Origin of the sequence: Acidimangrovimonas pyrenivorans (genome assembly GCF_042643245.1) — a bacterium.
Lineage (GTDB): Bacteria > Pseudomonadota > Alphaproteobacteria > Rhodobacterales > Rhodobacteraceae > Acidimangrovimonas > Acidimangrovimonas pyrenivorans.
The window spans coordinates 674,665-730,426 of the sequence record NZ_JBHRSK010000004.1; the positions used below are offsets into that span (position 1 = coordinate 674,665).

A 55,762-nucleotide genomic window follows, 5' to 3' on the forward strand; every position below is an offset into this window, starting at 1 on the left:
GCATCACCGGCCCTCGGGCATCGCCGGGCTGGTCTTCAACACCCGCAAGCCGATCTTCAAGGACTGGCGGGTGCGCCAGGCCCTGATCGACGCCTTCAACTTCGAATTCATCAACGAGACGGTGAATGGCGGGGCCGAGCCGCGGATCACCTCCTATTTCTCGAATTCCACCCTCGGCATGCGCCCCGGTCCGGCGACGGGCAAGGTCCGCGCCCTGCTCGAGCCGTTCAAGGACAGCCTGCTGCCCGGGGCGCTGTCGGGCTACGGCCTGCCGAAATCCGACGGCAGCGAACGCAACCGGCGCAACCTGCGCCGCGCGGTCAAGCTGCTGGCCGAGGCCGGCTGGACCGTCCAGGGCGGCGTGCTCAAGAACGCCGCCGGCCAGCCCTTCGCCTTCGACGTGCTGCTGCCCCAGGGCGCCGCCAGCATCGAGGCGGCGGTCAACATCTACATCCAGGCGCTCAAGCGGCTGGGCATCCAGGCCCGGATCACCACCGTCGACAGCGCCCAATATGTCGAGCGCACCAACAGCTACGATTTCGACATGACCTGGTATATCCGCGCCCTGAGCATGTCGCCGGGCAACGAGCAGATGCTCTACTGGGGTCACGAAGGCGTGACGGAACCGGGCACCCGCAACTGGATGGGGATGAATTCGCCCGCCGCCGAGGCGATGATCCACACCCTGCTGACCTCAAAGGATCATGACGAATTCGTCGCCGCCACCCGGGCGATGGACCGGGTGTTGACCACGGGACGCTATGTCATCCCATTCTGGTATTCCGATGTCTCGCGCATTGCCCATTCCCGCCATCTGAAATATCCTTCGCACCTGCCGATTTGGGGGGACTGGCCCGGCTTTCTCCCCGATGTCTGGTGGTATGAGGACTGAGAGCATGAAAAAAACACTCCTTCTGGTGTGCCTTCTGGGGCTCGCCGCCTGCAACACCGTCGACGGCATCGGCCGCGACATCTCCGGCACCGCGCAACGCGTCGGCAGCTGGTTCTAGCAACCAACCCGGCCATTTCCTCTCAGGGGAGATATCCTCGGGGGGTCAGGCCGCAGGTCGAGGGGGGCAGTCAGCCCCCCTTTCCTTTTCCGGCCTCTGCGACCGTCGCCCGCCGGCGACGCGGTCCTGAGGCGGACCCGGAGGGGCCGAGGCGCCCCTCCGACGATCGGCTTACAGCGCCGCGGCGCGCTGCATCTGGTGGCGCGAGGACAGTTCCTCGGCGACCAGGAAGGCCAGTTCCAGCGACTGGCTGGCGTTGAGCCGCGGGTCGCAGGCGGTGTGGTAGCGCAGCGACAGGTTCTCGTCGGTCACCGCCCGGACGCCGCCGGTGCATTCGGTGACGTCGCGGCCGGTCATCTCGAAATGCACCCCGCCCGGGATCGTCCCCTCGGCATTGTGCACCGCGAAGAACTCGCGCACCTCGCTGAGGATGCGGTCGAACGGCCGGGTCTTGTAGCCCGAGTCCGACTTGATGACGTTGCCGTGCATCGGATCGCAGGTCCAGGCCACCTTGGCGCCCATCTCCTCGACCGCGCGCACCAGCCTGGGCAGGTGGTCGCCCACCTTGCCAGCGCCGAAGCGGGCGATCAGGGTCAGCCGGCCGGCCTCGTTCTCGGGGTTCAGCTTCTCGATCAGCACCCTGAGGTCGTCGGTGGTCAGCGACGGCCCGCATTTCAGCCCGACCGGGTTCTGCACGCCGCGGCAGAACTCGACATGCGCCCCGTCGGGCTGCCGGGTGCGGTCGCCGATCCAGATCATGTGGCCCGAGCCCGCCACCGGCAGGCCCGAGGTCGAATCGATCCGGCACAGCGCCTCCTCGTATTCCAGCAGCAGCGCCTCGTGGCTGGTGTAGAAATCGACCGTCGACAGCGCCTTGTTGGTCTCGCCGTTGACCCCGGCCGCGGTCATGAAGTCGAGCGCGTCCGAGATCCGGTTCGACAGCTCGCGGTAGCGCTCGGCCTTGTCGCTCTCGGCGAAGCCCAGCGTCCAGCTGTGGACCCGGTGGATGTCGGCGAAACCGCCGGTCGAGAAGGCGCGCAGCAGGTTCAGCGTCGCCGCCGCCTGGGTATAGGCCTGCAGCATCCGCGCCGGATCGGGGATCCGCGCCTCGGGGGTGAAGTCGAAGCCGTTGATGATGTCGCCGCGATAGCTCGGCAGCTCGACATCGCCCTGTTTCTCCATCGGCGCCGAGCGCGGCTTGGCGAATTGCCCGGCCATGCGGCCGACCTTCACCACCGGCACCTTGGCGCCATAGGTCAGCACGACCGCCATCTGCAGCATCACCTTGAAAGTGTCGCGGATGTTGTCGGCCGAGAATTCGGCAAAGCTCTCGGCGCAGTCGCCGCCCTGGAGCAGGAAGGCGCGGCCCTCGGCGACCTCGCCCAGCTTGCGTTTCAGCCGGCGCGCCTCGCCGGCAAAGACCAGCGGCGGAAACTTCGCAAGCTGTCCCTCGACAGCGTTCAGCGCATCCCGATCCGGATAATCGGGCATCTGCACGCGCGGCAGGGCGCGCCAGTCAGACTTGTTCCAGCCCTTGGTCATGGTCCTCTCCAGCAGTTACAGCGCGGGGGTCCGCGCCTGGGGGGCCTTATAAGCAAGGGGCGCGGCGATGCAAAGCGCCAATCCCGCCTTCCCCGAGCCCCGGCCATGCCGTCGTATCTCTTGCGGCGAATGACGATTCCTGTTTCCGTGCGCCAGATTCGACATAGACTGGTCGCGCCATGACAAATACCTCGCGCAGAATCGCCCCGGCATCCTCCGCCCCGGCAACGCGCCCCGCGGCTTCCGGCACCGGACCCCGGCCCGGCTCCATGCGCACGGGCACGCCGCGGCGCTTCGTCTTCCTGCTGCTCGACCAGTTCACCATGCTGTCCTTCGCCGGTGGCGTCGAGCCGTTGCGCATTGCCAACCGCATCGCCGGGCGCGAGCTCTACAGCTGGGCGCTGGCCGGCGAAGGCGGCGAGTTCGTCACCTGTTCGAACGGCGCCTCGTTCAAGCTCGACATGGGGCTGGACGAGTTGACGCGCGAGGACGTGGTGCTGGTCTGCGGCGGCATCGACGTCCAGAAGGCGACCACCAAGGCAGTGCTGAACTGGCTCCGGCGCGAGGCGCGCCGCGGCGCGGTGCTGGGCGGGCTGTGCACCGGCGCCTACCCGCTGGCCCGGGCCGGGCTGCTGGACGGCAAGCGGGCGACGATCCACTGGGAGAACCAGGACGGCTTTCTCGAGGAATTCGACGAGGTCAACCTGACCAAGTCGGTCTTCGTCGTCGACGGCAACCGGATGTCGACCGCCGGCGGCACCTCGTCGATCGACCTGATGCTGAAGATCATCGCCGACGACCACGGCGACGAGCTGGCCAATACCGTCGCCGACCAGCTGATCTATTCCACCATCCGCACCGACCAGGACACCCAGCGGCTGTCGATCCCGACCCGGATCGGCGTCCGCCACCCCAAGCTGGCCGGGGTGATCCAGCGCATGGAGAACGCGATCGAGGACCCGGTCAGCCCGTCGGAGCTGGCGCGCGAGGTCGGCATGTCGACGCGCCAGCTCGAACGGCTGTTCCGCCGCTACCTCAACCGCAGCCCCAAGCGTTACTACATGGAACTGCGGCTGCAGAAGGCGCGTAACCTGTTGATGCAGACCGATATGAGCGTGATCAACGTGGCCCTGGCCTGCGGCTTCGCCAGCCCGTCGCATTTCTCGAAATGCTATCGCGCCCATTACAGCACAACACCGTATCGTGAACGCGGCACCCACGGCACGCGGCTGTCGATCTAGCCTCCTGTCCCCCTCCGATCGCGCGGATTTTCAAGGGAAATGCCGGCCCCGGCCGGGGGCTGAAACAGGCCCAATTCCGATCCGTGATGTTACCCATTCGAATGGCTTTTCTTTTCCGATTTGCCCCTCTAGGGTTGCCGCAGGGTTTCGATCCAACATGGGAGTATGAAATGAAAAAACTTCTTCTGGCCACCGCGGCCTGCGCGCTGGCGGCGACCGGCGCCACGGCCAAGGACGTCAAGATCGGCGTGATCCTGGGCTTCACCGGGCCGCTGGAATCCATCACCCCGGCCATGGGTGACGCCGCCGAGATGGCGATGAAGGAAGTCAACGCCTCGGGCAACTTCATGGACGGCGACACCATCGTGGCCGACCGTGGCGACTCGACCTGCATCGACGCAACCGCCGCCACCGCGACGGCCGAACGCCTGGTGACCTCGGACAAGGTCAAGGGCATCATGGGCGCCGACTGCTCGGGCGTCACCGGCGCCATTCTGCAGAACGTCGCGCGTCCGAACGGCGTCGTGATGATCTCGCCCTCGGCGACCTCGCCGGGCCTGACCACCGCGCCCGATGACGGCCTGTTCTTCCGCACCGCGCCGTCGGACGCCCGCCAGGGCCAGGTGATGGCCGACGTGATCATGGGCAAGGGCATCAAGTCGGTCGCCCTGACCTATACCAACAACGACTACGGCAAGGGTCTGGCCGACAGCTTCCAGAAAGCCTACGAGAAGGCCGGCGGCAAGGTCACCATCTCGGTCCCGCATGAGGACGGCAAGGCCGACTACTCGGCCGAAGTCGGCTCGCTGGCCTCGGCCGGCGGCGACATGCTGGTGGTTGCCGGCTATGTCGACCAGGGCGGCAAGGGCATCATCCAAGCCGCGCTCGACACCGGCGCCTTCGACAGCTTCTACCTGCCCGACGGCATGTATGGCGACGTGCTGATGAAGACCTTCGGCAAGGACCTGGACAACACCATCGGCGACGTTCCCGGCACCGACAGCCAGGGCGCCAAGGACTTCATCGACCTGGCCAAGAAGGCCGGCTTCGACGGCACCTCGTCCTTCACCGCCGAGTCCTACGACGCCGCCGCGCTGATCATGCTTGCCATGCAGGCCGCCCATTCGACCGACTCCAAGGTCTACAAGGACAAGGTGATGGACGTCGCCAACGCCCCGGGCGAGAAGATCTATCCCGGCCAGCTGGGCAAGGCGCTCAAGCTGATCTCGGAAGGCAAGGACATCGACTATGTCGGCGCCTCGGCCGTGGAACTGATCGGCCCCGGCGAAGCCCGCGGCAACTACAAGATCTACGGCTTCAAGGACGGCAAGCGCGTCACTCTGGAATACAAGTGATCGCCATCTGGTGAAGAAAAAGCATTGGCCCGGGGCTTGCCCTGGGCCTTTGTCATAGCTAAAGCCGCCCGCAGAAGAAAAATAGGCGCCTCTGGCCCGTCCGGCCCCCCGGGGTTTCCCCCGGTCCGGTACGGCGAACGGAGAGCCCAAGGGGGAGACATATATGATCGTCGTCGAAGATCTGCACAAGCATTTCGGCGGGTTCCATGCCGTTGACGGCGCCTCGCTGGAGATCCGCGCAGGCTCGATCACCGGCCTTATCGGTCCCAACGGGGCCGGCAAGACCACGCTGTTCAACGTCATCGCCGGGCGGCTGCCGCCGACCTCGGGTCGGGTGATGATGGCCGGCCAGGACGTCACCGGCCTGCCGCCGCACGAGCTGTTCCACCGCGGCCTGCTGCGCACCTTCCAGATCGCGCACGAGTTCGGCTCGATGACCGTGCGCGAGAACCTGATGATGGTGCCGGCCGCCCAGTCGGGCGAGACGCTGTGGAACTGCTGGTTCCGCCGCGGCGCCGTCGCCGCCGAGGAACGCAAGCTGCGCGAGAAGGCGGACGAGGTGCTGGACTTCCTCACCATCACCCATCTCGCCGACGAGAAGGCGAGCAACATCTCCGGCGGCCAGAAGAAGCTGCTGGAACTCGGCCGGACGATGATGGTCGATGCCAAGATCGTCTTCCTCGACGAGGTCGGCGCCGGCGTCAACCGCACCCTGCTCAACACCATCGGCGATGCCATCGTCCGGCTCAACAAGGAACGCGGCTACACCTTCTGCGTCATCGAGCACGACATGGATTTCATCGCCCGGCTCTGCGATCCGGTGATCGTCATGGCCGAGGGCAAGGTGCTGGCCGAGGGCTCGGCCGACCACATCATGGAAAACGAAGCCGTGATCGAGGCCTATCTCGGCACCGGCCTGAAGAACAAGGCGAAAGTCGGAGCGTGAGGGCGTGCCATGGGCGCGCCCTTTGACGTTCTGACCCACAGCTTGGGGGACAGAAACCAATGCCATTTCTGATTGGCGAGGCGATGACGGGCGGCTATGGCGCCGTCGACATCCTTCACGATTGCACCGTCGCGGTCGAGAAGGGCGAGATCGCCGTGATCGTCGGCCCGAACGGGGCCGGCAAATCGACCGCGATGAAGGCGGTCTTCGGGATGCTGAAACTGCGCAGCGGCCACGTGAAGCTGGACGGCGAGGATATCACCGCGCTCAGCCCGCAGGACCGCGTCGCCAAGGGCATGGCCTTCGTGCCGCAGACCCACAACATCTTCACCTCGATGACCGTCGAGGAGAACCTCGAGATGGGCGCCTTCCTGCGCCGCGACGACATCTCGGGCACGATGGAACAGGTCTACGAGCTGTTCCCGATCCTGCGCGACAAGCGCCGCCAGGCGGCGGGCGAGCTTTCGGGCGGCCAGCGCCAGCAGGTCGCCGTCGGCCGGGCGCTGATGACCCAGCCCAAGGTGCTGATGCTCGACGAACCGACCGCCGGCGTCTCGCCGATCGTCATGGACGAGCTCTTCGACCGCATCATCGAGGTCGCCCGCACCGGCATCTCGATCCTGATGGTCGAGCAGAACGCCCGCCAGGCGCTCGAGATCGCCGACAAGGGCTACGTCCTGGTCCAGGGCGCCAACCGCTACACCGACACCGGCGAGGCCCTGCTGGCCGACCCGGAAGTCCGCAAATCCTTCCTGGGGGGCTGAGCATGGATTTCCTCAACGCGATCGTGGCGCTGGCGAACTATGTCGTCATCCCCGCCACCGCCTACGGCGCCCAGCTGGCGCTCGGCGCGCTCGGCGTGACGCTGGTCTACGGCATCCTGCGCTTTTCCAACTTCGCCCATGGCGACACCATGGCCTTCGGCACCATGGTGACGATCCTCTTCACCTGGCTGTTCCAGCACTGGGGCATCACCCTCGGGCCGCTGCCCACCGCCCTGCTCGGCCTGCCCTTCGGCATCGCCGCCACGGCCCTTCTGGTGCTGGGCACGGACCGCGCGGTCTACCGCTTCTACCGCAAGCAGAAGGCGGCGCCGGTGATCCTGGTGATCGTCTCGATGGGCGTGATGTTCATCATGAACGGCATCGTCCGCTTCATCATCGGCACCGGCGAACAGAACTTCGCCGACGGCACCCGCTTCATCATCAAGGCGGGCAATTTCAAGCGCGCCCTCGGCCTGCATGAAGGGCTGGCGCTGAAATCGACCCAGGTGATCACCATCGTCACCGCGGTCATCGTCGTCGCCGCCCTGTTCTGGTTCCTCAACCGCACCCGCACCGGCAAGTCGATGCGCGCCTTCTCGGACAACGAGGACCTGGCGCTGCTCTCGGGCATCAACCCCGAGCGCGTCGTCGCCATCACCTGGATCATCGTCGCCGCGCTGGCGACCATCGCCGGGGTGCTCTACGGGCTCGACAAGTCGTTCAAGCCCTTCACCTACTTCCAGCTGCTGCTGCCGATCTTCGCCTCGGCCGTGGTCGGCGGGCTGGGCAACCCGCTCGGCGCCATCGGCGGCGGCTTCGTCGTCGCCTTCTCGGAGGTCGCGGTCACCTATGCCTGGAAGAAGGTCCTGACCTATCTGCTGCCGGCCAGCATGGCGCCCGACAGCCTCGTCCAGCTGATGGGGACCGACTACAAATACGCGGTCTCCTTCGGCATCCTCGTCATCGTGCTGCTGTTCAAACCGACAGGGCTGTTCAAGGGGAAATCGGTATGAGCACCTCCATGAAGAACGTCTCGCTTTTCGTCGCCGTGGCGGCGCTGTTCATCCTGACCGGCTTCATCCAGAGCTGGAACAGCGCCCTGCTCAACATCAATATCGGCCTGATCGGCGCGGTGATGGCGCTCGGCGTCAACATGCAATGGGGCTATGCCGGGCTGTTCAACGTCGGCGTCATGGGCTTCACCGCGCTTGGCGGGCTGGCCATGGTGCTGATCGCCACGCCCTATGACGGCGGGGCCTGGGCCGCCGGCGGCTGGCGCATCCTGATCGCGCTGGCAATCGGCGCGGCGACGATCCTCGGCGCGGTCCAGACCTGGATCCGGCTGCCCAAGGGCAAGCCGCGCGTCCTCGCCATGCTGGCGGTGCTGATCGTCGGCTTCGTCCTCTACCGCATGGTCTTCGATCCGGCGGTCTCGGCGGTCGAGGCGATCAACCCGGCCAGCGCCGGCAATATCGGCGGCCTCGGCCTGCCGGTGCTGATCGCCTGGCCGGTGGGCGGGCTGATCGCCGCCGGCGCCGGCTGGCTGGTGGCCAAGACGGCGCTCGGCTTGCGCTCGGACTACCTCGCCATCGCCACGCTGGGCATCGCCGAGATTATCATCGCGGTGCTCAAGAACGAGGACTGGCTCGACCGCGGCGTCAAGAACGTCACCGGCCTGCCGCGGCCCTTCATCGTGCCGCTCGAGGTCGACCTGCAGAACAACGCCGGCTTCGTGCAATGGGCCCATAGCTGGGGCTACGACCCGCTGATCGCCTCGTCGATCGTGGTCAAGCTGCTCTACATGGTGCTGTTCGTCATCGTCCTCGCCATCGTGCTGACCCTGGCCGAAATGGCGCTGAAATCGCCCTGGGGCCGGATGATGCGCGCGATCCGCGACAACGAGGACGCGGCCGAGGCGATGGGCAAGGACGTCAAGAAGCGCCACCTGCAGATCTTCGTCCTCGGCTCGGCCGTGATCGGCATCGCCGGGGCGATGATGGCGACCTACAATGGCCAGTTCGTGCCGACCACCTTCCAGCCGCTGCGCTGGACCTTCCTGATCTGGGTGATGGTGATCGTCGGCGGCTCGGGCAACAACTGGGGCGCGGTGCTGGGGGCGATGCTGATCTGGCTGCTCTGGGTCCAGGTCGAGCCTCTGGGCAAGCTGCTGATGCATGTCATCACCATGCCGCTGCCCGACGATTCCGGCCTCAAGCAGCACCTGCTCGACTCGACCCAGCACATGCGTCTGCTGACCATGGGCCTCGTGCTCTTGCTGGTGCTCCGCTTCAGCCCGCGCGGCCTGATCCCGGAGAAATAGGCCCCGGCCCATCGCAACGTCAAAGGGCGGGCCCATGGGCCCGCCCTTTTCTTATCTCGCGTCGCAGGCGCAGCCCGGCCCCTTGTGACAGCTCTTCGCGCGCGAGATGCAGCTGTTGCCGCAGGCCTTGCCCGCGCGGCAGATCTTGCAGCATGCGGCGGCGTAGCGCCGCCCTGCCCCTGCCAGCGCGGCGTCGAGCCGGTCAAGCCCATCCGCCGTTACAGTCACTGACGGCGCGAGGAACAATGGCCCGGTGTCCGCGGCAGGCGTTTCGGCCAACAGGCCACCCGCCGGCACCATGGCCACACCGAGGGCCAAGCTCCAAAGAATGTGTTTCACGAAATGCCTCCGGTTAACTAATCGTTAACCAATACACCCTCAGGGCGATTCTGTCGAAACACGCCGCCGCCGCGCATCAGCCCCTTCAAGCCGTCTTCGCCGCGACGAGGCCCCGACGGGGCACGCGGAGCGCGCCGGGCGCCCGCGCCGTCAATATCCCAGCGCCGCCGCGATCTCGGCGACGCTCCAGCTGCGGCCGCCGCTCTGGAACCGCATCCTGGCCAGGATCGCCGCCCGCTCCGGTTCCGCCAGCGCCGCCAGCGCCGGGTCGGCCCGGTGCGAGGCCAGCCGGGTCCCGTCGCCGCCGATCCCCTCCAGCTCCACCTCCTGCGGCACCTCGAAGGCGGCGCGGAAGGCGCTCTCGTCGTTCAGAACCCGCTCCATCTGCAACGGCACGGCGCCCGCCTCGAGACCGGCAAGCGTGTAGCCGCAGACATGACCGCAGGCATAGGCGTAAAGCAGGTTCGGCAAGGACAGCGCCACGCCCAGCCGCTGCAGCAGGTCGAGCGCGTTCTGCAGCGCCGCGACGAAGGCCGCCTGATCGCCCGCCAGCACCTTCTTCGCCGCCCAGGCATAGCAGCTGTCGATCTGCGCCGCGGGCGCGCGCACCAGCAGGTGAAAGCGAATCCCGCGCCGCTCGCAGGCGGGCTTGAACCGGGCCGGGTCGAACAGGCAATGCACCGCGACCGGCCGTTTCCCCGCCGCGGCGGTGCGGACCATGCTGTCGGCGAAGGCCTCGACGGTTTGCGATCCCTGCCCGACCGGTGCGCGGGTTTCGAAGTTCTGGCTGCCATGGCTGACCTCGAAACCGGGCAGCCGCGACAGGATATGGCTGAGGCTGTGGGTACCGGCGAAACCGATGGATTCGACGACGATCATGCTGGGGCTCCTTGCGCGCGCGTCCCCCATGGGTAACCGAGGAGCGGCCGGATGGAAACCGCGCCGCCGGGCCGCGCCGGGGCGCCACCGCCCGCCGGGCCGCGCAGCCCAACCTTTCCCCAATCCGACATCTTTTGTCGCAACCCGACATGCCGCGGCCCTTCGGGCACGGACACTTGGGCCAAACGCGGCGAAGGAGAATTCCATGAAAACGCATACCCGGGTCGTGGTCATCGGCGGCGGCGTCGTCGGCTGCTCGGTCCTCTACCACCTGACCAAGCTGGGCTGGTCCGACGTCATGCTGATCGAGCGCTCGGATCTGACCTCGGGCTCGACCTGGCACGCGGCCGGCGGCTTCCACACCCTGAACGGCGACACCAACATGGCGGCGCTGCAGGGCTACACGATCCGGCTCTACAAGGAACTGGAAGAGATCACCGGGATGAATTGCGGCCTCCACCATGTCGGCGGCATCACCCTGGCCGATACCCGGGAACGCTTCGACATGCTCAAGGCCGAGCGGGCCAAGCACCGCTACATGGGCCTCGACACCCGGATCCTGAGCCCGTCCGAGATCAAGGACTTCGCCGAGATCGTCAACACCGACGGCGTCATCGGTGCGCTTTACGATCCGCTCGACGGCCATCTCGATCCGTCCGGCACCACCCATGCCTATGCCAAGGCGGCGCGGATGGGCGGGGCCGAGATCGTCCAGCACAACCGGGTGCTGGAAACCAACCCGCGCCCGGACGGCTCGTGGGAGGTCGTCACCGAGCAGGGCACCGTCATCGCCGAGCATGTCGTCAATGCCGGCGGCCTCTGGGCGCGCGAGGTGGCGGCGATGGCCGGGGTCTACCTGCCGCTCCTGCCGATGGCGCACCAGTATCTGGTCACCGACGAGATCCCGGAGATCTACGAGCGGGGCAGCGAATTTCCGCATGTCATGGACCCGGGCGGCGAAAGCTACCTGCGCCAGGAGGGCCGCGGCCTCTGCATCGGCTTCTACGAGAAACCCTGCGAGGGCTGGGCGATCGGCGGCACGCCGTGGGATTTCGGCCACGAGCTGCTGCCCGACAACCTCGACAAGATCGAGGACTCGGTCGCCTTCGCCTATCGCCGCTTCCCGGTGCTGGAACGCGCCGGCGTCAAGAGCGTGATCCACGGCCCCTTCACCTTCGCCCCCGACGGCAACCCGCTGCTCGGCCCGGTGCCCGGCCTGCGCAACTACTGGTCGGCCTGCGCCATCATGGCCGGCTTCTCCCAGGGCGGCGGCATGGGGCTGATGCTGGCGCAATGGATGATCGAGGGCGAGACCGAGCGCGACCCGCGCGGCTTCGACGTCGCCCGCTACGGCAACTGGACGACGCCGGGCTACACCGTGCCCAAGGTGATCGAGAACTACCAGAACCGGTTCTCGGTCGCCTATCCGAACGAGGAACTGCCGGCGGCGCGGCCGTTCCGCACCACCGCGATGTACGACATCTTCGACGGCATGAATGCCGTGTGGGGCCAGCAATACGGGCTCGAGGTCGTCAACTACTTCGCCCTGCCGGGCGAGCCGACCTACGAGACGCCGAGCTTCCGCCGCTCCAACGCCTGGGAGGCAACGGCGCAGGAGGTCAAGGCGGTGCGCGAGGCGGTCGGCATCAACGAGGTCCAGAACTTCGGCAAGTACCGCGTCAGCGGCCCCAATGCCCGCGCCTGGCTCGACCGGATCATGGCCGGCCGCATCCCCAAGCCGGGGCGCCTCAGCCTGACGCCGATGCTGTCGCCGGCGGGCAAGCTCTACGGCGATTTCACCGTCTCCTGCCTCGGCGAGGAGGAATTCCAGGTCACGGCCAGCTACGGCGCCCAGGGCTGGCACGGCCGCTGGTTCGAACAGCACATGGAAGACGGCGTGCGCGTCGAGAACATCTCGGACCAGCGCACCGGCTTCCAGATCGCCGGGCCGCAAGCCCGCGACCTGCTGGCCAAGGTGGTGCATGACGCCGACGTCTCGGGCGAGGCGCTGCGCTTCCTCGACGTGCGCCGGATGACCATCGGCATGGCCGACTGCATCGTCCAGCGGGTCAGCTATACCGGCGATCTGGGCTACGAGATCTACTGCGACCACATGAGCCAGCGCCACCTCTGGCACACGCTGTGGGAGGCGGGCCAGGAATTCGGCCTGCGCCCCTTCGGCATGCGGGCGATGATGAGCCTGCGGCTGGACAAGTTCTTCGGCTCCTGGGGCGGCGAGTTCTCGCCCGACTACACCCCGGCCGAGACCGGTCTCGACCGCTTCATCAGCTGGAAGAAGAACGGCGACTGGATCGGCAAGGAAGCGGCGCTGGCCGAGAAGGAAAGCGGCCCGTCCCGCAAGCTCTGCGCCTTCGTCGTCGAGGCCGAGGACGCCGACGTCATCGGCTGGGAGCCGATCTGGCTCAATGGCGAGGTGGTCGGTTTCTGCACCTCGGGCGGCTATTCGCACTGGGCCGGGAAATCGGTGGCCCAGGGCTTCGTGCCGACCGACAAGGTGGCCGACGGGCTGGCGGTCGAGATCGAGATCCTCGGCGCACGCCGCCCGGCCAAGCTGGTCACGACGCCGCTGTTCGATCCCGACGGCGCCCGGATGCGCGGCTGAGCGCCTGCGGTCATGCCGGCCCCGCCTGCAAGCGCGGGGCCGGCCGATCGGCGCGGGCTTCTCGCGCGCCGTTCCCGGAGCCGAGGGCAGCGCCCGCGCCGTCCGGGGCGGATCGGGCAGACCACGAAATGACGGGGGCGCGGTGACCGCCTCTCACATCCCCGCGCGACCGCGCCTGACCCGTTTCGCCCTTGCGCCAGCTGCGTTAGCATCCGCGCCATGGAGATCACCATCCTCATCCCCGCCGCCGGCGCCTCCAGCCGGATGCGCGGCACCGACAAGCTGGTCGAGGCCGTCGATGGCCAGCCGCTGCTGCGGCGCCAGGCCGAACGGGCTCTGGCGACGGGGCTGCCGGTGCTGGTCACCCTGCCCCCGGCCGACCATCCCCACCACGCCGGCCGCCGCGCCGCGCTCGACGGGCTGGCGGTGACGCCGCTGATGGTGGCCGAGGCGGCCGAGGGCCTGTCGGCCTCGCTCCGCGCCGGGGTGGCGGCGGCGAAGGACAGCGCCGGGCTGCTGGTGCTGCTGGCCGACCTGCCGGAGATCGGGACCGCCGACCTCGGCGCGCTGATCGCCGGGTTCGAGGAAGCGCCCGGGACCGTGTTCCGCGCCAGTGCCGAGGACGGCGCCCCGGGCCACCCGGTGCTGCTGCCGCGCCGGCTGTTCGATCAACTCGCCCGGCTGCACGGCGATGCCGGCGCCCGCGACCTGCTCAAGGCGGAACAGGCGGCGGGACGGCTGCAACTGCTGCCCCTGCCCGGCCGCCGCGCCACCACCGACCTCGACACGCCCGAGGACTGGGCGGCCTGGCGCGCGCGGCACGGCGCAGGCTGATCCCACTCAAACGCAAGCGCCCAAACGAAAACGCCCGGCCGGATGAGATCCGACCGGGCGGTTACGGCATGCACGCGGGAGCCCCCGTTCCCCGGCATGCCAGGTCGGAACCGCGGCCCCGACCCGTGCTGCATTCCTACTTGGCCAGAAGCATGGCCTCGTGCCGCTTCAGCGTCTTGCGGGCGGCGGTGTAATCCTCGACCCCTTCCGGCGTCCGCAGCTCGGGGAACAGCTCGAAGATCTCGCTGCGTTGGGCGTTGCCCATCCCCTTGAGCGTGAAGTCGCCGGGCTGGAAGCTCTCGGTCCAGGCGCCGTTCGACAGCACCACTTCGTGGCGGTCGAACATGAAGTGGATATAGGTCGTCCCGATGCTCTCGATCGTCTGGATGCCCATGTTGTTGACCACGTGCTTGGCCGCCACCAGAACCTCGTGCTCGTCGAAATAGAGCGCGGTGCGGTCATTGGCGACCAGCAGCCGGTGGTTGGGCGAGACCATCATGTCGCGCTCGGGCAACCCGTTGCCCAGGGCGCCGGCCCGGATCAGCACCGGCTTGAGATGCGGGTTGGCCGACAGCGCCTTCCAGTCCAGCGCCTTCTGGCCGACCCAGCGGATCTCCTGGATGCCGTTGTCGCGGGTGATCACGGTGTCGCCCGGGCGCAGCTCTTCCACCAGCCGCTCGCCCTTCGGCGTCGCGATCAGCGTGCCGGGGGTGAAGCAGGGGATGACGTTCTCGATATTCTTGAACGTCAGGGTCCCGGTGGTGTTGCCGTCATGGTCGAGGAAGTTGACGGTGCCGTTCTCGTGGTTGCTCGGGTCGTAGTTGATGTGCAGCGGCCCGGTGCCGGTCAGGTCGAGCGTGTCGCAGTCGACACCGCCCTCGCCGCCGTCGACGAAATCGCCGCCATTGCCGCCGATGAACAGGTCGCGGTCGTCGCCGCCCGAGAGCGAGTCATGGCCGTCGCCGCCGGTGATGGTGTCGTCGCCCGAACCGCCGAAGATGGTGTCGTCGCCTTCGCCGCCGTTCAGCGAGTCGCCGGCCTGGGCACCGTCATCGGTCTGCACGGTGCCGGTGATGTCGTGGAACGGGTTCGAGAAACCGACCCCGTCGCCGACCTGCACCTTGAGCATGGCGTCGTTGAAGTCGTGGTCCCCCAGGTTGACCATGTCCTCGATGCCGATATGGAGCGAACCGTCGGCATCCTGGCCGTAGTCCTGCAGGTGCTGGTCGCCGTCGCTGTTGAGGTCGACATCGCTGCCGTAGCCGGCCGAGTGAAACACGCCGCCATTGATGTCGGTGGTCGTGCCGTCGGCGCCGTTGAAGACCAGCTGCGGGTTGCTGTCGTGGATCGTCGCCGGGTCGCCCGAGGCATTGACGAAGGACAGCTCGCCCGAGCCGAGCGCGTCGTAATTGTTCTGCGAGTCGCCGTCGCTGACCATGAACAGCCCGACCTGGGCGCCCGGGGTCACGGTGAAGGTATAGCTCGACACGCCGGGCTGCAGGTCGCCGCCCGAGCCTTGGGCCGAGGCGTTTTCCCAGGCCATCTGGACGTTGCCGATCGCGCCCGTCGACGGGTCGATCTCGTAGACGCCGATCGAGTTCAGATAGGCCGCCGAAACATCGCCCTCGAAGGTGATGGTGACGCTGTTGTCGGCGCAGTCGCCGCCATCGCCGTAGATCACGTCGTTGCCGCTGCCGCCGTCGATCGTATCGCTGTCATTGCCGCCGACCAGCGTGTCGTTGCCGGCGCCGCCGGTCATCACGTCCGAGCCGTCGCCGCCGAAGGCCAGATCGTTGCCGTCGCCGCCATCGATGGTGTCGTCGCCGGCGCCGCCGCAAAGGCTGTCGTCGCCAGCGCCGCCATCGAGCGAGTCGTCGCCGGCGCCGCCCTCGAGCTTGTCGTTGTCGTCGCCGCCCTCGAGCGTGTCATTGCCGGCGCCGCCCACCAGGGTGTCGTCCCCCGTGCCGCCGTGCAGCTGGTCGTTGCCGTCGCCGCCATCGACCGAGTCGTCGCCGTTCCAGCCCCACAGCGAGTCGTTGCCGTCCTCGCCATAGACGCTGTCGTCGCCGTCGCTGCCGGTGGCCATGTCGTTGCCGTCTTCGCCGTGGATCTCGTCGTTGCCGGCGCCGCCGATGATGGTGTCGTCGCCCGCCCCGGCATGAACGATGTCGTCATCGGGCCCCTGGCCCGGCAGCAGGGCGTCGCCATGGTCGATCCGATCGCCGTCGGGATCGCCGGTGTAATAGAGGTCGATCTTGTCGTTCCCGGTCGTGCCGCTCACGATGCCGTCCCGCGTGGGATGGTGATCGTGGCAGCCATGCTGATCATCAGTACGATCGGTCATCTCTTTCACTCCCAACTCGCCCGGCGCAGAAACCTGTTGCGGACGTCATCCAACAATGCTCCGCCCCGCCGCCCGCGAAAGGGCGCACGCAGTAAAAGGCGGGCCGCCTGAATAGCGGCATCGCCGGACCTGTCGTGATGGTGAATGTCGGCGAGAGTAGCGAGCAGCAGGCGGGCGCGCCGAACGGCACGGTTCCGATGATGTAGCGGGGCGCACCGTTCGGCCCCACCCAGGCAGCTCACACACTCCTACACGACACTCTTACGTGCCACACCACTTCCAGGCCGCCCCCACGGCCAAAGTCGTCCCCCAGAAAGGACATCCTCTTTGTAGCGTCGCCCCTGCCCCCGACAAAGCGAAAAGTGTCGGAAGCATGGCGCCTTCTGGGCGCTCAAACGGCGGAAATCGCTCAAAAAAGGCGGCGCCCGTCACAACCCTTAATTGTTCATTGTCGCCCATTCGGGACCAATGATGACCGCCGCGCGCCCTGCGATCCGCGCCGATTAACCCCGCCGTTATCTGGCCTTAAAGTCACTTCGCCGCTTCCCCCGGCAGCGCCTCCGCCACCGCCACCCCCGCCAGATGCCGGCACTTTGTTTCCATTTCGAAACCAATCGGCGCGCCGCATTGCGCCGGCCAATTTGGACGAATTTTGCTCAATTATGGCAAGAATGCGGCAACAGCATCATTCCGGTTCAAAGGTCAATGCGCTGAAATGGCTGGGATTGTTTAGGGGGCTGCTACCGCGAAGGGCGAATCACGTTTCCGTCGCCATGCCGTGAACGGAGAATCACCCTCCGGATCGCCCGCCCGGTCCATGCCGGCCCCTTCGATCGCGACGATCCCGTCGATCCCGTGGTGCCCGAGGTGGGACTCGAACCCACACACCTTGCGGCGGGGGATTTTGAATCCCCTGCGTCTACCATTCCGCCACTCGGGCCACCTTTCGCGGTTTAGCCGCGCCCCGGTCCGGCGTCAATCGGGACCGGGGCGAGGCCGGCGCGCGCTCAGAACATCAGGTGGACCAGCCACAGGGTGATGCCGGGGAAGCTCACCAGCACGATCACCCGCAGCAGGTCGGCCAGCACGAAGGGCGCGACGCCCTTGTAGGTCTTGCTCATCGGGATGTCGCGGGCGACGTTGTTGATGATGAACAGGTTCATCCCGACCGGCGGCGTGATCAGCCCGACCTCGACGACGATCAGCGCCAGGATGCCGAACCAGATCGCGCTGTCCTCCTTGCCGAGGCCGAAATCCAGCCCCTGGATGATCGGGAAGAAGATCGGGATCGTCAGCAGGATCATCGACAGGCTGTCCATGACGCAGCCGAAGATCAGGTAGCAGATCAGGATCAGCGCCAGCACCAGGTGCGGGCTGAAGCCTTGCGTGGTAACCCATTCGGTCAGGGCCTGCGGCGCCTGGGTGAAGGCGAGGAACGAGTTGAACATCTCGGCGCCGAGGATGATCAGGAAGATCATCGCCGAGGACACCGCCGTCTGCAGGATCGAGTCGAGGAAGCCGCGCCAGTTCAGCGAGCCGGTGAGGATACCGTAGAGCCCGGTCGCCACCGCGCCGACCGCCGCGCCCTCGGTCGGCGTGAACAGCGCCTGGACGCCGGGCTGGGTCCAGTCCCAGTCGCCGGCGATGCCGCCCATGACGAGGCCGAAGATCACCACCACCGGCCAGATCCCGATCAGGCCGCGGAAGCGCTCGCCATAGCTCTTGCGCTCGGCGGTGCTGGCGGCGCCGGGATTGACCCGGACGAAGATCGCCACGGTCAGCATGTAGGTCAGCGCCGCCAGGATGCCGGGCACCAGCGCGCCGACGAACATCTTGACGATGTTTTGCTCGGCCAGGATGGCGTAGATCACCAGCACCACCGAGGGCGGGATCAGGATGCCCAGCGTGCCGCCGGCGGCCAGCACCCCGGTCGAGAGCGAATCCGAATAGCCGCGCTTGCGCATCTCGGGCAGCGCCACCTGGCCCATGGTCGATGCGGTGGCCAGCGACGAGCCGCAGACCGCGCCGAAGCCGGCGCAGGCGCCGACCGCCGCCATCGCCACCCCGCCCTTGCGGTGGCCGAGCCAGTCCGAGGCGGCGTTGAACAGGGCCGCCGACATGCCGGACCGGGTCGCGAACTGTCCCATCAGCAGGAACAGCGGCACGATCGACAGCGAATAGGAGGCGAAGGTCTCGTAGCTCAGCGTCTTGAGCTGGGCCAGGGGCGCCACCGGCTTGCCGAGCACGATCCAGGTGCCGATGAAGCCGGTGATGCCCATCGCCGGGCCGATCGGGATGCGCAGGAAGATCGCCAGCAGCATCAGCAGGAAGGCGATGATCGCGAGTTCGAGGCCGCTCATGCGCCGCCCTCCTGTCCGTCAAGAGTCCAGTTCAGGCTACGCCACATGGTGTAGAGGCAGACCAGGAAGAACACCGCCGCGCCGATCACGGCAAAGCCGTAGGGGATCCAGACCGGGATCGCCAGCTCGTAGGTGGTTTCGGGGTAATAGGGCTTGGAGCCCAGGCCGAGGGCGGCGCGGAAGGCATCCGAGCCGTAGGGGTATTTCTCGCCGAAACCGAGATAGAGCCGCCACAGGATGACGAAGCTGCACAGGGTCAGCACCGTGTCGCCGATGAATCCCAGCGCCGCCTGCACCCGCAACGGCAGCGCCGAGACGAAGATGTCGACGGTGACATGGCCGCGGCGCAGCTGGCACCACGGCAGGAAGGAAAAGATCGCCAGGGCGCAGCCCATGCCGACCAGCTCGTAATCGCCCTTCACCGGGCCCAGCCCGAGCGGCAGCAGCGCCCGCCCGATGATCGAGACCACCGTGAGGACCGCCGCCGCGGTCAGCACCACGCCGCCGCCATAGGCCATCCAGCGCGCCGCCGCCGTCACCATGCGGCCGGCGGTCGCCTCCGCCTGTCTTGCCAGTGCCATTCTCCTACCCCGTCTTCTAGCCCGCCAGCACCGGAGGCCGCGCGTTCAGCGCGGTGATCTCCATCCCGGCGATCTTCTTGTAGCCTTCGGCGAAGGCCCGGCGCTCGGCCAGCGGCATCACCGTCTCGATATCGTCGAACCCCTCCGGCGCCCGGTCATGGACGATGTCGAGGATCTTGTCGGGGCCGTCGCCCCGGTTGGTCAGCACCAGCGCGTTCATCGCCTCGCGCCGCTCGTCTTCATAGGCGTCCAGCGCCGCCGTCCCGACGCCGTGATCGCGCAGCGCCCGGCCCAGGTAGCGGGCGTCGAGGATCGCCTGGCTCGCCCCGTTCGAGCCGATCGGGTACATCGCGTGGGCGGCATCGCCCAGCAGCGTCACCGGGCCGTGGCGCCAGCGCGGCAGCGGCTCGCGGTCGACCATCGGATATTCCCAGATCTCGCTGGCATCGGCGATGACCTTCGGAATGTCGAGCCAGGGGAAGTGCCAGTCGGCGAACTCGTCGGCGAAATCGGCGCGCCGGCCCTCGCGGGTCCAGTCCTGCCGGGCCCAGAGGTAATCCTCCGGCTTGCCGAGGTCGGCGATCCAGTTGATCAGGCTGCGATCCGCGCCCAGATCGGCGATCGGGTAGCAGACGAACTTGCGCGCCTTGGTGCCGGCCATCGCCATCGTCCGCCCGCCGAGGAAGCGCGGCCCCTCGGTGACGCCACGCCACATGACGGTGCCGCCCCATTGCGCCGGCCCCTCGTCGGGAAAAAGCCGCGCCCGCGCCGCCGAGTTGATGCCGTCGGCCGCCACCAGCAGGGTGCCGTCGGCCGTGCCCGCCGGCTTGCCGCTGTCGCGCTCCCTGAGCCGGATGCGCACGCCCTCTTGCGTCTCCTCCCACCCGTCCAGCGCCAGGCCGCAGCGCAGTACCTTCGGCCCGGCCCGGGACACCACGGCGCGGAACAGCATCATCTGCAGCTCGCCGCGATGGATCGAGAATTGCGGCCAGTTGTAGCCCGCCGCCGCGCCGCGCGGCTCGGTCCAGATCTCCTGGCCGTAGTCGTTGTAATAGCCCACCTGCCCCGTCCGCAGCCCGATCTTGTCGAGCCCGGGGCCGAAGCCCATCTCGACCAGCTCGCGCACCGCGTGGGGCTGCAGGTTGATGCCCAGCCCCAGCGGCGCCAGCTGGCGCACGGCCTCGAAGATGCGGAAGGGAATGCCCAGCCGGTGCAGGGTGAGCCCCAGGCTCAGCCCGCCGATCCCGGCGCCGGCGATGAGAACGGTCATGTCACGCCCCCCGATGTCGGGCAGCGCCCCGGCCTTGCCGGACCGGGGCGCAACCGGATCGGCCCCCGCCGGCCGCGCCGGCAGGGGCCTCGTGGTTCACTCGGCCGAGTATTTCGCCACCAGATCGCGGGCGTCCTTGACCATCTGCTCGCCCGGCAGGCCCTTGGCGTCCATCTCGGCGATCCACTCCTTGGTCACCTCGTCGCCGACGGTCTTCAGCTTGGCGACCTCGTCCGGGCCGAGGGTGTAGACGGTGTTGCCGGCGGCCTCGACGGCCTTCTTGCCCAGCACGTCGCCCTCGTCCATCGCGCGCCCGGCCCAGGCCGAGGCGGCAAGGCCGGAATTGTCGTCGATGACCTTCTTCAGGTCGTCGGGCAGCCCGTCATAGGTGGCCTTGTTCATCGCCCAGATGAAGAAGGTGTTGTAGAGCGAGCGGTCGCCGCCGATCTCGGTCGAGCTGTCGGTCAGTTCCTCGACCTTGAGCGAGGGCACCACTTCCCACGGGATGACGCCCCCCGACACGACGCCCTTCGACAGCGCCTCGGGGAAGGCCGGCACCGGCATGCCGACCGGGGTCGCGCCCAGCTTCTCGAGCAGCTTGTTGGCCAGCTGCGACGGCCCGCGCAGCTTCAGCCCCTTGAAGTCCTCGACCTTCTCGATCGGGCCGCCCTTCTTGTGGACCACGCCGGGACCGTGGACATGCACCGCGATCAGGTGAACGTCCTTGAATTCCGGCATCAGGTATTTCTGGGTGAAGTCCCAGGCCGCTTCCGAAGATTTCTCGGCCGAGGTCGAGGTCATGAAGGGCAGCTCGAACGCCGCCGCGCCCGGGAACCGGCCCGGGGTATAGGCCGGCAGCGCCCAGCCGCAATCGATCACGCCGTCGCGGATCTGGTCATAGAGCGCCGGCGGCTTGCCGCCCAGCTGCATCGCCGGGTAGAGCTCGACCTTGATCCGCCCGCCCGACTCCTTCTCGATCTTCTGCGCCCAGGGCGCCATGAAGAACTTGGGCACCGAGCCCGTCGCCGGCAGGAAGTGCTGGCAACGCAGCGTCACGTCCTGCGCCAGACCGCTCCCGGCGCTCAGACCGAGGGCAACAACCCCGGCCAGCGCGGCTTTCACCGTGAAATTCATCTAGTTTCCTCCCATTCGCCGCTCCGGCACCGCTTCTTCCGGCGACGCCCTCCCGGCCTTTTCAAGCGATCGTGTGCCTCCGCCTCCTCACGCGGCGACACGCCCGATACATTACCAACCGCCCGGTCGGCTTTGCTAGTGTTTTTTCTTCCCCCGCGCCATTTTTACGCGGTCCGCCCCGGGCAGCCGTTGATCACACCGCCGAGACTAGCTTGTGAACGACCGCCAGCATAGCCCCGATCGGCTTGACCTCGACCGCCCGCCGTGCTGCAACCGGGCCGACCCTTGGGAACGACGACATGCTGCGCAGCACCTATGACTGGACCCTGTCCCTGGCGCAGTCGCGCCACGCCCTCTGGGCGCTGTTCGCCGTCGCCTTCATCGAAAGCTCGGTCTTCCCGGTGCCGCCCGACGTCCTCATCATCCCGATGGTCATCGCCCGGCCGAACCGCGCCTGGCTGATCGCGGCGGTGGCGCTTGCGGGCTCGGTGCTGGGCGGGGTGCTGGGCTACTATATCGGCTCGGCGCTCTACCAGACGGTGGGCGAGCCGGTGCTGGCCTTCTACGGCAAGCTCGACGCCGTCGACGCCTTCCGCGCCCGGTTCAACGATTACGGCGCCTGGGCGGTGCTGATCGCCGGCGTCACGCCGTTTCCCTACAAGGTGATCACCATCGTCTCGGGCATGACCCAGCTCAATTTCGGCGTCTTCATGGTCGCCAGCGTCGTCGCCCGGGGGCTGCGCTTCTTCATCGTCGCAGCGCTGTTGTGGAAGTTCGGCGCCCCGATCCGCGACTTCATCGAGCGCCGCCTCGGGCTGCTCTTCACCCTCGCGATGCTGCTGCTCGTCGGTGGCTTCGCCGCCGTGAGGTACCTATGACCAAGCCCCTCGTCCTGCTCGCCGGCACCGGCTCGGCCGCCCTGCTGCTCGGCGCCCTCGGCTTCCAGTATATCGGCGGCTACCGCCCCTGCGAGCTCTGCCTGCTGCAACGCTGGCCGCACGGCATCGCCATCGCCCTCGCCCTCGTCGCCCTCTACCTGCCCTTCCGCCTTGTCCCGGCGCTTGGCGCCCTGACCATGGCGGTCAGCACCGGCTTCGGCCTCTACCATACCGGGGTCGAGCAGAAATGGTGGCAGGGGCCGAGCGAATGCACCTCCTCCACCGACATCACCCACCAGTCGGCCCAGCAACTGCTCGACCAGATCATGTCGGCGCCGATCACCCGCTGCGACGAGGTGCAATGGACCTTCCTGCACCTGTCGATGGCCAGCTGGAACGCGATCCTCTCGCTGCTCCTTGCCCTGGTCTGGGTCGCCGCCGCGCGCCGCAAGGCGTGACCCCCGTCCCGGCTTCTTCTTTGCGGAAACTACTCCGGGGGTGAATGCGCGGCACGCGCAGAGGGGGCAGCGCCCCCCCGCTCACCTTCTCCCCGCCCGCCGGGTCGTGAGCAGCAGGCTGGTCTCGCTCGTCATCACCCCGTCGAAGCGCCGGATCTGGGCCAGCACCGCGTCCAGCTCCTCCAGCGTCGCCGCCCCGATCTCGGCGATCAGGTCCCACTTGCCGTTGGTCGAATGCACCGCCCGGACCGCCGGCAGACCCGACAGCCGGGCCGAGATCCGCTCGGCCCAGCGGCCTTCGATGCCGATCATCATCAGCGCCCGCACCGGTGCCGTGCCGACATCCGAACGCGTCTGCACGGTGAAGCCGATGATCTCCCCCGCCGCCGCCAGCCGCTCCATCCGCGCCCGCACCGTCGCCCGGGCGATGCCCAGCTCTGCCGCCAGGTCGGACAGGGACGCCCGCCCGTCACGCCGCAGCGCCGCGATCAGCCGCTGATCGGTATCGTCCATCTCGCGCAATCCTCCCGCCGTTTCGATCAATAGACCGCCCAGTTCGACACTAAACCGGGTTCAAACCGCCGGAAAGACGAAAGACAGTCGCGGCACGAAGGAGACGCGACATGACCAACTGCATCCTGATCGGGGCCCCGATCGACAGCGGCCAGCGCCGCCCCGGCTGCCTGATGGGCCCGGCCGCCTATCGCGTCGCCGGGCTGGCGCGGACGCTGGAAAGCCTCGGCCACGCGGTCGAGGACCGCGGCGACCTCGCCCATGGCGCCCTGCGCCCGGCCGATTGCGCCAACCCGGCGGTCCATTCACTGGCCGAGACCGTCGCCTGGACCGAGGCGCTGGCCGAGGCGGTGCGGACCGCCCTGCCCGCCGGCCTGCCGATCACGCTCGGCGGCGACCACTCGCTGGCGCTCGGCACCGTCGCCGGCGCCGCCGAGCACGCGCAAGAGATCGGCCGGCCCTTGTTCCTGCTCTGGCTCGACGCCCATTCCGACTTCCACACGCCGCTGAGCACCGACTCGGGCAACCTGCACGGCACCCCGGTCGCCTATATCGCCGGCCGTTCCGGCTTCGACGCCTTCCCGCCCTTCCCGGCGCCGGTCCCGGCCGGGAACATCTGCATGTTCGGCATCCGCTCGGTCGATCCGGCGGAACAGGCGGCGCTGCAGGAGTGCGACATCGCGATCAACGACATGCGGGTGCTGGACGAACAGGGCATCGTCGCCCCGCTGCGCGCCTTTCTCGACCGGGTGAAGGCCGCCAACGGGATGCTGCATGTCTCGCTCGACGTCGACTTCCTCGACCCCGCCATCGCCCCCGCCGTCGGCACCACCGTGCCTGGCGGCACCACCTTCCGCGAGGCCCATCTGGTGATGGAACTGCTGCATGAATCCGGCCTCGTCACCTCGCTCGACCTCGTCGAACTCAATCCCTTCCTCGACGACCGCGGCCGCACCGCGCGGCTGATGGTCGATCTGACCGCCTCGCTGATGGGGCGCAAGGTCTTCGACCGACCGACACGGAGCTTCGCATGAAATCCCTCAACCTCGTCCCTTTTGTCAGCGTAGACAACATGATGCGGATCGTTCTTGAGATCGGGCTCGAACCCGTCCTGCGCGATCTCGCCGACCGGATCGAAGAGGATTTCCGGCGCTGGGAGAGCTTCGACAAGACGCCCCGCGTCGCCAGCCATTCGCCCGGCGGCGTGATCGAGCTGATGCCGACCTCGGACGGCGCGCTCTACGGCTTCAAATATGTCAACGGCCATCCGAAGAACATGAAGGAGGGGCTGCAAACCGTTACCGCCTTTGGGCTTCTGGCCGATGTCGATACCGGATACCCGCTCCTGCTGACCGAGATGACGCTGCTGACCGCGCTGCGCACCGCCGCCAGCTCGGCGATGGCGGCGCGCCACCTGGCGCCGAAGAACGCCAAGGTGATGGCGATGATCGGCAACGGCGCCCAGGCCGAGTTCCAGGCCCTGGCCTTCAAGGCGATCTGCGGCATCGAGGAGGTCCGGCTCTACGATATCGACGCCACGGCGACCGAGAAATGTATCGCCAATCTAAAGGGGTCCGGCCTGAGGCTCGTGCCCTGCCGCAATCCGGAAGAGGCCGTCGAGGGCGCCGAGATCCTCACCACGGTGACCGCCGACAAGCAATATGCCACGATCCTGACCGACAACATGGTCGGCGCCGGGGTCCATATCAACGCCATCGGCGGCGACTGCCCGGGCAAGACCGAACTGCACCGCGACATCCTGCTGCGGTCGGAGATTTTCGTCGAATACCCGCCGCAGACCCGGGTCGAGGGCGAGATCCAGCAGCTCGCCGCCGATCACCCGGTGACCGAGCTGTGGCAGGTGATCGCCGGTACCGCTCCGGGCCGCCGCGACGCCCGCCAGATCACCCTGTTCGACAGCGTCGGCTTCGCCGTCGAGGACTTCAGCGCCCTGCGCTATATCCATGAAAAGGTGCAAGAAACCGGCATGGCCCAGATGCTCGACATGATCGCCGACCCGGACGAGCCGCGCGACCTTTACGGCATGCTGCTGCGCGCTCAGGCCGCCCGGGCCGCCTGATCCCGGGGCGCCGGCGCCCCGCGCGCCCGGCGCCTCAATGGACCTTGAATTCGCCGACCACGTTGCGCCATTCGCCGGGCGCGATCATCTTGCGATGGGTGAAGCGGACCGAATGCAACGGGCCCTCGATCTCGTCCTGCCAGAACTCGATGAACTTGAACAGCCGCGGATAATCCGGCGCCAGGTCGTAGTCCTGCCAGACGAAACTGTTGAGGACGCTCTGGAAATCCGGCATCCGGTAGTAGAATTCGGCCGTGGTCAGGCCATAGCCCCGCAGCATCAGTTCGGTCTCGTTTCGCTCCATTCCTTGCCTCCCGTGGATCCCCGATAGGAAAATCATGCCACAGGCGGAATTGTTTGCAATGAAAACAGTGTGTTATCACTCACCAACGCTGGCTGCTCGCGGCCCCGTCCGCGCGCCATTGCACCCCATAACTTGGTTCGGCTATAGTGCCGCCAACCAGATATTGAGCCTTAGGAACGAAGGGTCGGACGACCGTGAGCGATACGCCGGAACCGCCTGAAAATACTGACGAAACCGCACCGGAACGGCCGCGCTACAGCGGTCCCTCGGTGTCGATCTCGGACGAGATGCGCACGTCCTATCTCGACTACGCGATGAGCGTCATCGTCAGCCGCGCGATCCCCGATCTGCGCGACGGCCTCAAGCCGGTCCACCGGCGCATCCTCTACGCGATGCACGAGACCGGCAACACGCATGACAAGCCCTACCGCAAGTCGGCCCGCCCGGTCGGCGACGTGATGGGGAAATACCACCCGCACGGCGACAGCGCGATCTACGACGCCCTGGTGCGGATGGCGCAGCCCTTCTCGATGTCGCTCAAGCTGCTCGACGGCCAGGGCAACTTCGGCTCGATGGACGGCGACAACCCGGCGGCGATGCGCTACACCGAGGTCCGGATGGACAAGCCGGCGGCCTACCTGCTGGCCGATATCGACAAGGACACGGTCGATTTCCAGGACAACTACGACGGCAAGGACCAGGAGCCGACGGTCCTGCCCGCCCGTTTCCCCAACATGCTGGTCAACGGCGCCGGCGGCATCGCCGTCGGCATGGCGACCAACATCCCGCCGCACAACCTGGGCGAGGTGGTCGACGCCACCCTGGCGCTGATCGAGAACCCGGATCTGTCGACCGAGGCGCTGATGGAGTACGTCCCGGCGCCCGACTTCCCGACCGGCGGCCTGATCCTCGGCCGCTCGGGCGCGCGCAAGGCCTATCTCGAGGGCCGCGGCAGCGTCATCATCCGGGCCAAGACCCGGATCGAGGAGATCCGCAAGGACCGCTACGCCATCATCGTCGACGAGATCCCCTACCAGGTGAACAAGGCGACGATGATCGAGAAGATCGCCGAGATGGTGCGCGACAAGCGGATCGAGGGCATCACGCATGTCCAAGACGAATCCGACCGGGTCGGCGTCCGCGTCGTGATCGAGCTCAAGCGCGACGCGACGCCCGAGGTGGTGCTGAACCAGCTCTACCGCTTCACGCCGATGCAGGTGCATTTCGGCTGCAACATGCTGGCGCTGAACGGCGGCAAGCCCGAGCAGCTGACCCTGCGCGATTTCCTGAGCCATTTCATTGTCTTCCGCGAGGAAGTGGTGGCGCGGCGCACGGCCTACCTGCTGCGCAAGGCGCGCGAGCGCAGCCATGTGCTCTGCGGCCTCGCCGTCGCGGTGTCGAATGTCGACGAGGTGGTGGCGACGATCCGCGCCTCGGCCGACCCGGCGGAGGCGCGCGAGAAGCTGATGACCCGGCGCTGGCCGGCGGCCGACATCGCCGATTACATCCGGCTGATCGACGACCCGACCCACAAGATGAACGAGGACGGCACCTACAACCTGTCGGAAATCCAGGCCCGGGCGATCCTCGAACTGCGGCTGCAGCGCCTGACCGCGATGGGCGTCAAGGAAGTCACCGACGAGCTGCAGGACCTGGCCGAGAAGATCCGCGACTACCTCGACATCCTGCGCTCGCGCGACCGGATCATGGCCATCATCTCGGAGGAGCTGACCGAGGTGAAGGAGCTGTTCGCGGTGCCGCGCCGGACCGAGATCGCCGAATGGTCGGGCGACATGGACGACGAGGACCTGATCGAGCGCGAGGACATGGTCGTGACCATCACCTCGGGCGGCTGGGCCAAGCGCACGCCGCTGGCCGACTACCGGGCCCAGCGGCGCGGCGGCAAGGGCCTTTCCGGCATGGCGACCAAGGAAGACGACGTCGTCACCACGCTCTTCGTCGCCAATACCCATACCCAGCTTCTGTTCTTCACCACCGACGGCATGGTCTACAAGCTCAAGACCTGGCGCCTGCCGCTGGGCGGGCGGACCGCCAAGGGCAAGCCGATCGTCAACATCCTGCCGATCGCCCAGGGCGTCTCGATCGCGGCGATCATGCCGGTCGACGTGCCCGAGGAGGATTGGCAGAAGCTGCAGATCGTCTTCGCCACCTCGCAGGGCGACGTGCGGCGCAACGCGCTGTCCGACTTCACCAACGTCATGCGCAACGGCAAGATCGCGATGAAGCTGCCCGAGGGCGTCTCGCTGGTCAACGCCCGCATCGCCGACGAGAACGACGACATGATGCTGGTCACCGCGCTCGGCCGGGCGATCCGCTTCCCGACCACCGATGTCCGGGTCTTCAAGGGCCGCGATTCGACCGGCGTGCGCGGCATCCGGCTGGCCGAGGGCGACGAGGTGGTTTCGATGTCCGTCATCCGCCATTTCGAGGCCGAGGCCTCGGAGCGCGCCGCCTATCTCAAGCAGCGCCGGCTGATGGCCGGGGCGCTGGAGGACGAGGGCGAGGCCGACGAGGACGAGGAAGCGGTGGCCGAGGGCCAGCTGTCGACGGAACGCTATGCCGAGATGTCGGCGGCCGAGGACCTGATCCTGACCATCACCGCCAAGGGGGCCGGCAAGCTGTCGTCGAGCCACGACTACCCGGTGCGCGGCCGCGGCGGCCAGGGCGTGATGGCGATCGACAAGGCGATGCGCGGCGGCCGGATCGTCGCCTCCTTCCCGGTCGAGATGTCGGACCAGATCATGCTGGCCAGTTCGACCGGCCAGTCGATCCGCTGCCCGGTCGAGGGCATCTCGTTCCGGTCGCGTTCGGCCGGCGGCGTCAAGGTCTTCGATACCGCCAAGGGCGAAGAGGTCGTGACCGTTGCCCGCATCGCCGACCAGGGCGAGGAGGAGGTCGAAGCCGGCGAGGATTGATCGGCTGCGCCCCTGCGACGCATGGGCAACCGAGCCTCAGCGGCGCTAGCTGAAAGGGGCCGCCGGGGCGCAAGTCGCGGGCGCAGATCGAGGCGGCCGTCGCGAAAGGACCACGATGGACCAGTTGCTCCGGCGTCTCGACCCCGTGCTCACGCTCATCGGCCGGTTGCTGATGGCCACGCTCTTCGTGATGGCCGGCCTGGATGCGGCGATGGACTTCTCCGCCTTCTCGGCGCGGCTGACGGCCGACGGGCTTCCGGTCCATCTGACCGGGGTGGTCTTCTGGTTCCTGATCCTGAGCGGCCTGGCGCTGGCAGTCGGCCTCCAGACGCGGCTGGTGGCGCTGGTGATGGCGGGGTTCAGTCTGCTTTCCGGCCTCATCGCCTATGCCGACCTCTCGCAGCCCACCGACATGGTGATGCTGCTGAAGAACATCGCCCTGACGGGCGGCTATCTCTTCGTCGCCCTGCACGGTCCCGGACGCTATTCCCTCGACGCCCTGCGCGGCGGGCGTGGCTGAGCCTTCCATTTCACGCCGCGCCGGCATAGATGGACGCCATGACAAAGACACTCCATATCGTCGGCGGCGGCATGGCCGGATCGGAAGCCGCCTGGCAGGCCGCCCGCGCCGGGCTGCGCGTGGTGATCCACGAGATGCGGCCCCGGTTCGGCACCTTCGCCCATCGCACCGGCAATTTGGCCGAGATGGTCTGCTCCAACTCCTTCCGCTCGGACGATGACGAGCGCAACGCCGTCGGCCTGCTACATTGGGAGATGCGCGCCGCCGGCGGCTTGATCATGGCGATGGCGGACGCCCATTCCCTGCCCGCCGGCGGCGCGCTGGCGGTCGACCGCGACCCGTTCTCGGCCAGCGTCACCGAGCGGCTGCGCAGCCATCCCAATGTCGAGGTCTCGGAAGAGGAGATCGACGCGTTGCCCGACGAGGGCCAGTGGATCATCGCCACCGGGCCGCTGACCTCGGGCAAGCTGGCCGAGGCGATCCGGGCCGAGACCGGCACCGAGTCGCTCGCCTTCTTCGACGCCATCGCCCCGATCGTCTATGCCGAGACGGTGAACATGGACGTCGCCTGGATGCAGTCGCGCTACGACAAGGGCGACACGCAGGAACAGCGCACCGCCTACATGAACTGCCCGATGACCCGGGACCAGTACGAGGCCTTCATCGACGCCCTGCTGGCGGCCGACAAGACCGAGTTCCACGAGGGCGAGACCGCGGGCTATTTCGACGGCTGCCTGCCGATCGAGGTAATGGCCGAACGCGGCCGCGAGACGCTGCGCCACGGCCCGATGAAGCCGGTCGGCCTGACCAATGCCCACGCCCCGGAAAACAAGCCCTATGCCGTGGTCCAGCTCCGCCGCGACAACGCGCTGGGGACGCTCTACAATATCGTCGGCTTCCAGACGAAGATGAAGTATGGCGCGCAAGTAGATGTTTTCCGGATGATTCCAGGGCTTGAGGATGCGAAGTTCGCGCGCCTCGGCGGCATTCACCGCAACACCTTCCTCAACTCGCCGACCCTGCTCGACGGCCAGATGCGGCTGAAGTCGCGGCCCAATATCCGCTTCGCCGGCCAGATCACCGGCGTCGAGGGCTATGTCGAAAGCGCCGCGATGGGCCTGCTGGCGGCGCGGCTGGCGGTGGCCGAGGCGCACGGGCTCGACCTGGCGCCGCCGCCGCCCGAAACCGCGATGGGCGCCCTGGTCACCCACATCACCGGCGGCGCCGTCGCCAAGAGCTTCCAGCCGATGAACGTCAATTTCGGACTGTTCCCGCCGATCGACGCCAAGGGCGGCCGCCGCGGCCGCAAGGACCGCTACAAGGCCTATACCGACCGGGCGAAAGAGGCGTTCGTTCAATGGCTTGAAGACCAAGACTGAGATGCCGGGCGTGGTCACCCGCTTCGCCCCGTCGCCAACCGGGCCGCTGCATCTGGGCCATGCCTTCTCGGCTATCCTTGCCCATGACATGGCCCGCGCCGCCAGCGGCCGCTTCCTGCTGCGGATGGAAGATATCGACCGGGCCCGCAGCAAGCCGGACTGGGAACGCCAGATCTACGACGACCTGAGCTGGCTCGGCCTGAGCTGGGACGGCCCGGTGATGCACCAGTCCGAGCGCCTGCCGGCCTATCGCGCCGCGCTCGATGCGCTCTGGGCACGCGGGCTGCTCTATGCCTGCGACTGCACCCGGCGCGACATCGCCGAGGCGCTCTCGGCGCCGCAGGAAGGCGCCGTGATCGGCCCCGACGGCCCGGTCTATCCCGGCACCTGCCGCGGCAAGACCCGCGACGGCATCCCCTTCGCCGCCCGCGCCCGCCATCCGCGCCCCGAGGGCGTCGCGCTGCGCCTCGACATGGCCGCCGCCGCCCGGAAAACCGGCCCCGTCGCCTTCACCGAAACCGGCGCCGGGCCCGAAGGCCAGAGCGGCCGGATCGAAGCCGGCGAAACGGAGCTGGTCGAGGAGATCGGCGATATCGTCCTCGCCCGCCGCGATATCGGCACCTCCTACCACCTCTCGGTGGTGATCGACGACGCCGCCCAGGGCATCACCCACGTGACGCGCGGCGCCGACCTGTTCGAGGCGACCAAGATCCACCTCGTCTTGCAGAAGCTGCTCAAGCTGCCGACCCCGACTTACCGCCATCACCGCCTGATCCGCGACGAGACCGGCAAGCGCCTGGCCAAGCGCGACGACGCCCGTGCCATCGCCAAGTACCGCGCCGAAGGCGCGACCCCGGACGACATCCGCCGGATGGTCGACCTCTGAGAGCCGTCCCAATTCATCTTCACGAAAATATCCCGGGGGTCCGGGGGCAGCGCCCCCGGCCCTGACCGCCTACACCATCGGCGCCATGATCTCGACTTCCTCGCCGCCGCGCAGCGCCGTGTAGAAGCACGACCGCCGGTTGGTGTGGCAGGCCGGCCCCTGCTGATCGACCAGCACCAGCAGGCAGTCGCGGTCGCAATCGATCCGCATCTCGATCAGCCGCTGGACATGGCCCGAGCTCTCGCCCTTGATCCAGAACGCCTGGCGCGAGCGCGACCAGTAGGTCACGCGCCCGGTCTGCAGCGTCCGCGCCACCGCCTCGGCATTCATCCACGCCATCATCAGCACCTCGCCGCTGGCATGGTCCTGCGCGATGGCCGGGATCAGGCCGTTGGCATCAAATCGCAGAGAGCCGGGGTCGAAAGCCATGGCGGATGTCCTTTGCAAAACGCGTCACGCGGTCTATCTAGGGGGTCGAGGCCCAAGAGGGAAGCCATGAGCGCCGAGACCGACCTGATCAAGCTCTATTCCGACCGTATCCTGGCCCTGGCCGCGGATATCCCGCATGTCGGCCGGCTCGAGGCGCCGATGGCCAGCGTCAAGCGGCGCTCGCCGCTCTGTGGCTCGACCGTGACCGTCGATCTGGATGTCGCCGACGGCCGCATCAGCCGCTTCGCCCAGGACGTCAAGGCCTGCGCCCTCGGCCAGGCGGCGGCGGCGGTGGTCGGGGCCAATGTCATCGGCCGCAGCCGTGTCGAGATCGAGCAGGCGCGCGACGAATTGAAGGCGATGCTGAAGGAGAACGGGCCGGTGCCCTCGGCCCCCTTCGACGGGCTCGAGGTGCTGCTGCCGGCGCGCGACTACAAGAACCGCCACGCCTCGATCCTGCTGGCGCTGGAGGCAACGGCCGAAGCGATGGTCGAAGCCGAGAAGGCCGCCTGCGCCTGAGATCCGTGCGGGACGGCCAGGGGCGGAACCAGGGGCCATCTGCCCCGCGGCCATTTCACTAGGGCAACGGCGCAAAGGAAGGGCGAGGGGCTGTCTGCCCCTCGGGCTCCCCGAGAGTATTTTGACAAAGAAGAAGTCGGGGCCGCGCTTGCCGCCACCGATCGGCCGTTCCGTCCGCTCGGCCCGACCTCCGGCCAACCGCGTTCCGCGAGTTGCCGACAAAAGACCGCCGCGCTTCCGGGGAGGAAGGCGGCGGCAGGCGCGTGTCTCGCGGGGGTCGGGCGGCGCGGATGCGGGGACATCCGGGCGTCAGGACAGGCAGGACCTTCAGACTTCACATCGTTGGGGACAGATGCGGGCCGCCCGAGGCGAGACAACGGGGCAGAATGGCAGGCGGAAACTCAGATCAATCCGGGCAGCGCGAGGCCAACGACCAGCATCACGGCCAGGGCGACCATGCCGGCGGCATCGGCGATCAGGGTGCCCGAAGCGCGGGCGGTGGCGGCTTTGATTTCTGCGAACATCGGGCACTCCCTCGTTGAGTTGCTATTTTGTTCTCATATCCTTTATCATCTGTAAAGAACTTTTTGAGAACATTTGCGAACAAAGGCGGATTTTGCTTTACCCTGAGGAAATCCCGCGCGCTCAGCCGACCGAGATCAGCCGGATCGCCCGGTCCTGCTCCATCAGCCAGAGCAGGGTGCGGGCGGCCTCGCCGCGCTCGCTGGTCAGCTCCGGGTCCTCGGCCAGCAGGCGCCGGGCATCGCTCTGCGCCACCGCCATCAGCGAGGCCTGGCGTTCGAGATCGGCGATGCGGAAGCGCGGCAGGCCGGATTGGGCGGTGCCGATCACGTCGCCGGCGCCGCGCATCGCCAGGTCCTCCTCGGCGATCCGAAAGCCGTCCTCGGTGTCGCGCAGCACCGTCAGCCGGCGGGTGCCGCCCTCGGTCAGGGGCGGCTGGTACATCAGCAGGCAGGTCGACTCGGCGGCGCCACGCCCGACCCGGCCGCGCAGCTGGTGCAGTTGCGCCAGGCCGAAATTCTCGGCCCGCTCGATCACCATGATCGAGGCGTTGGGGACGTTGACGCCGACCTCTATCACGGTCGTCGCCACCAGCACCTTGGTCTCGCCGGCGACGAAGCGCGCCATCGCCGCGTCCTTCTCGGCCGGCGGCATCTGGCCGTGGACGAGGCCCACCCGGCCCTCGCCCAGCACCGCGCGCAGATGCTTGAAGCGTTCCTCGGCCGCGGTCAGGTCGCTGACTTCGCTCTCGTCGACCAGCGGGCAGACCCAATAGGCCTGCCGACCCTCGGCGGTCGCCTGACGCAGGTGCTCGATCACCTCGTCGATCCGGCCGGTCGAGACCAGCGCCGTCTTCACCGGCTTGCGCCCCGGCGGCTTCTCGTCGAGCAGCGAGACGTCCATGTCGCCATATTGCGCCAGGCTGAGCGAGCGCGGGATCGGCGTCGCCGTCATCACCAGCACGTCGGCATGGCGGCCCTTGGCACCCAGCTCCATCCGCTGGGCGACGCCGAAACGGTGCTGTTCGTCGATCACCGCCAGCCGCAGGTCGTGGAAGGCGACGTCCTTCTGGAACACCGCATGGGTGCCGACCAGCACCTGGATCTCGCCCGCGGCCAGCGCCGCCAGCTTGGCCGCGCGCTCGCTGCCCTTGTCGCGGCCGGTCAGCAGTTCCAGCCGCACGCCGGCGGCCTCTGCCAGCGGCTGCAGGCTGTCGAGATGCTGGCGGGCGAGGATCTCGGTCGGCGCCATCATCACCCCCTGGCCGCCGGCCTCGACCGCGATCAGCAGCGCCAGGAAGGCGACCAGCGTCTTGCCCGAGCCGACATCGCCCTGCAGCAGCCGGTTCATCCGCTCGGGCGCGGCCATGTCGCCGGCGATCTCGCTCACCGCCCGCTGCTGCGCCCCGGTCGGGCGGTAGGGCAGCGATTCCAGCACCTTGCGCTGCAACGCGCCGCTGCCGGTGCTGGCCCGGCCCTTGGCCTTGCGCAGGTCGCGGCGGGCGAGCGCGAGGGTGATCTGGTGGGCCAAGAGCTCGTCATAGGCCAGCCGCTGCCGCGCCGGGGCGGTGGGCGACAGGTCGGCGGCCGCTTGCGGCGCGTGGACGGCGCGCAGGGCGTCGGCCCAGTCGGGCCAGTGCTCGCGCGCCTTCAGCGCCGGGTCGATCCATTCCTCGAGATCGGGCAACCGGGCCAGCGCCCCGGCAACCGCCTTGGCGATGGTTTTCTGGGTGAGACCTGCGGTCAGCGGGTAGACCGGCTCATAGGCCGGCAGCTCGCCCGCCTCCTCCAGCCGCAGCACGTGGTCGGGATGGACCATCTGGGCGATGCCGTCGAAGAATTCGAGCTTGCCCGAGACCAGCCGGTGCTGTCCGGTCGGCAGCAGTCGTTGCAGGTAGTCGGTGCGGCCGTGGAAGAAGACGAGCTGAAACTCGGTCTTGGCGTCGCGGACGGCGATGCGGTAGGGCCGGCCCTTGGTCCGCGGCGGGAAATGGGCGCCGACCTCGACCTCGACCGTCACCGTGACCGGCGGCGTGACCTCGCGGATCGAGCCCTTGCGGGCGCGGTCGATGCCGGAATGCGGCAGCAGGAACAGCAGGTCGCGCGGCCGCTCGACCTCGAGCCCGGCGAAGGTCTCGGCGCTCTTCGGCCCGATGCCGGGCAGGGTCTCGAGCCCGGCGAAGAGCGGGAACAGGATTTCCGGCCGCCCCGCCACCCGTCAGGCCCCGCCGATCAGCGCCAGCCAGGCATCCTCGTCGATCACCTCGACGCCCAGCTCCGCCGCCTTCGTCGCCTTCGAACCCGCCCCCGGCCCGGCCACCAGCAGGTCGGTCCTGGCCGAGACCGAGCCCGCCACCTTGGCCCCCAGCGCCTCGGCCCGGGCCTTGGCCTCGGCCCGGGTCATCTTTTCCAGCGTGCCGGTGAAGACCAGCGTCTTGCCGGCGACCGGGCTTTCGACGGCGCCGATCGGCTCGACCGCCTCGATCGTCAGATGCGCCACCAGCCGCTCGACCGAGGCGCGCTCGGCCTCCTGGGTCAGGCTGGTGGTCAGCGATTGCGCCACCGTGGCGCCGATGCCGTCGATGCCGACCAGGTCGTCCCAGGCCGCGCGCGCCTCCTTTGCGATCTCGGGCTCCGCCGCCCAGACCGCATCGGCCGCCTTCTTGAGCTGGGCGCGGCGGCCCTCGTCGGCGGCGGCGCGGCGCTCGGCCTCGCGCGCGGCCTCGGCCTGGCGCTGGCGCTCGGCCGCCGGGGTGGCAAGGTCGATGGCAGCGATCAGCGCCGCCCAGCTGCCGTAGTGCCGGGCCAGGTCGCGCGCCGCCACCTCGCCGATATGGCGGATGCCGAGGGCGAAGAGCAGCCGATCGAGCGGGATCGTCCGCCGCTCGTCGATGGCGTCGAACAGGTTCTGCGCACTCCTCTCGCCCCAGCCCTCGCGATTCTTCAGCTGCTGGATGCCGCTGCCGTAGCGTGCGCGCAGGGTGAAGATGTCGGCCGGCTCCCGGATCCAGCCGTCGCGGTAGAATTGCTCGACCTGTTTCGCCCCCAGCCCCTCGATGTCGAAGGCGGCGCGGGAGACGAAATGCTTGAGCTTCTCGATCGCCTGGGCCGGGCAGATCAGGCCGCCCGAGCAGCGGCGCACCGAATCCCCCTCCTCGCGGATCGCCTCGGAGCCGCATTCGGGACAGGTGGTCGGGAACTCGTAGGGCACGGCATCCCCCGGCCGGCGCGCCAGGTCGACATCGGCGACCTTGGGGATGACGTCGCCGGCGCGGTAGACCTGCACCCAGTCGCCGACGCGGATATCCTTGCCGCCGCGGATCGCCTCGCCCTTCGAATCCCGGCCGGCGATGTAATCCTCGTTGTGCAGGGTGGCGTTCGAGACCACCACGCCGCCGACCGTCACCGGGTGCAGCCGCGCCACCGGCGACAGCGCACCGGTGCGGCCGACCTGGATGTCGATCGCTTCGAGACGGGTCCAGGCCAGCTCGGCCGGGAACTTGTGGGCGATGGCCCAACGCGGCGTGGTCGAGCGGTAACCGAGCCGGTGCTGCAGCCCGATATCGTCGACCTTGTAGACCACGCCGTCGATGTCGTAGCCGAGATCGGCACGACCGGCCTCGATCCGGCGATAGGTTTCCAGCATCTCCCGCGGCCCGTCGCAGCGCGTGGTGTAGGGGTTGACCTGGAACCCCAGCGCCTTCAGCCGCTCCATCGCGCCCATCTGGGTTTCGGCCAGCGGTTCGGAATGCTCGCCCCAGGCATAGGCGAAGAACTTCAGCGGCCGCGACCGGGTGACTTCGGCGTCGAGCTGGCGCAGCGAGCCGGCAGCGGCGTTGCGCGGGTTGGCGAAGGTCTTTTCGCCGGCCGCTTCCTGGCGGGTGTTGAGGGCGGCGAAATCGGCGTGGCTCATATAGACCTCGCCGCGCACCTCCAGCACCTCGGGCGCCCCCGACAGCCGCTGCGGGATGTCGGCGATGGTGCGGGCGTTCTCGGTCACGTTCTCGCCGGTCTCGCCGTCGCCGCGCGTCGCCGCCTGCATCAGGATGCCGTCGACATAGCGCAGCGCCAGCGACAGGCCGTCGATCTTGGGCTCGGCGGTATAGGCCAGTGGGGCGTCGGCGGAGAGGCCGAGAAAATTCCGGATCCGGGCATCGAACTCGGCGACGTCCTCGTCCTCGAAGGCGTTGGCGAGGCTGAGCATCCGCACCTTGTGGCGGACCTTGGCAAAGCCCTCGGCCAGCGCGCCGCCGACCTGCTCGCTCGGGCTGTCGGCACGCTTGAGCGCCGGGAATCGCGCCTCGATCGCCAGGTTGCGCTGCTTCAACGCGTCGTATTCGGCATCCGAGATCTCGGGCGCGTCCTCGGTATGGTAGGCGCGGTTGGCGCGCGCGATCTGCTCGGCCAGTCGCGCCAGTTCGGCGCGGGCTTCCTTTTCGGTCAGCTCGTCGACAGGCCTGGCCTGCATCCTGGTCTCTCCCCGGGGTCGTCTGCTCCAGTGATAGGAGGCGGCCCCGGCGAGGTCCAGACCATCCGTGCGCCGAGACCGGCGGCGCGGGAGACGGCCCGCCGGGCAATTCCCCGGCCCCGTCCAATTCTCCGGCCCCTGCCCGGCGGCGGCGGCCCCGGCCTCAGGCGCCGACGGCGATGGCGGGCTCGGCCGGTGCCGGATCGCGCAACACGTAGCCGCGGCCCCAGACCGTCTCGATATGGGTGTCGCCGCCGGTCGCCTCGGCCAGCTTCTTGCGTAGCTTGCAGATGAAGACGTCGATGATCTTCAGCTCGGGCTCGTCCATGCCGCCATAGAGATGGTTGAGGAACATCTCCTTGGTCAGCGTCGTGCCCTTGCGCAGGCTCAGCAGCTCGAGCATCTGGTATTCCTTGCCGGTCAGATGCACCGGCTGGCCGGCGACATCCACCGTCTTGGCATCGAGATTGACATTCACCTTGCCGGTCCGGATCACCGACTGGGCATGGCCCTTCGAGCGCCGGACGATGGCATGGATCCGCGCCACCAGCTCCTCGCGGTGGAACGGCTTGGTCAGGTAATCGTCGGCACCGAAGCCGAAGCCCCTGATCTTGCTCTCGGTATCGTCCGAGCCGGACAGGATCAGGATCGGCGTGTCGACCCGGGCCAGCCGCAGCTGGCGCAGCACCTCGTGGCCCGACATGTCGGGCAGGTTGAGGTCGAGCAGGATCAGGTCGTAATCGTAGAGCTTGGCCAGATCGACGCCTTCCTCGCCCAGGTCGGTGCAGTAGACGTTGAGGTTGGCATGGGTCAGCATCAACTCGATGCTGCGCGATGTGGTCGGGTCGTCCTCTACCAGCAGAATCCGCATTCTGAGGCCTCCTGAACAATCATCTTTTCGGCAACAGGTTTGAAGCGCATTGGTTAATCTCCCGTTACTGTGGCATAAATGGGGCGAAAGACAACCTATAGTTGCCGGTATCTCTGGACCGCGGTCACTTTCAGCGCCGCCTCGCCATGGGTTTCGACCGCCCGGCGCCACAGCGTGAACTCCTCTTCCGACAGCGCGTAGCGGCGCAGCGCCTCGGCTTCGCCGATCAGCCCGTGCTGCACGGCGCGGACCACCATCGCCTTGCGGCTGGCGACCCAGCGCCTGGTGTCGGGCGGCGGCAGATCGGCGCGGCGCAGCACGCTGCCGTCGGACAGCTTCACCTGCTCTGGCGCGGTTTCCGATGCGGACGGGGAGGCGGATTGCGACGGCGCCTGCGGATCGGGTGTCAACACGGTGGACATGGCGGTTCCCTCTTGTTTTCGGCCACGCTGCCAGAAGCGCCTTAAGGAGCAGTGAAGGCGCCCCGGCGCGAATACGGGACCAATGTCGGCCGAAAGAGGGGTTGAGAGTGGGAGGCGTTTTCCTATATTCCATCGCACTTCACCGCTTTCGGGGATTTCCCATGCCGCTCGACCGTCCCGCACCGCTCAATTCGCTCGGCATCGCCAAGCCGCCGGCCGAGACCCGGGTCGTCGTCGCCATGTCCGGCGGCGTCGACAGTTCGGTCGTCGCCGCGATGCTGGCCGAGGAAGGCTATGACGTCGTCGGCGTGACGCTGCAGCTCTACGATCACGGCGCGGCGCTGGCCAAGAAGGGTGCCTGCTGCGCCGGCCGCGACATCCACGACGCCCGCCGGGTGGCCGAGGAGATGGGCTTTCCCCATTACGTGCTCGACTACGAGAACACCTTCCGCGAGGCGGTGATCGACGAATTCGCCGACAGCTACCTCGCCGGCGCCACCCCGGTGCCCTGCATCCGCTGCAACGAGCGGGTCAAGTTCCGCGACCTGCTGGAAACGGCGAAGGATCTCGAGGCCGACTGCATGGCGACGGGCCATTACATCCAGCGCAAGATGGGCGAGGCCGGGCCGGAACTGCACTGCGCCACCGACCCGAACCGCGACCAGAGCTATTTCCTGTTCTCGACCACGCCGGAGCAGCTGGCCTACCTGCGCTTCCCGCTCGGCCACCTGGCCTCGAAGGCCGAGACCCGGGCGCTGGCGGCGAAATACGGCCTCAGCGTCGCCGACAAGCCCGACAGCCAGGACATCTGCTTCGTGCCCGACGGCAACTATGCCAGCGTGATCGAGAAGCTGCGCCCCGGCGCCGCCGATCCGGGCGAGATCGTCGACATGGACGGCAACGTGCTGGGCGAACATCGCGGGGTGATCCACTACACGATCGGCCAGCGTCGGGGCCTCGGCATCGGTGGGCTGGCCGATCCGCTCTACGTCGTCAAGCTCGACCCGGAGGCGCGGCAGGTCGTCGTCGGGCCGAAGGAGGCGCTGACCACCAGGATCGTCCCGGTGCGCGAGATCAACTGGCTCGGCGACGCGCCGCTGACCGCGCGGCCGGAATGGGAGGTGGCGGTCAAGGTCCGGTCCACGCGTCCGCCGCGGCCGGCAGTGATCCGGCCGATCTCGGAAACCGAGGCCGAGGTCGAGCTGCTGACGCCCGAGGAAGGGGTCAGCCCCGGCCAGGCCTGCGTGTTCTACGCTCCCGACAGCACCCGCGTGCTGGGCGGCGGCTGGATCTGGCGCGGCAAGTAAGCCCCCCGGCAAGCCCCCCGGGCATTCCCCCGATTGCCTCCGCCCTCGCGGCACGGCATCCTGCCGGCAGAGATGCTGAAAGGATCGGCCGATGCCTGACGGATCGCGACGCCGGGGCCTGCCCGGCCCCCTGCTCGCCCTGCTCTATGTCCTCATCGTGATCCTGCCGATCGGCCTCGCGGCGGCAATGACCGGCGGCAAGGGCGCGGATGCCTGGGTCCGGGCCTGCGCCGCGGCGGGGCTGGCGGCCGGGGCGATGATCCTGCTGCAGATGGTCTCCAGCGGCCGGTTCGAGCGGCTCTCGGGCCGGATCGGCATCGACGTCACGATGGGGTTTCACAAATGGGCCGCGCCGCTGGCGCTAGTCCTCGCCCTGGCCCATCCGCTGCTCTATCTCGGCCTGCCCGACCCGCAGCGCCCGCGCCGTTTCTACAACCATCTCAACACCCTGTGGAATGCTCCTCATCTTGCCGACGGCCGTTGGGCATTGTTGTTGCTGCTGATCCTCGTCGCCCTGGCGCTGCTGCGCGACCGGCTGCCGCTGCGCTACGAGGTCTGGCGGATGAGCCACGCGATCGTCGCCTATGCCCTCGTCGCCCTGATCGTGGCCCACGCGCTGAGCGACGGGCGCCATTCGACCCGCGGCGCGCTGCCGTTCTACTGGCTGCTGCTGGCCGCCGCCGTCGCCGGGCCGGCGCTCTGGGTCTATCTGCGCCGGCTGCTGGCCGGAGCGGAAGGCGACTGGCGGCTGGCGTCGTCGCGCAAGGTCGCCGACCGGCTGTGGGAGGTGACGCTGACCGGCAATTCCGGACAGTCGCTCGACTTCCGCGCCGGCCAGTTCGCCTGGCTCGCCTTCGGCCGCCACCGGCTGCCGCTGTTCGATCACCCGTTCTCGATCGCCTCGCCGCCCGATCAGGGCGCGGCGCCGCGCTTCCTGATCCAGGAGGCGGGGGATTTCACCCGCTCGATCGGCCGCCTGCCCCATGGCACCCGCGTCGGCATCGACGCGCCGCATGGCAGCTTCCCCCTCGACGGTGGCGGCAACGCGGTGCTGCTGATCGCCGGCGGCGTCGGCATCGCGCCGATCCTGTCGCTGCTGGGCGACATGGCGGCGCGCGCAGACGACCGTGCCGTCCGCCTGATCTATGCCGCCCGCAGCCCGGACGCGATGCTGCATGACAGCTTCTGGCGCCCGGCGCTGGAGGCGCTCGACGGCAGGGCGACACTGCTCAGCGACGCGCCGACGGATCGGCCCGGGATCGGCCAGGGCCCGCTCGGCGAAGCGCATCTGAGGGCGGCGCTGGAGGGGATCGACCCGAAGCGGGTCAAGGTGCGGATCTGCGGCCCCGGGCCGATGATGACCATGGCCACCGATTGCCTGCACCGCTGCGGCGTGCCGCTTGCCAATGTCGATTACGAGCGTTTCAGCTATTCCACCGCCAGCCTGTCGCGCAGGGACCTCAGGGCACTGGCCGGGTTCCTGCTGTCCTGGGCCGCGATCGCGGCGGCCGTCGCCGGCTTCGCCCTTGCCGGCTAACAGCCGGATGGCGGCGGGCCGCAAGACACCTTGCGCCTTCGCGAAGGCGCCGGGAACGGTCGGTGGGCGCGGCCCTGGCCCGACGGGCCTAGCGCGGGGCCGCCTCGATCGAGATCGCGCGCTTCCTGAGTTCGGAATAGAGCGCCGGAAGCACCCGGGCCTGGTCGACGGCGAGGCGCAGGGCCTCCTGGATCCGGGGCTCTGCCGCCCCCGGCCCAGCGGCCCGCCAGACCATGCGCTGGCTGACGCCATCGTCATAGACGATCTCGAACATCCCTTTCTGAGTGCGCCGCAGCCCCAGGAAATTCCGGCTACGCGCCGCGTGGAAACTTGTCGCGTTTTGAGTCATGGCTGAAATGCTGATCACCCTGGACCGGACAAGCCTGAATCCTGAGCGCATTTCGGTCAATTGCCGTTTTGTTCCCTGTCGCAGAATTGTCGCAAAGCGCGGCACGGCGGCCACAGGGGACGGGCGGCATCATGCGAGGCGCCACAGCCCGATAGCCGGCCCAAAGAAAAAGGCCCGCGAAACCGCGGGCCCTTTCCGAAAGCTCTGGCTGCGATCAGCGCTTCGAGAACTGGAAGCTCCGACGCGCCTTGCGCTTGCCGTATTTCTTCCGCTCGACGACGCGGCTGTCGCGGGTCAGGAAGCCGGCGGCCTTGAGCGGCGCGCGCAGGCTGGGTTCGTAGAGCTGCAGCGCCTTCGAGATGCCGTGCTTGACCGCACCGGCCTGGCCCGAGAGACCGCCGCCCTTGACGGTAGCCATGACGTCGAACTGGCCTTCGACATTCGCCACCTGGAACGGCTGGCGCAGGATCATCTGCAGCACCGGGCGGGCGAAATAGGTGTTCAGTTCCTTGCCGTTGACGGTGACCTTGCCGCTGCCCGGCTTGATCCAGACACGGGCGACCGCGTCCTTCCGCTTGCCGGTGGCATAGGAGCGGCCCAGTTCGTCACGGACCGGCTCGCGCGGGGTCTCGGTGTCGGTGAAGACGGCGGCACCGGCGTCGGCGGTTTCGGTGACGACCGACTTCAGCTCGTCGAGAGATTTGATTTCATCGGCCATGATCAGGCGCTCCGGGTGTTTTTCGGGTTCAGCGGCTTGATGTCGAGCACTTCGGGCTGCTGGGCCTCGTGCGGGTGCTCGGCGCCGGCATAGACGCGCAGGTTGGCCATCTGCTTGCGGCTCAGCTTGCCGCCCGGCAGCATGCGCTGCACGGCCTTCTCGACGACGCGCTCGGGATGGGCGCCCTCGAGGATCTGGCGCGCGGTCCGGCTCTTGATGCCGCCCGGGTGGCCGGTGTGCCAGTAATAGGTCTTGTCGTCGCGCTTCTTGCCCGTCATCTGCACCTTGTCGGCGTTGATGATGATGACGTTGTCGCCCATGTCCATATGCGGGGTGAAGGACGGCTTGTGCTTGCCGCGCAGACGGTTGGCGACGATCGAGGCGAGCCGGCCCAGAACGACGCCCTCGGCGTCGATCAGGATCCATTTCTTGTCGATATCCGCCGGGGTCGCGGTAAAGGTTTTCATTGTCGGCCCTATTCGATGAAGGGTTCGGCCGGGAGTCCCGGCGCTGTGGATGGGCGTGTTCTAATCATTTCGCGACCCACGTCAAGGGGCGTGCTTCCAGATTTATTGCGTCAAAACAACGACTTGCGAAATAGGTATCATTTTACCCCACACTTTCGGAGCCCTGCGCGGCCCTTTCGGGCGCTAGCGCAGGATCGGCGGCTTGTCCGGATCCGATCCGGGGGCGATGCGCTCGACCCGCTCGGGCGTTTCCGGCGCCGGCAGGTCGAAGCGCAGACCGACCCGGGCGAGCCGCTCGGCCACTGGGTCGGTGCCGGCGAGGAAGGTGACGTCCATCTCGCCGGCGTCGATGCCGGAGAAGGTCAGCGCCTCGGCCGCGGCCCGGGCCAGCGCCTCCTCGGCGCCGGCGACGGCATCGACGAAGGCCAGCATGTGGCCCCGGCGCCCGCCCTCGTACTCGACCGCCGCCAGGAAGGCCGCCGCCGCCAGGCCGCCGGCCCGGGCCAGCTTGGCGTCGAGTCCGGTAATCAGCGCCTCGGGCAACCCTGCCGGCGGGGTCAACACGGTGGGGGTCGCCTCGGCCTGCTCGGGTCCGTGGCCCAGCGTCACCGCCAGCCAGTCGACCGCCTCTGGCCCCAGCAGCATCGCCGAGGGCGCGACGCCGAGGTTGATCCCCAGCCCGATCCCCTGCCCCGCCAGCTGCGCCGCCACCACCCGGCCGGGCAGCGCGGCATAGGGCGCCGGGGCGTCCGACGCGTCGGCGGCGAAGGCGGCCAGCCGCTCCTCGCGGTCGAAGACGACGACGACCGGGCCGTCCTCGAGCCCGAAGACCTGCGGCGTCAGGCTCTCGCCCTCGGCTTCGCGTTCCAGCAGCAGGAACAGCTCGCCATCGGCGAGGCGTTCGTAGAAGCGCAGCCTTGCGGCGCCATCCTCGGGCGCGGCCGTCATCGCGGCATGGGCGGCGTCGAGCGGGGTTTCCTCGGTCATGAGCTCTCCTGCGGGCGTTCCAGCGTCCGGGCAACCGCGTCGCGCAGCACCGGCAAAAGCTCGGCCGCGAACCACGGGTTGCGTTTGAGCCATCCCGTATTGCGCCAGGACGGGTGAGGCAAGGGCAGGATGCGCGGCGATCCGGGCGTGCCGGGCCCGGCGTCGCAGATCTCGCGCCAGTTCCGCACCGTCTCGGTCACGCCCTTGCGGGTGCCCAGGTGCCAACGTTGCGAGGCGCCGCCGACCAGCACCATCAGCTCCAGCTCCGGCAGCGCCGCCATCACCCGCGCGTGCCAGGTCGCGGCGCAGAGCGGCGGCGGCGGCAGGTCGCTGCCCTTGGCGTCGTAGCCGGGAAAGCAGAAGGCCATCGGCACGACGGCGACGCGGGAGCGGTCGTAGAAGGTGGCCTCGTCGATCCCGAGCCAGTCGCGCAGCCGGTCGCCCGAGGGATCGGCGAAGGGCCGGCCGGCCTTGTGCACCCGCATCCCCGGCGCCTGGCCGGCGATCAGGAGCCGCGCCCCGGGCCGGAACCAGACCACCGGACGCGGGTTGTGGCCGGTCGCGGTGGCGGCGAAACGCTCGGCGCAGAGCCGGCAGGCCTCGATCTCGCGGACCAGGGCGGGGGCGGAGGGGGCGTTTGACATGACGGCAATCTAGGGACCGCGAGGACAGCCCGCAACGAGGCGCGGCATCTTCGCCGACGCCCCCCCGAAGGACAAAGGGCAGCGCCCGACCCGTCGGGGGCGGGACCGGGCGGCGCTCTCGGGTCTCACAGGCCCCAACGGCATGCCGTTTGCCCCATCGTCGCCAGTAGCGCCCGCCCCAGAAGCGCCGCTCGTCGTGCTGAAAGCACGCCTGTGGCGTGACCGGGGCCGGGGCGGGCGCTGCCCGGCGTGAACGCCGGGGCGAGACATCGGTTGGGCACTCCGAACCTCCAGGCGCGCGCCATATCGCTTTGCGTCTTCCCGCCCCGACAGACCGGCGCGCCCCGGCAACGGCGCCCCTTCACCGCCCCGTGAGCGGCCGGGCCGTTGCCGCAGGGCGCGGCTTGCTCTATCCCGGTCGGAACCCGCCGGCACGGGCGGATGGGACAGGAGAGCCTCGCGTGGCCATGTATCGCGTCTCGCATTTCGTCACCCGCTTCGCGCTCTGCCTGCTGGCGGGCGTGGCGCTGGCGCTGGTCTGGGCCAATCTCGGCCCGCGGAGCTATTCCGACTTCGTCGAGTGGCGGCTGATGGACGGCCTCGTCGGTTATCCCAACCCGGACGCGCTGGACGGGATGGGGCGGACGCTGACGATGCAATACCTGTCGGGCGGCGTGCTGATGGCGCTGTTCTTCCTCGTCCTCGGCAAGGAATTGTGGGAGGCGCTGGCGCTGCGCCACGGCGCCCTGCACGGCCGCCATGCCATCGCCCCGGCCATCGCCGCGCTGGCCGGCGCGGCGCTGCCCGTCGCGCTCTACCGCGTCCTGCCCGGCGACCTGGCCGCCTATGGCGCCGCCCCCGGCGCCGGCTGGCCGGTGCCGATGGCGAGCGACGTCGTCCTGACCTATGTCGCCGGCCGCTGGGTCTTCGGTTCCGGCCACCCGGCGCTCCGCTTCCTGCTGATCATGACCATCCTCGACGACCTGCTCGGGCTGCTGACCGCCGGCGCCGCCTTCCCGGTCGAGGCGCTGCACCCGGCATGGCTGGGGCTCTCCTTCGGCGCGGCGCTGGCCGCCTACCTGCTGTTCAACCTGCTGCCGCACCGCCTTGCCGCCGCCAATCCCGCCAGCCCGGCGGCGCATTTCCTGCATCGCCGGCTCGGGCTCTGGCCCTTCGCGCTCGCCGGCATCGTCAGCTGGTTCGGCTTCCAGCAGGCCGGGCTGATGCCGGCGCTGGGGCTGTTGCCGATCGTCCCCGCCCTGCCCCATGCCGACCGCGCCTTCGGCATCTTCGCCGAGGCCGAGGAAGTGCTGGCCGACCCGCTCAACCGCCTCGCCCACCTGCTGGTGCTGCCGGTCTGCGCGGCGCTGTTCCTGTTCGGGCTGACCCATGGCGGGGTCGAGTTCACCGCCGCCGGCCCGGTCAGCTGGACCGTCACCGCGGCGATGCTGATCGGCAAGCCGCTGGGCGTGGTCGCCGGCGGGCTGGTCGGCGCCCGGCTGGTCGGCGGCGGCCTGCCCGAGGGGATGCGGGCGGCCGACCTGGTCCGCGTCGGCCTGCTGGCCGCGATCGGCCTGACCGTGCCGCTCTTCGCCGTCGGCGCCTCGCTGCCCGGCGGGGCGCTGCAGGCGGCGGCGAAGCTGGGGCTGCTGGCCGCCGGGGCGCTGGCGCTCGTCCTGCTGGCCATGATCCGCCGCGTCGGGGCGCAGCGATGAGCGGCGCGGCGGCGCCCCCTGCGGCAGGAAATCATTGGCAGATGTTCCGCGTTTCCGACATAATACTGCCCGAAACGGCCCCTAGGGCTTGCCGCCAAGAATAACCCGGCACAAGCGGGCAAGATTGGGAGCTTCTCCCGAGGCAGAGCAATGATCGAGTTCGAGAACGTCAGCAAGTCCTTCTGGACCGGCAAGCAGCGCAAGGTCATCCTCGACCGGGCGTCGTTCCGGGTCGAGCTGGGCAATTCGCTCGGCATCCTGGCGCCCAACGGCACCGGCAAGACCACGATCATCAACATGATGGCCGGGCTGGAGAAACCCGACGAGGGCAAGATCACCCGCACCGCGCGCATCTCCTTCCCGCTGGGCTTCATGGGCGGCGTCGTCAGCCGCCACACCGCGACCGAGAACAGCCGCTACATCGCCAAGCTCTACGGCCTCGATCCCGACTATGTCGAGGCGTTCTGCCGCTGGCTCTGCGGCATCGACGAGTATTTCGACATGCCGATCGGCACCTACAGCCAGGGCATGCGCTCGCGCTTTTCCTTCGCCCTGATGCTGGCGCTGGAATTCGACATCTACCTGATCGACGAGGGCATGCCCTCGACCACCGATGTCGAGTTCAACCGCAAGGCCACCGGCATCCTGCGCGACCGGCTGCAAAGCTCGACCGTGATCGTGGTCTCGCACCAGGCCCGTACCCTTGAAAAGTTCTGCAACTCGGCCGCCGTGCTGCGCGACGGGCAGTTGTACATGTTCGATACCCTTGAAGAAGCGAAACGTCTCTATGACTACCAAGCCTAAGGCCAAGAAGTTCCGCATTCGCCGCTCCAGCCCCGGCGCCGATCTCGAGCGCTCGGCCAGCGGCGCGGTCGCGGAGGAGGCGGCCGGCAGCCAGGACGACGACGGCTTCGGCGACGCGGTGTTCCCCACCGCCGGCAATGACGTGATGAGCGCGGCGGAAGTGGCCGCCGAAACCGAGATCGACGCCATCCGGCGCGAGGGTCTGACCGGGCGCCAGCTGCGCCTCGCCCGGCGCATGGCGCAGAAGAACGGCATCGCCGCGACTTCGGATTTCGACGCCGTGCGCCAGCTGCGCAAGGCCGGGATCGACCCGTTCCAGCGCGCCAACATGCTCGAGCTGGTGGTCGCCGATACCCAGGCCGATGCCGGCCAGATGCCGGCGGCGACCCGCGCCGGGCTGCCGGCCCGCAGCGACGGCGACATCCACCTGCCCCAGACCGTCAAGGAGGCGCCGCTGCCCTCGACCGAGGTCAGGGAAGCCGAGCAGAACCGGGCCCGCGACATCCTGCGCATCCAGCGCGACATCGCCAGACGCCGGCGCCGCAAATTCGTGCTGCTGGCGGCGCGGCTGTGCTTCTTCGTGCTGCTGCCGACGATCCTGGCGGGGTTCTATTTCTACAGGATCGCCACGCCGCTCTACGCCACCAAGTCCGAGTTCGTCATCCAGAAGGCCGAGCCCGGCGCCGCCGGCACCCAGATCGGCAGCCTGTTCGCCGGCACCCAGTTCGCCACTTCGCAGGATTCGATCTCGGTGCAGAGCTACTTGCAGTCGCGCGACGCGATGATGCGGCTCGACAAGGACATGGGGTTCAAGGCCGCCTTCTCGGGCGACAAGGTCGACCCGATCCAGCGCCTGCCCGACCCGCCCAGCAACGAGGCCGCCTACAAGCTCTACCAGCGCATGGTCAAGATCGGCTACGACCCGACCGAGGGCGTCATCAAGATGGAGGTGATCGCGCCTAGCCCGCAGCTTTCGGCCCAGTTCTCGCGGGCGCTGATCTCCTATGCCGAACAGCAGGTCGACCAGATGACCCAGCGCCTGCGCGAGGACCAGATGACCGGCGCCCGCCAGAGCTACGACGATGCCGAGAAGAAGCTCGCCGCCGCCCAGCAGAAGGTCGTCGACCTGCAGGAGAAGTTCAAGGTCCTGTCCTCGGATGTCGAGGTCAGCCTGGTCACCAGCCAGCTCCAGGCGCTGGATTCCGAGCTGACCAAGGACAAGCTTGCGCTCGAGGAGATGATGGCCAACGAGCGGCCCAACCCGGCCCGGGTCGACCCGCTCAAGCGCCGGATCAAGTCGATCGAGGGCCAGATCGCCGAGCTGCGCGCCCGCCTGACCCAGGACAGCAAGAGCGGCGTCTCGCTGGCCAAGGTGCAGAGCGACCTGCTCGGCGCCCAGGCCGAGGTCCAGACCCGGCAGATGATGCTGGCCCAGGCGCTGCAGGCGCTCGAGACCTCGCGCATCGAGGCCAACCGCCAGGTCCGCTACCTGTCGCTCTCGGTCTCGCCGGTGGCGCCGGACAAGGCGACCTATCCGCGCTCGTTCGAGAATACCGTGGTGGCCTTCCTGATCTTCGCCGGTCTATACCTCATGGTGTCGATGACGGCCTCGATCCTGCGGGAACAGGTCTCTGCCTGAGGGAACAGCATGAAAGAGTTTGACATCGGCGGGCTGACCGTCGGCAACGACCGGGAACTGGTGCTGATCGCCGGCCCCTGCCAACTGGAAAGCGCCGACCACGCCGAGATGATCGCCGGCCGGCTGGTCGAGATCTGCGCCACGACCGGCGCCCGGCTGATCTTCAAGGCCAGCTTCGACAAGGCCAATCGCAGCTCGCTGAGCGGCAAGCGCGGCGTCGGCATCGATGCCGGGCTGAAAATCCTCGACGGCGTCAGGGCGAGTTTCGGCGTGCCGGTGCTGACCGACGTTCATATACCCGACCAATGCGCCGACGTCGCGACCGTGGTCGACGTGCTGCAAATCCCCGCCTTCCTCTGCCGCCAGACCGACCTGCTGCTCGCCGCCGGCCGCACCGGCGCAGCGGTGAACATCAAGAAGGGCCAGTTCCTCGCGCCCTGGGACATGGACAACGTCGCCGAGAAGGTCGCCTCGACCGGCAACGACCGCATCCTGCTGACCGAGCGCGGCACCTCCTTCGGCTACAACACGCTGGTGGCCGACATGCGGTCGCTGCCGCGGATGGCCCAGACCGGCTATCCGGTGATCATGGACGCGACCCATTCGGTGCAGCAGCCCGGCGGGCTCGGCGGCGCCACCGGCGGCCAGCGCGAATTCGCGCCGGTGATGGCCCGCGCCGCGGTCAGCCTCGGCATCGCCGGCGTCTTCATCGAGACCCACGAGGACCCCGACAACGCGCCCTCGGACGGCCCGAACATGATCCCGCTCGACCGGATGGAGGGGCTGATCGCCTCGCTGATGGATTTCGACCGCCTCGCCAAGGCCGACCCGATCCGGATCTGACGCGGCGCCCGGACCTGCACGGCGCCGACTTGCTCCCCGATTTCCTCTCAGCGGAAATATCCCGGGGGGAGTCGCCCCCGGCGACGGGGGGCAGCGCCCCCCTCCCCGCTCCCCGCCTGCGCGCGCCCGGACCGTTCAGGCCACCTGCCCGGCGGCCCAGCCCGAGGCCCAGGCCCACTGGAAGTTGTAGCCGCCGAGCCAGCCGGTCACGTCGACCACCTCGCCGATGAAGAACAGCCCCGGGACGCGGCGCGCCTCCATCGTCCTCGCGTCCAGGTCGCGGGTATCGACCCCGCCCAGCGTCACCTCGGCGGTGCGGTAGCCCTCGCTGCCCTGCGGCAGCAGCTGCCAGTCCTGCACCCGCGCCGCCAGCCGCGCCAGCGCCGCCTTGGTCTGGTCGGCCAGGTTGCCCGCCAGTCCGAGCTCGTCGCAGATGCTGCGCGCCAGCCGCTCGGGCAGGAAGCGCGCCAGCGCCGTCGCCACCGCGCTGCGCCCGATCTCGCCGCGCAGCGCCTTCAGCTCGGCCGCCAGGTCGGTGCCCGGCAGCAGGTCGACCGAGATCGCCTGCCCCGCGCGCCAGTAGGACGAGATCTGCAGGATCGCCGGCCCCGACAGCCCGCGATGGGTGAACAGCAGCGCCTCGTCGAAACCGGCCTTGCCGCAGCGCACCCGGGCCTTGGGCACCGCCACCCCGGCCAGCGGCTTCAGCTGCTCGAGATCAGCGCCCGAGAAGGTCAGCGGCACCAGCCCCGGCCGTGTCTCGACGAGCCGCAGCCCGAATTCCTCGGCCAGCCGGTAGCCGAGCCCCGTCGCCCCCATCTTCGGGATCGACTTGCCGCCGGTGGCGACGACGACGCTCCCGGTCCGGATCGGCCCGCCCGAGGTCTCGACCACGAAGCCGTCCTCGCGCCGCAGGCCGGCGATCTCGGTCTGCAGCCGCAGCTCGGCCCCGGCCGCGGCCATGTCGCGCAGCAGCATGTCGACCACCTGCCTGGCCGAGCCGTCGCAGAACAGCTGGCCCAGCGTTTTCTCGTGCCAGGCGATGCCTGCGGCCTCGATCCGGGCAAGGAAGTCGCGCGCCGTGTAGCGGCTCAGGCAGGAGAGCGCGAAGCGCGGATTGGCCGACAGGAATCGCTCGGGCGCGATGTCGAGGTTGGTGAAATTGCAGCGCCCGCCGCCGGAGATGCGAATCTTCTCGCCCGGCGCCCTGGCGTGGTCGAGCACGATCACCCGCCGACTGCGCCGGCCGGCCTCGATCGCGCAGAACATCCCCGCCGCGCCGGCGCCCAGGACGACGACGTCCGCTGTCTCGATGGCCTTGTTTTGCATGTTCTCGCCATAGCCTGCACGGCGTCCGCCGGCAATGTCACAAAATCCGCATTCCCCCCCTTGCAGTGCCCGGGCGGCTTGGGTAAACACCGCTCCACGTTGGGGCGTAGCCAAGCGGTAAGGCAGCGGTTTTTGGTACCGTGTACCGTAGGTTCGAATCCTACCGCCCCAGCCACTTTCCTTTTTCGATTAATTTCAATGGCTTAGCGGACCGCCGCCGAGCCCGTGTGTTACAGTCATGTGTGTGTAACACACACGCCTTTCTGCCTCGCCTCGACCTCTCGACTCGCACAATGAAAAAGCCGCCAGGGTGATCCGGCGGCTTCGTGACGACGACGAATAGTCGCTTCGGAGCTACTTGCAGATGTAGGCGCGCTCGATCCAGTCGTAATAGGGGCCAGTGCGATAGTGGCGCTGAGCCTTGCGCGCCGCCTTGGTCTTGCCCATTCCCCGGCACTCCTTGGTCGCCATGTCGTCCATGTGGTCGAGGACCTGCGCCAACTCGGGCGCCTTCATATCCATGTTGCCCTTGTTCACCTGGATGCTGACGCCGTTCGCGCTCCGCTGGGTGACCTGGTAATACATCCTCTCCGGGTTGAAGGAGCAGGCAGCGAGGGCGACAAGGGCGAGAATGCCAAGATACTTCATCAAGATCACGCCCCCTCAACATCATACATGACGCTCCGAGGCCAGATGCCTCCGGTCTCGCCTAGGGTGCTCACAATCGCGGTGTCGGCGTCGTGCGGCGGATCGGTGATCAAGCTGAGCAGCGCGGCCCTAAGCGCGGCATAGGTGGCGTCGTCAACGTAGGTGTCTGTGGGAGTCTGCATGGTCAGTCCTCTTGATGATGTCGTCCGGTGAGACTCGCACGAGTGGAATCCGGCGATCAAGAGAGAAAATGAACCTAAAACATTGATAATGCTTATATAAGTAAGCGCTTACTTGTCGCAAAAGAGAAACCCCGCGCCGGGTGACTTACATCGGCAACGATGATCCGGCGCGGGGTAAGAGAAAGCAGCTACAACACTGCGTGTTGCAAATATGCCACGCCAGCCAATCAAGGACAAGCTGTTTTCGCCCGACGCCGCGCCCACCACCCCGGCAGCTCTGCCTCGATCTGCTCATCGGTCTTGCCCCTCTTGCGCTGCGCGAACCTCCACTGCTTCTCGGCGTTCTTGTCCTTCCTGTGCTGCGCGCGTTCTTCGGGCGTCATCGCGTCCAGCACCGCCCTGGGCGTCATCTTGTTGGCCTTGTTTCTGACTTTGCGCCGACTGGCGTTGTAGACTTCGCGGCCCGGCCCAGAACGCCACTCTTCGGTAGCGCGGCGTTTCCGCCAGCCTTCGTCAGTGGCGCGTTCCTGCTCCTGCTTAAGCGCCCGCCGGGCCTCGGCTAACTCAGCCATCGCCTGGTGCCATTCGTCGCTACCCTGCTCTACTGCATCGCGGTAGATTTCAGCTTCGTAGACCCGCTCTCGCGCCTTGTCATAGGGCGTCAGTTCCGGCGCGTGGTCGACCCTCTCGAAGTCCGCGTCATCGTCCTGGGTAGGCTCTCCGGCGGCCTCGTGGCCGGCGCGCTCGCGCGCCGTCTCGTCGATCATGTCGTCAAGCTCCGCCAAGGACGCCTCGACCCGCCGCAGACTCTGCCCACCGTCACCGACAGTAAGGTCGGTGAAATCACGCTCGGGTTTCTCGCCTCGCGCAACTGCGTCAAGCCGATCTTCAAATTCCTGCGCATCCCGGTCAGAGCTTGCTATAGACATGGGCACTCCTACTAGCATGAGAGGGGGCGGCGATGATGCGTCGCCCCTTCTCGTCTTACACGGCCTCGGGCAGCGCCCGCTCGATCAGGCGCGCGAACTCGTCAGCAAGTCCACGGTCGAACACCTTCGGCGTCTTGCTGAAGGCGGGGATGGAGACGGCAATGCCCTGCCCCTTGCCCTTCAACGCGAAGTTTGCCCGCTTGTCGGCGTTCATGCTGATCACCTGCTTCGCGGTGCGCTCTCCGGCGAGGAAGGCGCGTATCTCAGATGCGAGACGGGCAGCATCTTCGGACGAGAAACCGACGGTCTCGCCGTCATCGAACTTGATCGCCAGACCATCGGCGAGCGCGTTGATTTTGACGCCGGGGATTTCATGGGCGATCAGGCCCTCGTTCTGTGCGAACGCGATCAGCTTCGCCAGGACTTCGCTCATGTTCTGGGCGCCCATGTTCGCGGCCATCTGCTTGAGCTGAGTGATACGTTCCTGGGGAACCTTCAGAGTGGGGTGGTTGGACATCGGCAATCCTTTTTTTGCGAGGCTGACCCACTTATAAGGGAATACCCTCTGCATGTCAAGAAATACCGCCATATCAGTAACTTACTACACGTAACGCGTTACCTCGCACACCACGCCCATCGCCGCAGAGACGGCCATAGAGCGCCCGAGGCGTCTCCGGCACCACCAACCCCCGCCCATAAGCACATAGATGGCCTCAGCGGCGCTCTCCGTGCCTCTGGTGAGCGGCCACGCCGTGCCGGTCCTGCCGTGGACGATTACGCCGCGTCGGGCACGCCGTGGCCGGTGCGTCGCACCAGGGCACGAACGCTAGCCGGAGGAGGTCTCCTAGCCGGAACAGGAGAGAAACTCGGGCGCGAGCGCAGCGAGCGGCAAGGCCCCGCAGGGGCCGCGCAGGCGAGGGCCGCAGGCCCGAGGTGTCGTGGTAGCCGGAGGGGTCTTTCAGCCGAGGCAGGAGAGAACTAACCTTTTGCCCGTTTTATCGTTTATTCTTATGTTTATGAGTATAGTAGGTAAGAAGAGGTAATCATAAATACGTGCAAAAGGTTAGGTTTCGGGAGGGCAGAAGGTTAGCCACCTCTTCCAGGCAACCAAACCTCCGGGCGCGCAAAAGGTTAGCTCCTGGACGGGCAAAAGGTTAGCTCTCCGGCGCCCCTCAGTTCCGCCGATTGTTGAGCATGTTCCCCGGCCGCATCTGCCGCCGCATCTCATCTGCGATGGTGCCGCGCATGGTGGCCTCCATTTCGCGCGCCATCTTCTTCGCGAGATCGCTGTTCTGCTCCGGGGTGCCGGCCGATCCTTGCACCGTGACCGGCGCGTTGATGGTGATCACCTGCCCCGCCATCGCAGGAGACTCAGAGTGCGCCGCTGAGGGGCCGATCCGGGGTTCCGGGGCACCTACCAGCCCGCCGCCGCTATAGCCCCTCAGCGCGGCGCTATGGAGTCCTGCCAGCCGATCCACCCCGACGCGCTGCACCACCTCGCGCGGCATAACGTATTCGCCGCGATGGACAACGCCGGCCGGCTCGAACTTGCCGCCGGCGCCGGTGTAGCCGCCCTCGGCATAGCCGCCGCCCAGCATGGTCGCGAAGCTGTTGAGCCAGCCCTGCCCTCCGCCAGCCATGCCGCCCAGGAGACGGATGATGAACTTCTGCGCCGCGTAGCGCGCCAGGTCTTTCATCAAGCCCGCCATCGCCTGCCGGAAGTTCATGGTGCCGGTGATCAGCCCGTCGAAAGCGTTCGCCGCCGAGTTCTGGATCTGCATCCGGGCATCATCGATCCGGCGCAGGCCCTCGGCGGCCAAGTCCGACTTCCGGGCGCTGTCCACATAGGCGCGCGCCAGCTTGGCGACTTCGGTGCGCAGCTCGGGCGTGATGCTCAGCCCCTGCATCTGCGCCGAGTGCAGCAGCTCGGCCTCGCGCCGGGCGGTCTCGATTGCTGTCTCGTAATCGCTGCCGGCCGCAGCCGATGCCATCAGCGCGGCGGCTTCCAGCTCAAGGGCCTTCGTCTCGTCAACGATGGACTGCACGGCGCGACCGAAGAGGTCGCCACTGCCGCCCACCCCGCCCTTGCCGGCATCGTTGCGTGCGGCGTCGGCCGCGATCTTCGCCTTGGCAGCGGCCTCGGCCTGCGCACGGGTCAACGTCACGCCCTCGGCAGCGGCCCGCTTCATCACCGCCGCGATCTCGCGCTCAAGCGTCAGGCGCTCGCGCGACATGGCGTTGCGCTTGGCCTCGCCGGCGAGAAAGGCGTCCTGCGCCGCCTTCTGCGCCTGCCAGTTCTTCACCGACTGCGCGTCGGCCTCGCGGAAGGTCTGCATCTGCGTCTTGGGCGGCTGCACGCCGGCGGCGTCGGTCAGGGCGCCCTTGAGCGACGACGCCAACCCGATGACGGTCTGCAACACGCTGCCCAGGCGGCTCACCTGTGAGATCGCGCCGCCGAAGTCCACCTTGTCGGCCTCGTCCAGCTTGTCGAAAGCGCCGGCCGCCGCCTTCTGCACCTCGCCAAGCTTCTGCGAGAACTCTTCGCCGGTCAGGCTGCCGTTGGCGAAGCCGTCGCTCAGCTCGACCATCCGCGCCGCCGCGTTCGCCAGCTCGTTCGCCGCCTCGTCATAGCCCCAGCTCCGGGCCAGGTTCGACGCCTGCACGAGCTGCGCCGAGGTGGTGCGCGCCGTCTCGGCGAGCTGATCATAGCCCTTGCGCAGCTCGCCGATGTCGCGCATCTCGGCGTCCACCGCATCGCGGTTCTTGGCGAGGGCGTCATACAGTTCATTGCCCAGGACCGCGCGGCCCTGCTTCTCGTTCGGGAATATCTCGTCCAGCCGGGCGCGCAGGTCGGCCGCCTCGGCGATCCCCTCCGCGACGGCGACGGCAACGCGCTTGCCGAAGGTAGAGATGCGCGCGGTCAGCTCATCGAATTTGC

Annotated in this window: 52 protein-coding genes and 2 tRNA genes (2 of these 54 running past the window's edge); 26 read left to right on the plus strand and 28 right to left on the minus strand. The window is 68.1% G+C overall.

Features of this window, described 5'->3' with window-relative positions; all coding sequences use genetic code 11:
• Together ACFOES_RS06105 and ACFOES_RS06110 are read left to right on the plus strand one after the other, a co-directional pair.
• Positions 1–892 carry the end of an extracellular solute-binding protein gene (locus ACFOES_RS06105; protein ID WP_377832311.1) on the plus strand. It extends 929 nt beyond the left edge of the window, so only the last 892 of its 1,821 coding nucleotides appear in the window; its start codon lies off the left edge, out of view; its stop codon occupies positions 890–892.
• Positions 893–896: 4 nt separating this feature from the next.
• Positions 897–1,010, plus strand: a complete 114-nt coding sequence (locus tag ACFOES_RS06110; RefSeq protein ID WP_377832312.1) for an entericidin EcnA/B family protein — start codon at positions 897–899, stop codon at positions 1,008–1,010.
• Between the two features lie 171 nt (positions 1,011–1,181).
• Here ACFOES_RS06110 and ACFOES_RS06115 read toward each other — a convergent pair whose 3' ends face one another.
• On the minus strand, positions 1,182–2,552 hold the full coding sequence (locus ACFOES_RS06115; RefSeq protein ID WP_377832313.1) for a class II 3-deoxy-7-phosphoheptulonate synthase: 1,371 nt from the start codon (positions 2,550–2,552) through the stop codon (positions 1,182–1,184).
• 269 nt (positions 2,553–2,821) lie between these two features.
• Between ACFOES_RS06115 and ACFOES_RS06120 the strand changes: the two genes are divergently transcribed.
• The 6 genes from ACFOES_RS06120 (at position 2,822) to ACFOES_RS06145 (ending at position 9,178) form a co-directional block, all read left to right on the plus strand.
• On the plus strand, positions 2,822–3,793 hold the full coding sequence (locus ACFOES_RS06120; RefSeq protein ID WP_377832314.1) for a GlxA family transcriptional regulator: 972 nt from the start codon (positions 2,822–2,824) through the stop codon (positions 3,791–3,793).
• Between the two features lie 170 nt (positions 3,794–3,963).
• Positions 3,964–5,148 carry an ABC transporter substrate-binding protein gene (locus tag ACFOES_RS06125; protein WP_377832315.1) on the plus strand — a complete coding sequence of 395 codons (1,185 nt, stop codon included), beginning with the start codon at positions 3,964–3,966 and terminating at the stop codon, positions 5,146–5,148.
• Positions 5,149–5,311: 163 nt separating this feature from the next.
• On the plus strand, positions 5,312–6,094 hold the full coding sequence (locus ACFOES_RS06130) for an ABC transporter ATP-binding protein (RefSeq protein ID WP_377832316.1): 783 nt from the start codon (positions 5,312–5,314) through the stop codon (positions 6,092–6,094).
• A 59-nt stretch (positions 6,095–6,153) separates the two neighbouring features.
• Positions 6,154–6,858, plus strand: a complete 705-nt coding sequence (locus tag ACFOES_RS06135; protein ID WP_377832317.1) for an ABC transporter ATP-binding protein — start codon at positions 6,154–6,156, stop codon at positions 6,856–6,858.
• 2 nt (positions 6,859–6,860) lie between these two features.
• Entirely contained in the window at positions 6,861–7,871 is a 1,011-nt protein-coding gene (locus ACFOES_RS06140) for a branched-chain amino acid ABC transporter permease (protein ID WP_377832318.1), read from the plus strand.
• Positions 7,868–9,178 (plus strand): branched-chain amino acid ABC transporter permease, encoded by a 1,311-nt coding sequence (locus ACFOES_RS06145; RefSeq protein WP_377832319.1) that lies wholly within the window; start codon positions 7,868–7,870, stop codon positions 9,176–9,178. The genes ACFOES_RS06140 and ACFOES_RS06145 overlap by 4 nt, the downstream gene beginning before the upstream one ends.
• A 51-nt stretch (positions 9,179–9,229) precedes the next feature.
• On the opposite strand, the gene ACFOES_RS06150 is transcribed toward ACFOES_RS06145, so the two are convergent.
• A complete protein-coding gene (locus ACFOES_RS06150; RefSeq protein ID WP_377832320.1) occupies positions 9,230–9,517 on the minus strand; it encodes a hypothetical protein in 288 nt (95 codons plus the stop codon).
• Between the two features lie 150 nt (positions 9,518–9,667).
• Positions 9,668–10,396, minus strand: a complete 729-nt coding sequence (locus tag ACFOES_RS06155) for a hypothetical protein (protein ID WP_377832321.1) — start codon at positions 10,394–10,396, stop codon at positions 9,668–9,670.
• 205 nt (positions 10,397–10,601) lie between these two features.
• Here ACFOES_RS06155 and ACFOES_RS06160 point away from each other — a divergent pair, with 205 nt between their 5' ends.
• Both ACFOES_RS06160 and ACFOES_RS06165 read left to right on the plus strand, forming a co-directional pair.
• A complete protein-coding gene (locus ACFOES_RS06160) occupies positions 10,602–13,019 on the plus strand; it encodes a GcvT family protein (RefSeq protein ID WP_377832322.1) in 2,418 nt (805 codons plus the stop codon).
• Positions 13,020–13,238: 219 nt separating this feature from the next.
• Complete coding sequence (locus ACFOES_RS06165; protein WP_377832323.1) at positions 13,239–13,853, plus strand: nucleotidyltransferase family protein; 615 nt, start codon at positions 13,239–13,241, stop codon at positions 13,851–13,853.
• A gap of 136 nt (positions 13,854–13,989) precedes the next feature.
• Here ACFOES_RS06165 and ACFOES_RS06170 read toward each other — a convergent pair whose 3' ends face one another.
• The 6 genes from ACFOES_RS06170 to ACFOES_RS06195 form a co-directional block, all read right to left on the minus strand.
• Positions 13,990–16,197 (minus strand): Hint domain-containing protein, encoded by a 2,208-nt coding sequence (locus tag ACFOES_RS06170; RefSeq protein WP_377832324.1) that lies wholly within the window; start codon positions 16,195–16,197, stop codon positions 13,990–13,992.
• Between the two features lie 856 nt (positions 16,198–17,053).
• Positions 17,054–17,137 (minus strand) — tRNA-Leu (locus ACFOES_RS06175).
• A 67-nt stretch (positions 17,138–17,204) separates the two neighbouring features.
• Positions 17,205–18,557, minus strand: a complete 1,353-nt coding sequence (locus tag ACFOES_RS06180) for a TRAP transporter large permease (protein WP_377832325.1) — start codon at positions 18,555–18,557, stop codon at positions 17,205–17,207.
• Positions 18,554–19,138, minus strand: a complete 585-nt coding sequence (locus ACFOES_RS06185) for a TRAP transporter small permease (RefSeq protein WP_377832326.1) — start codon at positions 19,136–19,138, stop codon at positions 18,554–18,556. Before ACFOES_RS06185 ends, ACFOES_RS06180 begins: the two co-directional genes overlap by 4 nt.
• A gap of 16 nt (positions 19,139–19,154) precedes the next feature.
• Positions 19,155–20,408 (minus strand): flavin-dependent oxidoreductase, encoded by a 1,254-nt coding sequence (locus ACFOES_RS06190; RefSeq protein ID WP_377832327.1) that lies wholly within the window; start codon positions 20,406–20,408, stop codon positions 19,155–19,157.
• Positions 20,409–20,504: 96 nt separating this feature from the next.
• Complete coding sequence (locus ACFOES_RS06195; protein ID WP_377832328.1) at positions 20,505–21,542, minus strand: TRAP transporter substrate-binding protein; 1,038 nt, start codon at positions 21,540–21,542, stop codon at positions 20,505–20,507.
• Positions 21,543–21,841: 299 nt separating this feature from the next.
• Between ACFOES_RS06195 and ACFOES_RS06200 the strand changes: the two genes are divergently transcribed.
• Complete coding sequence (locus ACFOES_RS06200) at positions 21,842–22,420, plus strand: YqaA family protein (protein WP_377832329.1); 579 nt, start codon at positions 21,842–21,844, stop codon at positions 22,418–22,420.
• A complete protein-coding gene (locus tag ACFOES_RS06205; protein ID WP_377832330.1) occupies positions 22,417–22,878 on the plus strand; it encodes a disulfide bond formation protein B in 462 nt (153 codons plus the stop codon). The genes ACFOES_RS06200 and ACFOES_RS06205 overlap by 4 nt, the downstream gene beginning before the upstream one ends.
• 81 nt (positions 22,879–22,959) lie before the next feature.
• On the opposite strand, the gene ACFOES_RS06210 is transcribed toward ACFOES_RS06205, so the two are convergent.
• Positions 22,960–23,391, minus strand: a complete 432-nt coding sequence (locus ACFOES_RS06210) for an Lrp/AsnC family transcriptional regulator (RefSeq protein ID WP_377832331.1) — start codon at positions 23,389–23,391, stop codon at positions 22,960–22,962.
• A 110-nt stretch (positions 23,392–23,501) separates the two neighbouring features.
• Between ACFOES_RS06210 and rocF the strand changes: the two genes are divergently transcribed.
• The gene (rocF, locus tag ACFOES_RS06215; protein ID WP_377832332.1) at positions 23,502–24,425 is read left to right on the plus strand and encodes an arginase; all 924 of its coding nucleotides are present in this window, start codon (positions 23,502–23,504) and stop codon (positions 24,423–24,425) included.
• Positions 24,422–25,471, plus strand: coding sequence for an ornithine cyclodeaminase (locus tag ACFOES_RS06220; RefSeq protein WP_377832333.1), 1,050 nt, complete (start codon positions 24,422–24,424; stop codon positions 25,469–25,471). The genes rocF and ACFOES_RS06220 overlap by 4 nt, the downstream gene beginning before the upstream one ends.
• 34 nt (positions 25,472–25,505) lie before the next feature.
• On the opposite strand, the gene ACFOES_RS06225 is transcribed toward ACFOES_RS06220, so the two are convergent.
• Positions 25,506–25,775, minus strand: a complete 270-nt coding sequence (locus ACFOES_RS06225) for an usg protein (RefSeq protein ID WP_377832334.1) — start codon at positions 25,773–25,775, stop codon at positions 25,506–25,508.
• Between the two features lie 269 nt (positions 25,776–26,044).
• On the opposite strand from ACFOES_RS06225, the gene gyrA reads away from it, so the two are divergent.
• The 4 genes from gyrA (at position 26,045) to gluQRS (ending at position 31,496) form a co-directional block, all read left to right on the plus strand.
• Positions 26,045–28,711, plus strand: coding sequence for a DNA gyrase subunit A (gene gyrA / locus ACFOES_RS06230; RefSeq protein ID WP_449222435.1), 2,667 nt, complete (start codon positions 26,045–26,047; stop codon positions 28,709–28,711).
• A gap of 115 nt (positions 28,712–28,826) precedes the next feature.
• Positions 28,827–29,231 carry a DoxX family protein gene (locus ACFOES_RS06235; protein WP_377832336.1) on the plus strand — a complete coding sequence of 135 codons (405 nt, stop codon included), beginning with the start codon at positions 28,827–28,829 and terminating at the stop codon, positions 29,229–29,231.
• Positions 29,232–29,269: 38 nt separating this feature from the next.
• Positions 29,270–30,610: a methylenetetrahydrofolate--tRNA-(uracil(54)-C(5))-methyltransferase (FADH(2)-oxidizing) TrmFO gene (gene trmFO / locus ACFOES_RS06240; protein ID WP_377832337.1), complete on the plus strand. Its 1,341-nt coding sequence runs from the start codon at positions 29,270–29,272 to the stop codon at positions 30,608–30,610.
• Positions 30,611–30,620: 10 nt separating this feature from the next.
• Entirely contained in the window at positions 30,621–31,496 is an 876-nt protein-coding gene (gene gluQRS, locus ACFOES_RS06245; RefSeq protein ID WP_377833009.1) for a tRNA glutamyl-Q(34) synthetase GluQRS, read from the plus strand.
• Between the two features lie 69 nt (positions 31,497–31,565).
• On the opposite strand, the gene hisI is transcribed toward gluQRS, so the two are convergent.
• A complete protein-coding gene (gene hisI / locus ACFOES_RS06250; protein ID WP_377832338.1) occupies positions 31,566–31,925 on the minus strand; it encodes a phosphoribosyl-AMP cyclohydrolase in 360 nt (119 codons plus the stop codon).
• A 66-nt stretch (positions 31,926–31,991) separates the two neighbouring features.
• On the opposite strand from hisI, the gene ACFOES_RS06255 reads away from it, so the two are divergent.
• Complete coding sequence (locus ACFOES_RS06255; protein WP_377832339.1) at positions 31,992–32,444, plus strand: iron-sulfur cluster assembly scaffold protein; 453 nt, start codon at positions 31,992–31,994, stop codon at positions 32,442–32,444.
• 401 nt (positions 32,445–32,845) lie between these two features.
• Here the strand turns inward: ACFOES_RS06255 and ACFOES_RS06260 are convergent, their stop codons facing one another.
• The 5 genes from ACFOES_RS06260 to sciP form a co-directional block, all read right to left on the minus strand.
• Complete coding sequence (locus tag ACFOES_RS06260) at positions 32,846–32,968, minus strand: hypothetical protein (protein ID WP_377832340.1); 123 nt, start codon at positions 32,966–32,968, stop codon at positions 32,846–32,848.
• 121 nt (positions 32,969–33,089) lie between these two features.
• Positions 33,090–35,180, minus strand: a complete 2,091-nt coding sequence (gene recG / locus ACFOES_RS06265; RefSeq protein WP_377832341.1) for an ATP-dependent DNA helicase RecG — start codon at positions 35,178–35,180, stop codon at positions 33,090–33,092.
• A gap of 3 nt (positions 35,181–35,183) precedes the next feature.
• Positions 35,184–37,433 carry an NAD-dependent DNA ligase LigA gene (gene ligA, locus ACFOES_RS06270; protein WP_377832342.1) on the minus strand — a complete coding sequence of 750 codons (2,250 nt, stop codon included), beginning with the start codon at positions 37,431–37,433 and terminating at the stop codon, positions 35,184–35,186.
• A 163-nt stretch (positions 37,434–37,596) separates the two neighbouring features.
• Positions 37,597–38,304 (minus strand): response regulator transcription factor CtrA, encoded by a 708-nt coding sequence (ctrA, locus tag ACFOES_RS06275; RefSeq protein WP_377832343.1) that lies wholly within the window; start codon positions 38,302–38,304, stop codon positions 37,597–37,599.
• Positions 38,305–38,399: 95 nt separating this feature from the next.
• On the minus strand, positions 38,400–38,726 hold the full coding sequence (sciP, locus tag ACFOES_RS06280; RefSeq protein WP_377832344.1) for a CtrA inhibitor SciP: 327 nt from the start codon (positions 38,724–38,726) through the stop codon (positions 38,400–38,402).
• Between the two features lie 161 nt (positions 38,727–38,887).
• On the opposite strand from sciP, the gene mnmA reads away from it, so the two are divergent.
• Positions 38,888–40,033 (plus strand): tRNA 2-thiouridine(34) synthase MnmA, encoded by a 1,146-nt coding sequence (gene mnmA / locus ACFOES_RS06285; protein ID WP_377832345.1) that lies wholly within the window; start codon positions 38,888–38,890, stop codon positions 40,031–40,033.
• Between the two features lie 91 nt (positions 40,034–40,124).
• Positions 40,125–41,570: a ferric reductase-like transmembrane domain-containing protein gene (locus tag ACFOES_RS06290; protein WP_377832346.1), complete on the plus strand. Its 1,446-nt coding sequence runs from the start codon at positions 40,125–40,127 to the stop codon at positions 41,568–41,570.
• A gap of 88 nt (positions 41,571–41,658) precedes the next feature.
• On the opposite strand, the gene ACFOES_RS06295 is transcribed toward ACFOES_RS06290, so the two are convergent.
• The 5 genes from ACFOES_RS06295 to ACFOES_RS06315 form a co-directional block, all read right to left on the minus strand.
• Positions 41,659–41,844, minus strand: coding sequence for a hypothetical protein (locus tag ACFOES_RS06295; protein ID WP_377832347.1), 186 nt, complete (start codon positions 41,842–41,844; stop codon positions 41,659–41,661).
• 289 nt (positions 41,845–42,133) lie between these two features.
• Positions 42,134–42,637: a 30S ribosomal protein S9 gene (gene rpsI, locus ACFOES_RS06300; RefSeq protein ID WP_377832348.1), complete on the minus strand. Its 504-nt coding sequence runs from the start codon at positions 42,635–42,637 to the stop codon at positions 42,134–42,136.
• A gap of 2 nt (positions 42,638–42,639) precedes the next feature.
• A complete protein-coding gene (gene rplM, locus ACFOES_RS06305; protein ID WP_377832349.1) occupies positions 42,640–43,104 on the minus strand; it encodes a 50S ribosomal protein L13 in 465 nt (154 codons plus the stop codon).
• A gap of 183 nt (positions 43,105–43,287) precedes the next feature.
• Positions 43,288–44,091, minus strand: a complete 804-nt coding sequence (locus ACFOES_RS06310) for an SseB family protein (protein WP_377832350.1) — start codon at positions 44,089–44,091, stop codon at positions 43,288–43,290.
• The gene (locus tag ACFOES_RS06315; RefSeq protein ID WP_377832351.1) at positions 44,088–44,735 is read right to left on the minus strand and encodes a uracil-DNA glycosylase family protein; all 648 of its coding nucleotides are present in this window, start codon (positions 44,733–44,735) and stop codon (positions 44,088–44,090) included. The genes ACFOES_RS06310 and ACFOES_RS06315 overlap by 4 nt, the downstream gene beginning before the upstream one ends.
• Before the next feature lie 467 nt (positions 44,736–45,202).
• Between ACFOES_RS06315 and ACFOES_RS06320 the strand changes: the two genes are divergently transcribed.
• The 4 genes from ACFOES_RS06320 to kdsA all read left to right on the plus strand — a co-directional run bounded on the left by ACFOES_RS06320 (position 45,203) and on the right by kdsA (position 49,736).
• Positions 45,203–46,450, plus strand: a complete 1,248-nt coding sequence (locus tag ACFOES_RS06320; protein ID WP_377833010.1) for a Na+/H+ antiporter NhaA — start codon at positions 45,203–45,205, stop codon at positions 46,448–46,450.
• Between the two features lie 150 nt (positions 46,451–46,600).
• The gene (locus ACFOES_RS06325; RefSeq protein ID WP_377832352.1) at positions 46,601–47,254 is read left to right on the plus strand and encodes an ABC transporter ATP-binding protein; all 654 of its coding nucleotides are present in this window, start codon (positions 46,601–46,603) and stop codon (positions 47,252–47,254) included.
• Positions 47,238–48,893, plus strand: coding sequence for a capsule biosynthesis protein (locus tag ACFOES_RS06330; RefSeq protein ID WP_377832354.1), 1,656 nt, complete (start codon positions 47,238–47,240; stop codon positions 48,891–48,893). The genes ACFOES_RS06325 and ACFOES_RS06330 overlap by 17 nt, the downstream gene beginning before the upstream one ends.
• Positions 48,894–48,902: 9 nt before the next feature.
• Positions 48,903–49,736, plus strand: coding sequence for a 3-deoxy-8-phosphooctulonate synthase (gene kdsA / locus ACFOES_RS06335; RefSeq protein WP_377832355.1), 834 nt, complete (start codon positions 48,903–48,905; stop codon positions 49,734–49,736).
• Positions 49,737–49,871: 135 nt separating this feature from the next.
• Here kdsA and ACFOES_RS06340 read toward each other — a convergent pair whose 3' ends face one another.
• Positions 49,872–51,050, minus strand: a complete 1,179-nt coding sequence (locus tag ACFOES_RS06340) for a BaiN/RdsA family NAD(P)/FAD-dependent oxidoreductase (RefSeq protein ID WP_377833011.1) — start codon at positions 51,048–51,050, stop codon at positions 49,872–49,874.
• 115 nt (positions 51,051–51,165) lie between these two features.
• Here ACFOES_RS06340 and ACFOES_RS06345 point away from each other — a divergent pair.
• Positions 51,166–51,240, plus strand: a tRNA-Gln gene (locus ACFOES_RS06345).
• Between the two features lie 179 nt (positions 51,241–51,419).
• Here the strand turns inward: ACFOES_RS06345 and ACFOES_RS06350 are convergent.
• The 5 genes from ACFOES_RS06350 to ACFOES_RS06370 form a co-directional block, all read right to left on the minus strand.
• Positions 51,420–51,716 carry a hypothetical protein gene (locus ACFOES_RS06350; protein WP_377832356.1) on the minus strand — a complete coding sequence of 99 codons (297 nt, stop codon included), beginning with the start codon at positions 51,714–51,716 and terminating at the stop codon, positions 51,420–51,422.
• Positions 51,717–51,718: 2 nt separating this feature from the next.
• Positions 51,719–51,895, minus strand: coding sequence for a hypothetical protein (locus ACFOES_RS06355; protein WP_377832357.1), 177 nt, complete (start codon positions 51,893–51,895; stop codon positions 51,719–51,721).
• A 227-nt stretch (positions 51,896–52,122) separates the two neighbouring features.
• Positions 52,123–52,824 carry a hypothetical protein gene (locus ACFOES_RS06360; RefSeq protein WP_377832358.1) on the minus strand — a complete coding sequence of 234 codons (702 nt, stop codon included), beginning with the start codon at positions 52,822–52,824 and terminating at the stop codon, positions 52,123–52,125.
• Positions 52,825–52,879: 55 nt separating this feature from the next.
• On the minus strand, positions 52,880–53,341 hold the full coding sequence (locus ACFOES_RS06365; RefSeq protein ID WP_377832359.1) for a hypothetical protein: 462 nt from the start codon (positions 53,339–53,341) through the stop codon (positions 52,880–52,882).
• A 655-nt stretch (positions 53,342–53,996) separates the two neighbouring features.
• A protein-coding gene (locus tag ACFOES_RS06370; protein ID WP_377832360.1) for a hypothetical protein crosses the window boundary here: on the minus strand, positions 53,997–55,762 show its 3' portion. It continues 706 nt past the right edge of the window; only the last 1,766 of its 2,472 coding nucleotides appear in the window; the start codon falls outside the window, past its right edge; the stop codon is at positions 53,997–53,999.

Excerpts from the sequence above, each read along its gene's own strand:
- ACFOES_RS06200 (WP_377832329.1), top strand. The coding sequence starts at position 21,842 with ATGCTGCGCAGCACCTATGACTGGACCCTGTCCCTGGCGCAGTCGCGC.
- ACFOES_RS06355 (WP_377832357.1), bottom strand. The coding sequence starts at position 51,895 with ATGCAGACTCCCACAGACACCTACGTTGACGACGCCACCTATGCCGCG.
- ctrA (WP_377832343.1), bottom strand. The coding sequence starts at position 38,304 with ATGCGGATTCTGCTGGTAGAGGACGACCCGACCACATCGCGCAGCATC.
- ACFOES_RS06310 (WP_377832350.1), bottom strand. The coding sequence starts at position 44,091 with ATGACCGAGGAAACCCCGCTCGACGCCGCCCATGCCGCGATGACGGCC.
- ACFOES_RS06115 (WP_377832313.1), bottom strand. The coding sequence starts at position 2,552 with ATGACCAAGGGCTGGAACAAGTCTGACTGGCGCGCCCTGCCGCGCGTG.
- sciP (WP_377832344.1), bottom strand. The coding sequence starts at position 38,726 with ATGTCCACCGTGTTGACACCCGATCCGCAGGCGCCGTCGCAATCCGCC.
- ACFOES_RS06220 (WP_377832333.1), top strand. The coding sequence starts at position 24,422 with ATGAAATCCCTCAACCTCGTCCCTTTTGTCAGCGTAGACAACATGATG.
- ACFOES_RS06235 (WP_377832336.1), top strand. The coding sequence starts at position 28,827 with ATGGACCAGTTGCTCCGGCGTCTCGACCCCGTGCTCACGCTCATCGGC.
- mnmA (WP_377832345.1), top strand. The coding sequence starts at position 38,888 with ATGCCGCTCGACCGTCCCGCACCGCTCAATTCGCTCGGCATCGCCAAG.
- ACFOES_RS06120 (WP_377832314.1), top strand. The coding sequence starts at position 2,822 with ATGCGCACGGGCACGCCGCGGCGCTTCGTCTTCCTGCTGCTCGACCAG.
- ACFOES_RS06360 (WP_377832358.1), bottom strand. The coding sequence starts at position 52,824 with ATGTCTATAGCAAGCTCTGACCGGGATGCGCAGGAATTTGAAGATCGG.
- ACFOES_RS06110 (WP_377832312.1), top strand. The coding sequence starts at position 897 with ATGAAAAAAACACTCCTTCTGGTGTGCCTTCTGGGGCTCGCCGCCTGC.
- ACFOES_RS06290 (WP_377832346.1), top strand. The coding sequence starts at position 40,125 with ATGCCTGACGGATCGCGACGCCGGGGCCTGCCCGGCCCCCTGCTCGCC.
- kdsA (WP_377832355.1), top strand. The coding sequence starts at position 48,903 with ATGAAAGAGTTTGACATCGGCGGGCTGACCGTCGGCAACGACCGGGAA.
- ACFOES_RS06225 (WP_377832334.1), bottom strand. The coding sequence starts at position 25,775 with ATGGAGCGAAACGAGACCGAACTGATGCTGCGGGGCTATGGCCTGACC.
- ACFOES_RS06255 (WP_377832339.1), top strand. The coding sequence starts at position 31,992 with ATGAGCGCCGAGACCGACCTGATCAAGCTCTATTCCGACCGTATCCTG.
- rplM (WP_377832349.1), bottom strand. The coding sequence starts at position 43,104 with ATGAAAACCTTTACCGCGACCCCGGCGGATATCGACAAGAAATGGATC.
- ACFOES_RS06195 (WP_377832328.1), bottom strand. The coding sequence starts at position 21,542 with ATGAATTTCACGGTGAAAGCCGCGCTGGCCGGGGTTGTTGCCCTCGGT.
- ACFOES_RS06185 (WP_377832326.1), bottom strand. The coding sequence starts at position 19,138 with ATGGCACTGGCAAGACAGGCGGAGGCGACCGCCGGCCGCATGGTGACG.
- ACFOES_RS06145 (WP_377832319.1), top strand. The coding sequence starts at position 7,868 with ATGAGCACCTCCATGAAGAACGTCTCGCTTTTCGTCGCCGTGGCGGCG.
- ACFOES_RS06155 (WP_377832321.1), bottom strand. The coding sequence starts at position 10,396 with ATGATCGTCGTCGAATCCATCGGTTTCGCCGGTACCCACAGCCTCAGC.
- ACFOES_RS06135 (WP_377832317.1), top strand. The coding sequence starts at position 6,154 with ATGCCATTTCTGATTGGCGAGGCGATGACGGGCGGCTATGGCGCCGTC.
- ACFOES_RS06210 (WP_377832331.1), bottom strand. The coding sequence starts at position 23,391 with ATGGACGATACCGATCAGCGGCTGATCGCGGCGCTGCGGCGTGACGGG.
- ACFOES_RS06160 (WP_377832322.1), top strand. The coding sequence starts at position 10,602 with ATGAAAACGCATACCCGGGTCGTGGTCATCGGCGGCGGCGTCGTCGGC.
- ACFOES_RS06180 (WP_377832325.1), bottom strand. The coding sequence starts at position 18,557 with ATGAGCGGCCTCGAACTCGCGATCATCGCCTTCCTGCTGATGCTGCTG.
- ACFOES_RS06260 (WP_377832340.1), bottom strand. The coding sequence starts at position 32,968 with ATGTTCGCAGAAATCAAAGCCGCCACCGCCCGCGCTTCGGGCACCCTG.
- ligA (WP_377832342.1), bottom strand. The coding sequence starts at position 37,433 with ATGCAGGCCAGGCCTGTCGACGAGCTGACCGAAAAGGAAGCCCGCGCC.
- ACFOES_RS06170 (WP_377832324.1), bottom strand. The coding sequence starts at position 16,197 with ATGACCGATCGTACTGATGATCAGCATGGCTGCCACGATCACCATCCC.
- ACFOES_RS06190 (WP_377832327.1), bottom strand. The coding sequence starts at position 20,408 with ATGACCGTTCTCATCGCCGGCGCCGGGATCGGCGGGCTGAGCCTGGGG.
- rocF (WP_377832332.1), top strand. The coding sequence starts at position 23,502 with ATGACCAACTGCATCCTGATCGGGGCCCCGATCGACAGCGGCCAGCGC.
- ACFOES_RS06125 (WP_377832315.1), top strand. The coding sequence starts at position 3,964 with ATGAAAAAACTTCTTCTGGCCACCGCGGCCTGCGCGCTGGCGGCGACC.
- ACFOES_RS06295 (WP_377832347.1), bottom strand. The coding sequence starts at position 41,844 with ATGTTCGAGATCGTCTATGACGATGGCGTCAGCCAGCGCATGGTCTGG.
- ACFOES_RS06165 (WP_377832323.1), top strand. The coding sequence starts at position 13,239 with ATGGAGATCACCATCCTCATCCCCGCCGCCGGCGCCTCCAGCCGGATG.
- ACFOES_RS06320 (WP_377833010.1), top strand. The coding sequence starts at position 45,203 with ATGTATCGCGTCTCGCATTTCGTCACCCGCTTCGCGCTCTGCCTGCTG.
- ACFOES_RS06205 (WP_377832330.1), top strand. The coding sequence starts at position 22,417 with ATGACCAAGCCCCTCGTCCTGCTCGCCGGCACCGGCTCGGCCGCCCTG.
- hisI (WP_377832338.1), bottom strand. The coding sequence starts at position 31,925 with ATGGCTTTCGACCCCGGCTCTCTGCGATTTGATGCCAACGGCCTGATC.
- rpsI (WP_377832348.1), bottom strand. The coding sequence starts at position 42,637 with ATGGCCGATGAAATCAAATCTCTCGACGAGCTGAAGTCGGTCGTCACC.
- ACFOES_RS06130 (WP_377832316.1), top strand. The coding sequence starts at position 5,312 with ATGATCGTCGTCGAAGATCTGCACAAGCATTTCGGCGGGTTCCATGCC.
- ACFOES_RS06325 (WP_377832352.1), top strand. The coding sequence starts at position 46,601 with ATGATCGAGTTCGAGAACGTCAGCAAGTCCTTCTGGACCGGCAAGCAG.
- ACFOES_RS06140 (WP_377832318.1), top strand. The coding sequence starts at position 6,861 with ATGGATTTCCTCAACGCGATCGTGGCGCTGGCGAACTATGTCGTCATC.
- ACFOES_RS06365 (WP_377832359.1), bottom strand. The coding sequence starts at position 53,341 with ATGTCCAACCACCCCACTCTGAAGGTTCCCCAGGAACGTATCACTCAG.
- ACFOES_RS06330 (WP_377832354.1), top strand. The coding sequence starts at position 47,238 with ATGACTACCAAGCCTAAGGCCAAGAAGTTCCGCATTCGCCGCTCCAGC.
- trmFO (WP_377832337.1), top strand. The coding sequence starts at position 29,270 with ATGACAAAGACACTCCATATCGTCGGCGGCGGCATGGCCGGATCGGAA.
- ACFOES_RS06315 (WP_377832351.1), bottom strand. The coding sequence starts at position 44,735 with ATGTCAAACGCCCCCTCCGCCCCCGCCCTGGTCCGCGAGATCGAGGCC.